The following is a 53,960-nucleotide window of genomic DNA, read 5'->3' as shown; positions in this document are numbered from 1 at the left end:
CGACGACGATGTCATCGAAGCCCTGACGCACGGGTACTCCTCTCCGTAGTGTGCGGTCCGGACGCGGCCGGTCCCGGTAAGGTCCCGGCCAGTCGCAGCAGCCAGCCCGACAGGTCGGCGGGCCGGGTGAAGCGCAGCACGTCCAGTTCGATGTCCGGGGCGTCGCGGGCCAGCGCCCGCACCTGGTCGCCTGCCGAGTGCCGGGTGGCCCAGCCGTAGCGGAGGATGTTCTCCGGATCGGTGAACACCGACCGCAGCGGCGGTTCCTGGTTCCCGCTCCACAGCACTTCCTTGTGCAGCGACCGCAGCAGGGTCCGCAGCACGAGGCTGGTCATCGTGGTGCGCAGCGGATAGTCGAGCCAGATGAGCAGGTCGGCCCGGCGCGCGAGCGCGGTGGCCACCTCCGGGTAGTGCCACTCCGTGATCCAGCGGGGCTGCCCGGCCGCCCGGGCGACGTCCTGGGCGAACTCGGAACGCACCTGCCAGCCGGGTTCGTAGTACAGCTCGTCCAGTTCGATGCGGGGCAGTGCCAGCAGGCCGGCGCACTTGTCGGCGACCGTCGTCTTGCCCGCGCCGCTGCCGCCCGCGACCAGCACCCGGTCCGGCCGGCGCGGCAGGGCCGCCGCCGGATTGAGCACGTGCAAGACCACCGTCGGCGTTCCTTTCGATCCGTTCCACGGGCCGCTGCCGGCCGTCGCAGCCATGATCACCGGCTCCCGGCGGATTGACACCCTGACAGGTGTACGGGTGTGTGCGGCCCGGCGGAGCTGCATGATCGTTGGCATGTCGCTTACCAACGGTGAGATCTCCGGCGTGGCCGCCGACGTGGACGAGGGCCGCGCCCGTGAGCGTGACAGGCGCTTCGTATGGCATCCGTGGTCCCCCGTGGGCGGTGCGGACCAGGACGCTCCGGTCCTGGTGTCCGGCCAGGGGTACCGCGTACGGGACGCGGCGGGACGCGAGTACCTCGACGCCATGGCGTCGGCGATGAACGCCAGTTGCGGGCACGCGCACCCCGCCCTGATCGCGGCGGCCGAACGGCAGATGTCCCTGCTGCCGCACTTCGACCTGAGCGTGGGCACGCATCTGCCCGTCGGCCGTGCCGCCGAGCGGATCGGCGCGCTGCTGCCCCAGGGGCTCGACCGTACGCTGTTCGTCAACAGCGGCTCGGAGGCGACCGAGGCCGCGGTGCGGATCGCGCACGACTACTGGACCAACAAGGGCGAGCCCAGGAACCGGATCGTCACCTTCGCCGCCGGCTACCACGGCACGACCTACGTCGCCCAGCATCTGTCCGGGCTGCCGACCAACGCCGTGTACGGCGGCGAGCCCTTCCCGGTCACCCGGGTGCGGACCTCGCTCCCGCCGAGGGAACTGCGCACACCGGAGGCGCTGCCCGTACTGGTCGAGGAGTTCGAACGCGCCGTACTCGACGGGACGCCGCCCGCGGCGGTGTTCGTGGAGGCGTTGCTCAACGTCGGCGGAGGAGTGATGCTGCCGCCCGGATTCCTGCGGGCGCTGCGCGACCTGTGCGACCGGACCGGTGCCCTGCTGATCGTGGACGAGGTGTTCTGCGGCTTCGGCCGTACCGGGCGGATGTTCGGCTTCGAACACGACGGCGTCACACCGGACCTGGTCACCATGAGCAAGGGCCTGAGCGGCGGGTACATACCGTTCGCGGCGCTGACCACCACGGAGGAGGTCTACTCCTCCTTCGCGGCCGACCCGCTGATCGGCGGTCTGCGGTACGGGCACACCACCGGAGGACACGCGGTGGCGTGCGCGGTGGCGTGCGCCGTGCTCGACGTCATCGAGGAACGCAAACTGGTCGAGGCGTCCGCGGCACTGGGCGAACAGCTTCTGGCGGGCCTGCGCCCGCTGCTGGACCACCCGGACGTCAGTGACGTGCGGGGGCTGGGCCTGGTGGCGACGGTCGAGTGTGCCCGCCCCGAGGCCGCGGCGGACCTGGCGGCCGGGGCCAGGAAGCGCGGTGTGCTCCTGCGCCGGCAGGGCACCGCCGTGATGGCCATTCCACCGCTGGTCATCGACGAGAGCGGCGTGGCGGAGCTGGTGCACGCGACGGGTCAGGCGCTTGCCGCCCTGTGACGCGCTGGTTGGGGAGCATCCTCAGGTGCTCCTCCCCGACCAGGCCGGAGCGCAGGGCCATCGCCACGATCGCTTCGCGCTTCCAGTAGGTGCGCTTCCCGTCGGCGGCCCCGGCCCATTCGCCCACCCGCAGCTTGTGCGTGGCCAGGTAGTCGATGTGGTGATTGACCGCGGCCCGGCTGATCCGGTACACGGGCCGGCCGCTCCCGAGCCGTTCGATCACCTCGGCGATCGTCGGCACCGCGCCGGGCGGTGAACCGCGTAACTGGGGTTCGCACAGGGCGACCAGGACCCGGAAATAAACACAGCGCTCGTCGAGCCGGGGCCAGTTGGCAGCGCTTTCGGACAGCGAGGAGGGAGCCAGGTAATGCGGTTCGGGACCGAATACGTCGACCTTCCCGGCTCCCCGCGGCACCGGCAGGACGAGCCGGGCCAGTTCGAAGGGAATGGGTATGTCCCGGCGGCGCGGCACCACCTTGACGAACTCCCCGCCGGTCTCCATGTTTTCGACGAAGTAGGTGTCCTCGGCGTGCAGGTTCGTCAGGCACCAGTGGCCGTCCCGGGCCGTGACGACAGCGAGTCCGTGCGGGTGAGGGCCGGTGTCCGGAGCGAAGGCCAGGGAATCCGCCCGCTCGTCGTACCGGATGACCGCGCCTTCGCCCTCGGCGAGTTCACAGCGTCCGGCCGCGGCCGGACGGGTGGAGTCCCCGAGAATCCATCCGGAGAACTGAAGAGTCAGAGTCCGCACAGTAAAAAACCCTTCCCCCGATCGGTGGTGCATGAAACTGAACATAGGAGTCAGAAACCGAATTCACCGTTCCGCTGGTCGGGGTCACAGTAACCGGGGCATTACACCCCGGGCAATGCCCTCACTCGAACGTCCGGAATACCCCGGTCGGCACACATACCGGCATTGTGTCCGCCACGCACAATGACCAAAATCCGCCGGGTACCCGCCAAACGCCGAGGACGCAATAATGTCGATTTCCTTGTCACTGAACTCCGAGTTGCAGCCGGCCACGGCGAGTGGCGAGCAGGCGGTCTCGGCGGTCGCGAAACTCCAGGACTTCCTCACCGAGCAGGCGGAGGCCACCGACCAGGACGGGCGCTTCGCCCGGGACAGCGTCGACGCGCTGGTCGACGCCGGGGTGTTCGCCGCGAGCGTCCCCACCGACCTGGGCGGTTTCGGCGTCGAGCGGCTGCACGACCTGACGGTGGTCACGTCCCGGATCGCCCGCGCCGACGCCTCGGTCTCGGTCGCCTACTACATGCACATCGCCCTGGCGTGGTACTTCGCCCGCGTCGTACGGTTCGCGGCGGACGGTGAGCCGGGCTACCTGCCCCGGGCGGAGTGGCTGGAAGCCATCGGCGCCCGCCGGATGCTGCTGTGTTCAGCGGTGGCCGAACGCGGAGCCGACTACTGGAATCTGGCCACCACGGCGACCGCCTCGTACAACGGCTGGGTGGTCAACGGCCACAAGATCCTGGCGTCCGTCTCCCCCGCCGCGACCCACTTCTACTGCCGCCTCAAGGCGGTGCGCGGCGAGGGGAACCACTTGGCGAGCGCCATGATCCCCGCCGACACACCGGGCGTGCGGGTCGAGGACGACTGGCAGGGCCTGGGGCTGCGCGGCTCCGGCAGCGGCAGCGTCCTGTTCAGCGAATGCGTCGTACCCGACAACGCGCTGATGGTGCGCGGGCCCTGGGGCCAGCGGGACGCCGGGATGCTGGAGGGCCGCGCGGTCAGCGGCATGGGACTCAACGGCGTCTGCCTCGGGATCGCCGAAGCCGCCCGCGACCACGCGCTGGAGGCCCTGACCCGGCCGTCGTCCAGCCGCAAGCGGTCAGGGTCGGCCGCCGTGAAGGCCGCCGTCACCGAGATGGAAGCCGCCCTGACCGCGGCCCGCGGCACACTCGCCGCGGCGCTGCAGGACTTCGACTCACTGCTGCTGCGCAACAAGCCGCAGGTCGTCACCGATGACATGAGCCGGGCCATGATGAAGGAGTGCCAACTCGTCAGCATGACCGTCGAGCGCGCCGCCACCACGGTCGTCGACCTCGCCATGCGGCTGACGGGCGGCGCGAGTTACCAGGCACGCCACCCTCTGGCCCGCGCCTACCGCGACGTACGGGCGGCAGCCTTCATGCCCCCTTACTCGCCGCCGGAGGAGGCGGTGGACTTCGTCGCCGACACCACGCTGGGGCTCCCGGAATCCCGCTCTTCGGAATCCCAGGAGGGCGACCGGTGACGCACACCCCTTGAGTTTCCGCGGCACATGCCGCCGCGGACACCCCTAGGCGACCGCCGACCCAACGACACCATGTCGCTACCGGTCCAGACCAGGGGTGAGGCAGCGGGGTGCGAGCTCCGCTGCGGCAGTGCGGCCCGGCCCGGCTCACGGGCCGGGCCGCAAGTATGCCGTGGGGTGCCGGTGCATGGGACCGGTGTACGGCACGGCGGAGCGGGACCGCGTGACCCTGGCCCGCCCCGGCCGAGGCAACGGGCGCCAGCATCACGCTGGACAGGCACAGCTCTCAGCTTGCGGGAGCCGATGCCGGCCCGGTCACGCCACCGGCCGCCGGATTCTTCGCGAAGCCAAGTCACCACAAGGTCGTCAGCCGTCTCCGGCCCGCCATCAGCCGACGGCATGCGATTTCGTACCACACCGGCATCCCGTGGGGGCGTGCCGAAGCAGTACGGGCCTTGGGCCCGGGTGTACGAGTTGCTCCGTCGCCGGCACCGGGACGGCACCTGACATCGGATTTTCGCCGAGCTCAGGCCCGGGCCGACGCCAGGAAGCTCATCACCTGGGACCTCAGTAACGACTCCACCGTGTGTCGGGCCCCAGCACGCTGCCGAGGCGAGAAGGGGGGCCTTCAGAAGGAGCTTCCCGACGGTATCACCGGCGACCCCGATGACCACGGCCTCGGTCGCTCGCGTGGTGGCCGGCCTCCCAAGTCCGACGCCGAGGAGGGCACGCCGTCGAGTGCGGCATCAATCGCTTCACAAGGCACCGTGCTGTGGCCACGGGATACGACAAGCTCGCGGTCCGCTGCGAGGCCGCTGCCCTCGTCAGCGACGCTGATCCCGCCACGGCAACGAATCAAACACATCAGCAACGAATCCGGACAGCTCACCCCGAAACCGTTCCCCCCTACGCCTCATACCGCCACCCTGCCCCCGAACAGGCAAGATCAGCGCAGTTGACGAAGCACCACTGGACGAGTAGTTCCGTTTGCGGGGTTCACACCACGCAGGGAGGGTGTCCAGCATCGGGTAGTGACGACCGAACCAGACGCCTCTTGACCGCACTGTATGCGCTCGTCGATGACCGTTTAAAGAGTCCGCGGTGGCGGGGCCGGCCGCCCCGGCTGACCGATGCGGAACTGGTCACCCTCGCCGTGGCCCAGGCGGTGCCGGGCTTCCACTGCGAGGCCCGCTGGCTGCACTTCGCCCACGCCCACCTGCACCCCCTGTTTCCGTACCTGCCCCAGAGGCCCGCCTACAACAAGCGGCTGCGGGCCGCGCCGGGCCTGGTCAAGCAGGCCATCAGAGAGCGTCAAACGCTCGGACCTGGCCGGCTGGGCGAATTACGACCACAGCCGCTCGCACTCCCGCTTCTACTGGGGCCTGAAGCTGCATCTGGTGTGCACCGGCAGGGTATGCCGCCCGGGAGCGTTCCCTGGGCGGCATGCCCTGCCGCGGGCTTCCGTCCGCGCGGATCAGGTGGGCATGCCCCAGAAGCGGACGAGGTGGTACGCGGAGCAGATGTTCACGTCCAGGATGTAGGCGGCTTCGGTACCGCACTGTGCCGGGCCTGGGCCGGGGTCGACGGGCTGGCCGTGTCCCATGCCCGTGATCTGGTAGGTCTCCACGGCGTCGCCGTAGACCCGGTGGGGGTAGCCTCCGACCGTGTCCGTGGTGTCCGGTATCTGATCGGTGCCGTTGGCGTTGGTGAACTGCTCCATGAGCTCGGTGGCATTCATGGGGTTCACGGTCGAGTCCGTGGTGCCGTGCCAGATCGAGACCTTCGGGCGCGGCCCCGCGTACGACGGGAAGGCCGCCCTGATCTTGTCCCCCCACTCCTTGGGGCTCTTGCCGACGCCGGGGCTCATGCAGGTGAAGGCGGAGGCCACCGAGTTGGCGCAGCCGTAAGGCAGCCCGGCGATTATTCCCCCGCCCGAGAAGACGTCGGGGTAGGCCGCCAGCATGGCGGAGGTCATCCCTCCGCCCGCCGAGAGGCCGCTGACGTAGGCGCTCGTCGAGCCGTTGTCCCGTTTCGTGCGGTCGACCATCTGCTTGATCGACAGTGCTTCTCCGGAGTCCCGCCGGGTGTCACCGGCTTCGAACCAGTTGAAGCACGCGTTCATGTTGTTCGCCGTCTGCTGCTGCGGGAGGACCACGGAGAACTTGTATGTGTCGGCCAGCCGCATCCAGCCGGTGTTGGCCGCATAGATGGTGGCGTTCTGGGTGCAGCCGTGCATGGCCACGACGACGGGGCGTCCGCCGGGCAGTCCCGGGGGCACGTAACGGAACATGCGCAGGTTGCCCGGGTTGGAGCCGAAGCCCGTCACTTCTTGAGGTGCTGCCGCCGCACGGGCCGGGCTGGGCAGGGCTACGACGGACAGCGCGGCGAGCAGGAGAACGGCCGCTCCTGCGGCCACTGCAGCGGTGAGCGTCGCGGCTGGTCGGCGTCGGGCCTCGGGCCACGATGGGCCGGCGGCTCGACGAGCGGGCCCGCCTCCGGGTCCTGCTGCGGGTTCAATGAGATGTGACGGCATGGCGGCTCCCTCGGATGACCTGCGGGGTCCGGGACCGCTTCCGTCACGTGGGGCGGAAGCGGCCCGGTGTCCGGAACCGTAGGTGGCGGGATTGTGTCCACGACATGGCAGGAAGCACCACAGTCGGGACGGCTCCTGATGGGCCCCGAGGGGTTGTTTCAGTGGTCTGGTGGTGTTATCGGCTCAGGCCGTCGGCCGCGAAGCGAGCCGCTCGGGCACGATCAGCCGGGCCGCCGTGGCCGCCTGGACTTCCTGGACCGTCACGCCGGGCGCGAGCTCCGCGAGCCGAAAGCCCTCGGGGGTGACATCGAGGACGGCGAGGTCGGTGATGACGCGCCGGACCACCTTCCGTCCGGTAAGCGGCAGGGTGCATTCCGGCACCAGCTTGGGGCTGCCGTCCTTGGCGGTGTGTTCCATGAGCACGATGACCTGTCGGGCTCCGTGCACCAGGTCCATGGCGCCGCCCATGCCTTTGACCATCTTGCCCGGGATCATCCAGTTGGCGAGGTCGCCTGTGGCCGATACCTGCATGGCGCCGAGGACGGCGGTGTCGATGTGGCCGCCGCGGATCATGCCGAAGGACAGCGCGGAGTCGAAGAACGAGGCGCCCGGCAGCGTGGTCACGGTTTCCTTGCCCGCGTTGATCAGGTCGCTGTCGATCTCGTCCTCGGTCGGGTAGGGCCCTACGCCGAGAATGCCGTTCTCCGATTGGAGTACCACCTCGACCCCGGGCGGCAGGTGGTTGGGGATCAGGGTGGGCAGGCCGATGCCGAGATTGACGGAGGTGCCGTCGGCCAGTTCCCGGGCGGCCCGGGCAGCCATCCGCTCACGGGTGAGGGCCATGTCAGGCACCGCCTTCCTGCTCGGTGCGGACCGTGCGGCGTTCGATGCGCCGCTCGGCCGCGGGGCCGCCGGGGTGGACACGGACCACGCGCTGGACGAACACGCCGGGCAGGTGCACCTCGTCGGGGTCGAGTTCTCCGGGTTCGGCCAGGTGCTCGACCTCCGCAATGGTGATACGGCCGGCCATCGCCGCCAGGGGATTGAAGTTGCGGGCCGAGGAACGAAAGACCAGGTTGCCGTGGCGGTCGCCGATGGTGGCGCGCACCAGCGCGAAGTCGGTGGTGATGCCCTCCTCCAGGAGGTACTCACGCCCGCCGAAGACGCGGGTTTCCTTGGCCGGCGAGGCAACCGCGACGCTCCCGTCCGCCCCGTACCGCCACGGCAGGCCGCCCTCACCGATCTGGGTCCCGGCTCCGGCCGGTGTGTAAAAGGCGGGAATTCCGGCTCCTCCCGCGCGCAGCCGCTCGGCGAGGGTGCCCTGCGGCACCAGTTCCACCTCCAGCTCACCGCTGAGGTACTGCCGGGCGAACTCCTTGTTCTCTCCCACATACGAGCTGGTCATCCTGGCGATCCGGCCGGTGCGCAGAAGCAGCCCCAGTCCCCAGTCGTCCACGCCGCAGTTGTTGGACACGACCGCCAGTCTTGAGGCCGTCCGCTGCAGCAGGGCTTCGATCAGCGCGCTCGGTATGCCGCACAGCCCGAATCCTCCGACGGCCAGCGACGCCCCGTCGGGGATGTCCGCCACCGCCTCCGCCGCGTCCGCGACCGTCTTGTCCAGACCCATCCGGTCCCTCTCCGTCGGGGACACCAACCGCCTTCCTCACCAACGGCATGGCCTGACTGCCTTCGACCGCTGGTCCGGCCGGTGCCCACTCGGCCAATGGGTGTCGACCCTAGGAAGGGGCCGGCCCGCTTAGCCACGGAAACGCCCCACACATCGGCCGGCACCTGTATGGGTGTTGCCGCCGCTTCGCCTCGGGGAACCTGGGGAAACGGCGGGCCGTTCGCCACCGATCCGGCTGTATCCATGCCACATGGCTGGCTGCTCAAAATATGCGCCGTCCACGTACGCTGCTGCGCCCTTTGCAGTTCGCGGGCGCCGCGGTGGCTCTGTACGCCAAAAGTGACGTCGTTTTGGCATGGCATTGGGAGTCGCACGCTCGTGCGACTAGGTGATGTTCACGAGCACGGAAGCCACCCCGGTGGAGGGTCGGGGTGGTGACGACGTGGGTCATCCAAGGTGACGACATGCGGTCGGCGGCTCAGCTGGTGTCGGTTGGCTCTCGGCTCCCAGGGACTGATCAGTATCGGTGCTCGGCTGGTCCCTCCCGGCACGAAGAAGGACGCATCGGGCCGATTTCCAGATCGGTCGGTAAACCGGCTGCCGGTACTGCTCCCGCCCAGCTGTCCCCTCCAGCGCCCCACTACCGGGCCAGGGTGAGCAGGACCCTCTCCAGCATCTGCCGCAGGGCCGCCCGGTCGGTGGTGTCCGGGCCGGGTCGCGTCACCCCGTCGTACGTGAGCCCCTCGGCGAAGGCAACCACGATCCGCCCGCCCTCTTTCGGATACGGGCTGCCGAGCGCCGTTGCCAACAGCTGCGCCTGGCCGACGAAGCTCTCCCGGGCGCGGCCCAGTTGGGTGCCCAGCTCCCCTTCTGGGCGACGCGACGTCAGGAGGATGATCTCCAGGCGGGCGCGAGTGCGGTCGCGTTGGGGGCCGAGCCAGTGGGCCAGTACGCCCGCGAAGCGGTCGGCCACCTGGCGTACCGGCGGCGCCTCCGCCAACTCTTCGGAGACGGTCGCCGCTTCGATGTCCGCCACTTCCTGTTCAGCGATGAACGCGACCACGCCGGCGAGCAGTGCCTGCCGGGTACGGAAGTAATAGCTGGTCGACCCGGCCGGCACCTTCGCCCGTCCGTCGACCGCCCGGTGGGTGAGCCCTCGCAGGCCCTCATCGGCGATAACCGCCACCGCCGCGGTGAGCAGCGCCTGTACGCGGGGGCTTCTGGCGCTGCTCATGCGACGGCCCGCTTCCTGAGCCTGCTGAGCATCATCCGGCGGACGAGGCCGCTGAACGGCTCGATGAGCCGCCAGTACCGCCCCATGGCACGACGAGCCCCCTCGTCGAGGCACAGGACCCGGGTCTCGGTGACGGCCCGCGTACCACCGGTGGCGGCGTCCGCGGTGAATCTCATGCTGAAGGTCGCCTTCGCGTAGCCGGGTTCGTCGAATGCCAGGAACTCATCCGGGCCTGTGATGTCCGGCCGGCCGTCGGCTGCTCCCATGGTCCACCACTGCCCCACGATCCCCCGGACCATCTCTCGCGGTGGGTCCTCGGCCAGCCGCAGAAAGCTGTCCCGCAGGTCCTTCTGCGGGACCTTGCCGGCCCCTCTCTTCATGCGGCCGAGCTGCCGCCGCACGGTGAACAGCGCCCGGACAATCGGCCCCCACCCCTCGCCGCCGGCCTGCTCCATCTCCTGCCACGCCGCCCACACCGCCTCCACCGGAGCCGGGATGACCATCTGGTGCCGGGAGGCGAAGTCCGGGCGGGGAACGAAGGTGCCTGCAAGCCCACTCATACCCGGGGACTCTACATTTGTAGAGCCCCCGGGGCCAGACATTCGACAGGGTCAGCGCGGATCCGCCTGGATCAGCGAATGGGGTGGCGACGAATTGGGCCGTCCGGCGCGACGAAGGAGACTCCCCAACTCATCGACATTGATCATGGCGGCAGCGCATGAAGTGGCTCCCGAAGTCGTTGACAAACAACTCCCGTTCTCGCGTACACAGCCACCGCGGCGTGGAGGAACCGGGCCACGGCCGAAGCCGCCTGCCCGGTCACTGAACCGCGCGACGCCTCCGGACGCCGCCTCCCCCTGCCCTGGCGCGGTGCCGGCCACCGGCCAAGCCACTGCCGGAGTGAGCCGGCCTCGCCCAGCGAGGGTGGTGGGCAGGCCGGCGACACATCGGTGGGCGGTCGCCTGCCGCAGGTGTTCCCGCTACCTGGCCCAGGCGCAGAGGGTGCCGAGCCCCGGGGACGGGGATGGCGCCATGCCGTCGCTCCGAGTGGGGCCGGCATCCGTTTCGACCGCCGTGACGGTGGTGGGCGCACCCCTGTCGGAACCCTGCCCTGGCCTCCTAGCCTCCGGCCCGTCACTGCTTTCAAAATCAGAGGTATTGCATGCTCTCGCACCTCACCACCGTGGCGCGCCCGTGCCGGCGCGCCGCTTCGGTCCTCCTGCCCCTGGCCGTTCTGGGCCTCGCCGTGCCGACAGCCACGGCCACACCGTCTGCTGCCGGCTCGGGGCCGGGCGGCCGCTGCGCCGGTCTGCAGCGCCTCGTCGTCCCCGCAGCCGCGCACCAGCGGGCGGACTGCCTGGCGGAGCTCACCACGGCGGGAACGGTGGCATCCGGCCACACCGATCCGGCCGACTGGGCCGGTCTCACCCCGAAAAACCTCACCGTCCCCAGGGGCGTGCCCGGTGTCCAGATCGACGGCTACTTCCCCGATACCTCTGCCACCAACACCAATCACGGCTGGCACCACGACGCCCAGTTCGTCATCCGCCTGCCCGACCGCTGGAACGGCGGCCTGGTCGTGGCGGGCACCCCCGGCAACCGTGAGCAGTACGCCAACGACCGGGCCATCGCCGACTGGGTCCTCTCCCGCGGCTACGCCTACGCCGCCACCGACAAGGGCAACACCGGAGTCGCCTTCCACCGCGACGGTGTCCGGCCGGGTGACGCCATTGCCGAGTGGAACTCGCGCCTGACCCAGCTCACCCGCGCGGCCCGCGCCGTGGTCGCCCAGCGCTACCACCGCCCACCCGCCCGGACTCTGGCGACCGGCATGTCCAACGGCGGCTACCTGGTGCGCTGGCAGTTGGAGAACCACCCCGAGCTGTATGACGGGGGCGTGGACTGGGAGGGCGCTTTGTGGCGCGCCGACGGGCCGAACCTGCTCACGTTCCTGCCGCCTGCGCTGCGCCGCTACCCGGTGTATGCGGCCGGTGGACCCGCCGCCGAGCGGGCGGGCCAGGCGATGCACGCTGCCGGTTACCCGGCCGGGTCGGAGTTCCTGTGGCCCTACCACCACAAGGTGTACTGGGATCTCACCCAGCGGATCTACCGTGCGGAGGTGGACCCCGGCTTCGACGGAACGGCGGAGGCCGGCACTCCGTACTGCCCGACGGGAAGTGCGGCCTGCGACACGGACTACGACTACGCCTCCCGCCCCGCGGATGTCCACCGTGCCGTGGAGCGGATCGCGTTGACCGGCCGCATCGGTAAGCCCTTGATCACCGTCCACGGCACCCTGGACGTCCTGCTCCCCATTGGCCGGGACTCCGATGTGTACGCCCGGATGGTTCACCGGGCGGGCCGCAGCGGACTGCACCGCTACTACCGCATTGCGGACGGGACTCACACCGACTCCCTGGTGGACGCCTTCCCCGACCGGCTGAGGCCGCTCGTCCCCTGCCACCGCTCGGCCTTCACCGTCCTGGAGGGGTGGCTGGCCCACTCCCAGGCGCCACCGGCCGGTCGCACCGTGCCCCGTCCGCCCGCCGCCGACGCGGCCACGCTCCTGACCACCTGTCCGCTCGGCCGCTGACGTGCCACGGCCCGCCGCGGGCGAAGCCGCGGCGGGCCGTGGCAGGGAAGCGGGCCGGTGCGAAAACCCGGGCTCTTCCGGGCATACGTATAGGAGGATTCGCCATCCTCGGACAGGTCATTGTGGTGGTCATCCCCATAGGCGAGCTGGCGCGGTGACCCTACTGTTTCCGGCCATGACCAGCGAATCCACCTCCCCGCACCCGCCTGGGCGGGCCGCCTCGGCCGTCTCGGCCGCGCACGGCGCAGACCTGTCGGGCCGCGCCGCCCTGGTGACCGGCGGCGGCAGCGGCATCGGGCGGGCGTGCGCCACCGCCCTCGCAGCGGCCGGCGCCGTGGTCCACGTGGTCGACCTGGACGCCGAGAAGGCCGCGGCGGTCGCCGACGCCATCGGGGGGAAAGCGCACATCGCCGACCTGGCCGACCCCGCCGTGACCGAAACGCTGCCCGAGGCGGTCGACATCCTCGTCAACAACGCCGGGCTCCAGCACGTCGCTCCGCTCCCCGAATTCCCGCCGGAGCACTTCGCCCTCATGCAGCACGTGATGGTCACCGCCCCGTTCCTGCTGATCCGCCGCGTGCTGCCGCACATGTACGCCGCCGGATGGGGCCGGGTGATCAACATCTCCAGCGTCCACGGGCTGCGCGCCAGCGCCTACAAGTCCGCCTACGTCACGGCCAAGCACGCCCTGGAGGGCTTGAGCAAGGTCACCGCCATCGAGGGCGCCCCGCACGGTGTGACCAGCAACTGCGTGAATCCCGGCTACGTCCGCACCCCTCTGGTCGAGAGCCAGATCCACGATCAGGCCGCGGCCCACGGCATCAGCGCCGGCGACGTCCTCTCCGACGTCCTGCTCGCCCGCGCCCCGGTCAAGCGGCTCCTCGAAGCCGAAGAGGTCGCCGCCGCCGCCCTGTGGCTGTGCGGCCCGCACACCAGCTACATCACCGGCACGTCCCTGCCCCTGGACGGCGGCTGGGGAGCGAACTGACCCCCGCCGCCCGGGATCCCGGTGCATCCCTCCCCGTCCCGTCCACGAAAACTGGTGACACATGACCGACACCCCGGCCACCGGGCCCGCCGCCACCGGCCGCTCCGGCGGGATCGCCCGTATCGTCGGCGCGAGCCTGATCGGCACCACCATCGAGTGGTACGACTTCTTCCTCTACGGTTCAGCCGCCGCGCTGGTGTTCAACACCCTCTTCTTCCCCACCGGCGACCCGCTCGTGGGAACGCTGCTCGCCTTCGTCACCTACGCGATCGGCTTCGCTGCCAGGCCCCTGGGCGGCATGGTCTTCGGGCACTTCGGCGACAAGATCGGCCGCAAGAAGCTGCTCGTCATCAGCCTGCTCATGATGGGCGGGGCCACCTTCGCCATGGGCCTGCTGCCCACCTACCAAACACTCGGCGCAGGCGCACCGGTCCTGCTCACCGTGCTCCGCCTCGTCCAAGGCTTCGCGCTGGGCGGCGAATGGGGCGGCGCTGTCCTCATCGTCTCCGAACACGGCGGCGCCGAGCAGCGAGGCTTCTGGGCCTCGTGGCCACAGGCCGGCGCCCCGGGCGGCAACCTCCTGGCCACCGGTGTCCTCGCGCTGCTCGCCGCCCTCCAGTCGGAGGAAGCCTTCATCGCGTGGGGCTGGCGCATCCCGTTCCTGCTCTCCGGAGTTCTGGTTCTGCTGGGCCTGTGGATCCGCGTCTCCGTCGCCGAGTCCCCCGTCTTCCTCGCCGCCCAGGCCGAGACCCGGGCCGACGCCGCCCGCGGCACCAAGGAAAAGGCCCCGGTGGTCGAGGTGTTGCGCCGCAGCTGGAAGGAGGTCCTCACCGCCATCGGCACCCGGTTCGGCGAGAACATCTCCTACTACGTCCTCACCGCCTTCCTCCTCGTCTACGTCACCACCCATCTCGAACTGCCCAAGAGCACCGCGCTGAACGCCGTACTGATCGCCTCGGCGGTCCACTTCGTCACCATCCCCCTGTGGGGCGCGCTCTCCGACCGCATCGGCCGCAGGCCGGTCACCCTGATCGGCTCGGCCGGCATGGCGCTGTGGGCCTTCGCCTTCTTCGCCCTGCTCGACACCGAGTCGCCCGCCGTGATCACCCTCGCCGTGACGGCCGGCCTGCTGCTGCACGGCGCCATGTACGGTCCTCAGGCCGCCTTCATCTCGGAACTGTTCGACACCAAGGTCCGCTACTCCGGCGCATCCATGGGCTCCCAGCTGGCCTCGATCCTCGCCGGCGCACTGGCACCGATCATCGCGGTCGAACTCCTCAAGGAATACGGCTCCGCCACCCCCGTCGCCCTGTACCTCTGCCTGGCCGCGATAATCACCACCGTGACCGTCGCCCTTGCCAGGGAAACCCGCGGCCGGGACCTCACCACCACCATGGCGGCCGACTCCCCCAATCAGGTGCGCCGGCCGTTGCCGACGGCCGTCGGCGAGGACACCGTGTGAGGCGGCCTCCCCCGCCCGCCGCCCCGCGAGGAACCCGGCGGGCGACCGGCGACACACCGTAAGCCGTACCCGCACCCCTCCGGACCACATCCCGCACGCGTCCGACTCCCCCACCCGGACGGAAGGAGCGCCGGCATGGCTGCCGAAAACGACCGCACCTACCGCGCAGCGGCACACAGCGCGATGGTGGCCCTCGGACAGATGCTGACCATGCTGGCCTCCGGAGCGCCCACCGAGCAGTTCCCACGCCCGTCGGCCGACCCGGCCACCGAGCAGCTCCCGCCCGGTGAGCGCTCCGTCCTGGAGGAAGCCGCACAGGCCGCGCTGGAGATCCGGCGAACCCTCGACCAGCACCGCAAACGAGAGGCCGAGCTGGCCGCACTCTTCGACACCGCGAGCGACCTGGCCGCGCTGCGTGACCTCGACGCGGTCCTGCGCGCCATCGTCCACCGCGCCAGGACCCTGCTCGGGACCGACGTCGCCTACCTGTCCCTCAACGACCCCGCCGCCAAAGACACCTTCATGCGGGTCACCGACGGCTCTGTCTCCGCCCGCTTCCAGCAACTGCGGCTCGGCATGGGCGAGGGCCTCGGCGGCCTGGTCGCCCAGACCGCCCGCCCGTACGCCAGCACCGACTACCACACCGACCCCCGCTTCACGCACACCCGTCCCATCGACGAAGCGGTCCTGGAAGAGGGACTGCGCGGCATCCTCGGGGTCCCTCTCCGTGTCGGCAAACGCGTCATCGGCGTGCTCTTCGCCGCGGACCGCACCACCCGGGAATTCCCCCCGGACGCCATCGCGCTGCTCACCTCGCTCGCCGACCACGCGGCCGTCGCCATCGACAGCGCCCGCCTGCTGGAGGAGACCCGCTCCGCGCTCGTGGAGCTCAACACCGCCAACGAGACCGCCCGTGCCCACAGCACGGCCCTGCGCCGCGCCGCCGACGCCCACGACCGGCTCACCGACCTGGTCCTGCGCGGCGGAAGCGTCGACGACCTGGTGCGCGAGATCGCCGCCCTGCTCGGCGGCGGCCTGGCCCTGCACGACTCGGACGGCACCGAAATGGCCCGAGCCGGCACCGGCCCCCTCACCCCGTCCCCCCAGGGCATCAGCGCCTCCCGCACCGGCGGCCATGCCGTCCCGGTGGACGGCACCTGGGTATGCGCCGTACTGGCCGGCTCCCAGCTCCTGGGCAGCATCGTTCTGACCGGACGCGCGGACCTGACCGACGCCGACCGGCGCCTGTTCGAACGCGCAGCCCTGGTCGCCGCCCTCCTGCTGCTGTTGCGCCGCACCGTCGCCGAAGCGGAGGACCGCGTGCGCGGAGAACTCCTCGACGATCTGCTCAGCTTCGACCAGCACGGCGGGCACCATGACATCGGGAGCCTGACCATCCGCGCCCGCAAGATCGGCCTCAACCTCTCCCAGCCCTACGCCGTGTTCACCCTGGACACCGACGACGAGCCACGCACGCAGCTACTCGCAGAAGCCGTGCGCCGGGCCCGCTCGCTGGGCGGGCTCGCGGGCGTCCGCGACGGCCACGTCGTCCTCCTCGTACCGTCATCGGCTCCTGGCGACCTCGCCGCGGAGCTGGCCCGGGACCTCGGTCAGAAAGCCGGGGCGCCGGTGACCGTGGGGTCCGCCGGGCCGGTCACCGGCCCCCAGCAGCTTCCTGACACATACACCGAAGCCTGCCGCTGCCTCAAGGCCCTGTACGCTCTGGGCTGCACCGGAGACGGCGCGGACATCGCCGGGCTGGGGTTCCTCGGCGTCCTGCTCGGCGACCGGTCGGACATCGACGGCTTCGTGGAGCGCTTCCTTGGCCCCGTCCTCGCCTACGACCAGCGGCGCGGCACCGAGCTGGTCCGCACCCTCGACGCCTACTACACCCATGGCGCAAGCCTGTCCAAGGCCAAGGACGCCCTCCACGTGCACGTCAACACCGTGGTGCAGCGCCTGGACCGAGTGGCGCAACTCCTCGGCCCCGACTGGAACAGCCCCTCACAGGCCCTCGAACTGCAGCTTGCTCTGCGACTCCACCGCCTGAACAGCCACAAGAAGTCACGTGGTGTGCGGGAAGCAGCACCACGGACCAGCTGACCTCCGGCGCCGTCAACGGTTCGCCGCCCTGGTCAGACGGCTGCCGCTACGCGCCAAACACGCCAGCGGGATCGTGCGCCAGGGAACCCGCTCGGCTTCTCTTGGTCTTTCGACCCCACCAGCGGGCCCTCTGCATCAGCTCTTCCTCCCCCGAGACGCCTCACCTTGACGAGGCGCCTGCAAGGCCGCCGCCGCGTACAGGGCTCACACGCTCCGCCTTCCCACCCTTGCGCCACCTCCAGCGCCTCCGCATATCCTGAGGTCGTCACGCTGAGTAACCCGCCTAGTAGCTGACGCGCCATCAGCGAAGGCAGCTTCCTTCGAGCAGCCGAGGAGCCCCCGTGAAAATGCTCATCAACGTCCCCGAAACCGTCGTCACCGACGCGCTGCGCGGTATGGCCGCGGCCCATCCCGAGCTGGTGGTGGATGTCGACCATCGGGTGGTGGTGCGGCGGGACGCGCCGGTGGCCGGGAAGGTGGCGTTGGTTTCCGGTGGGGGGAGTGGGCACGAGCCGCTGCACGGTGGGTTCGTGGGGGTGGGGATGCTGGACGCCGCCTGCCCGGGTGAGGTGTTCACCTCGCCGGTGCCCGATCAGATGGTGCGGGCCGCGGCGGCCGTGGACAGTGGTGCGGGGGTGCTGTTCCTGGTGAAGAACTACACCGGTGACGTGCTGAACTTCCAGATGGCCGCCGAGCTGGCGGAGGACGAGGGGGTACGGGCCGCCAGTGTGCTCGTCAACGACGATGTGGCGGTGACGGACTCGCTGCACATGGCCGGGCGCCGGGGCACCGGGGCGACGCTGTTCGTGGAGAAGATCGCGGGGGCGGCGGCAGAGGAGGGCGCGTCGCTGGACCGGGTGGCGGAGCTGGCGCGCCGGGTCGTGGAGTCCTCGCGCAGCTTCGGTGTGGCGCTGAGCGCGTGCACCACCCCGGCCAAGGGTGGCCCGATGTTCGACCTGCCCGCCGGTGAACTGGAGTTGGGAGTGGGCATCCACGGCGAGCCGGGGCGTGAGCGGCGGCCGATGATGACCGCGCGCGAGATCGCGGACTACGCGGTGGACGCGGTGCTGGCCGAACTGAACCCCCGGCAGCCGGTGCTGGTGCTGGTCAACGGCATGGGCGGCACGCCGCTGCTGGAGCTGTACGGGTTCGGCGCCGAGGTGCACCGGGTGCTCGGCGAGCGGGGTGTGCCGGTCGCTCGTACGCTGGTCGGGAACTACGTCACCTCGCTCGACATGGCCGGCTGCTCGGTGACGCTGTGTGCGGCCGACGAGGAACTGCTGCGGCTGTGGGACGCGCCGGTGCAGACGCCGGGGCTGCGGTGGGGCCGCTGAGGCGTCCACACTGGTGGAGGCGTTCACCCGTACAGGTGGGTCTGTGCCGTGGATGCCGTACGCGCACGTACGACCAGAGGAGCAGTTCGTGTCCGAAACGGCACTGGATGCCGGGTTCTTCCTGCGCTGGATGGCGGCGTCCGCCGCCTCCGTCGACCGGGAAGCGTCCCGCCTCACCGATCTGGATTCCGCCATCGGCGACGCCGACCACGGCAGCAATCTCCAGCGCGGCTTCGCGGCCGTCGTCAAGGTGCTCGACGCCGAGCCGCCGCAGACGCCGGGTGCCGTGCTGACGACGGCGGGGCGGCAGCTGATCTCCACGGTGGGCGGTGCGTCGGGGCCGCTGTACGGGACGCTGTTGCGGCGTACGGGCAAGGCGCTCGGCGAGGCCGGCAGTGTCACCGCCGACGAGTTGCGTACGGCGTTGCGTGCGGGGGTGGACGCGGTGGCCCAGCTGGGCGGCTCCGCGCCCGGTGACGCGACGATGCTCGACGCGCTGGATCCCGCCGTCGAGGCGCTGGCCACTTCCTTCGAGGCCGCCGCCGACGCGGCCGGGCGGGGCGCGAAGGCCACCGTGCCGCTGCAGGCCCGCAAGGGCCGGGCGAGCTATCTCGGTGCGCGGAGCGTCGGTCATCAGGACCCGGGAGCGACCTCCTCCGCGCTGCTGTTCGAGGCGCTCGCGGAGACGGCGGGCCAGGGGGTGGCCGAGTGAGCGGCGCGGAGACTGCGTACGTGGGCATTGTGCTGGTGTCGCACAGCGGGCCGGTGGCCGAGTCGGTGGCGCGGCTGGCCGTCGGCCTGGCGGGCGGTGACGTCAAGGCACCGGTCGCGCCGGCGGGCGGCACTCCGGACGGCGGGCTCGGGACCAGCGCGGAGCTGATCACGGACGCGGCGCGGGAGGTGGACCAGGGTGCGGGTGTCGCGGTCCTGGTGGACCTCGGGAGCGCCGTACTGACCGTCAAGGCGCTGCTGGCCGAGGGTGGTGAACTGCCCGAAGGCACGCGGCTGGTGGACGCGCCGTTCGTCGAGGGCGCGGTGGCCGCCGTGGTCACCGCTTCGACGGGGGCGGATCTGGACGCGGTCGCGGCGGCTGCCGGGGAGGCGTACTCGTACCGGAAGGATTGACGGGCGGGTTCTGCTGAGGCCCCGGCGGTTGTTGTGGGGGCCGGTCTCAGTGGAGGGACGGCAGGAGGAGCGCCGCCACCAGGGCCATGCCTGCCAGGACGAAGGCGACGTAGTCGCCGATGTGACCGGAGTGCAGCCGGCGCACGGGGGCGGCCCAGCGGGCGGGCTGGGCCGGGCCCTGTGGGCGGCGCACGGCCCACCAGGCGAGCAGGAAGGCCAGGGCGGCGGACAGCAGGCCGAGTCCCACGCCCGCCAGGGACCAGTGCGGTCCGGGCGTCGGTACGGGCGCGGCCGGCGGCGTGTGGAGGACGGCGGCCGCGTACCCGGCCCGGTCGAGGAAGGCGTCCGCGGCCCGGCCGACCGCCGCGTGCAGGCCCGGTACGAGGCCCACAGCCAGCGCGCCCGCCAGCAGCGCGACCGGGACCGCCAGCATGGTGTCCGGGATGCGGCTCAGCGGTCCGGCGGTCTCCGGCTCCTCGTCCTTGCCGCTGGTCTCGTCCTCGCGGGTCTCCGCCCGGCCGGCGTCGTCGGGGCGTACGCCCAGTCCCAGGAAGACCCGGGCCACGGCGCGCAGTACCGCTCCCCCGGTGATCGCCGACACCACCACGAACACGGCCGCCGGCCAGCCGCCCGCCGCTTCCTCGGTGACCGCCTTGCCCAGTCCCGTACCGAAGGGCGGCAGCCCGGCCAGGGCCAGGCCGCCGGCGGCGCAGACCACGCCGACCAGGGGGAGTTCCCGGCCGCGGCCGTGGAGTTCGCGTTCGTCGACGCTGCGGAAGCGGTCGAGGAGGATGCCCATGGCGGCGAACAGCGCGGCCTTCACGCCCGCGTGCCCGAGGATGTACAGGGCCGTACCGCCCACGCCTTCCGGTGTCATGACCGCGAGCCCGATCAGGAACAGGCCGGTGTGCGCGACGGTGGAGAAGGCCAGCAGCCGTTTGAGGTGGCGCTGCTGCCAGCACATGAGCGCGCCGACGAGGGCGGTGAGCGTGCCGAGGGTGAGCAGCATCCGGTGGACGTCGGGGGCGGGGATTCCGCCGGGGCCCGCGAAGACCGTCCAGTACACGCGTGCCGTGCCGTAGACGCCCAGTTCGACCATGACGCCGGACAGCAGCATGCACACCGGGGTGGGTGCCACCGCGTGCGCGTCCGGGAGCCAGAAGTGGAAGGGGACCACCGCGGCCTTGACGAGCAGGCCGGTCAGGACGAGGACGAAGGCGGTCAGGACGAGGAGGTCGGGGCCGTCGGAGGCGCCGCCGGAGGGTTCGCCCGGGTGGGCGGCCAGCCGGGCGCCGATCTGGGCGAAGCCGAGTTCGCCGGTGCGTCCGTACAGCAGGGCGACGCCGAGCAGGGTCGCGTAGCCGCCGAGGGAGTTGACGACGCCGAAGGTCAGCGCGCCTTGCACGGCGCGCTTCTCCTCGACGCGATAGCCGGTGAGCGCGTACGCGACGACGCCCATCAGTTCGAAGAAGACGAACGCGTTGAAGAGGTCGCCGGTGAGCGCGAAGCCGCACATGCCCGCCTGGAAGATCAGTACGAGGGCGGGGAAGGTGCCCGCCTGGCGGTGCGGCGGCTCGTCGAAGTACCGCCAGGAGTACGCGAGGACGGCGACGACGAGGAGCGAGGTGGCGGCGGCCAGGCCGACGCCGATCCGGTCGCCGACCAGGACGATGCCGACGCCCGCGCGGCCGTGGGGGTGCCAGCCGCCGAGCCACTCGACGGCGCGGGCGCCCGGTGCGTCCGCGGGCGTGCCGCGCAGCAGGACGGAGCAGGCGAGTACGGCCGTGCCGGCGGCGAAGACGGTGCCCGCGATCTCGGCGGCCCGGCGTGGCATCCGGCGGCCCGCCGCCACCAGGAACGCGGCGCCGAGCAAGGGGGTGGCCACGATCAGCGGGAGGGTGGCGGCGGGGGTCAGGGCCGTGGCCGCTGCGGGAACGAGAGCGCCGGCCGGGGTCACCCGCGCAGCTCCGAGAGCTCGTCCGGGTTCACGGTGCCGTGCCGTTTGCCCACCTGGACGACGAGGGCCAGCAGCAGCGCAGTGACGGTCGCCCCCACCACCACGTCGGTGAGCGTCAGGGCCTGGACGACCGGGTCGACGACGGGGCGCGTACCGGGCTTCAGGTCGGAGAAGACCGGCGCGGTGCCGCCGTCCCGGTAGCCGATGGCGAGCAGCAGGACGTAGGTGGACGCCTGGCAGACGGCGAGGCAGCCGACGGCGTGGATGAGGTTGCGGCTGGTGGCCAGCCCGTAACAGCCGATCAGGAAGATCCAGCCGGCGACGAGATACGGCAGCACGCTCATGTCGGCTTCTCCTCGGACGGGGACGGAGGGGTCGGGTGCGGGGGCCGTTCGGGGCCGGTGTGCCGGTCCGCGGTGTGCCGGTCCGCGGTGTGCCGGTCCGCGTCGACGATCTCGACTGCCTGGTCGAGGAAGGAGGCCAGCAGCACCACGACCCCGCTGGCCACCTCCACCCCGATGGCGGCGTTGAGCAACGGGACCAGGCCGCCCGAGGCGAGCGTGTTGAAGGTGCCGTACGGGAGGAAGTCGGCCAGGTAGGCGGTACCGGCGACCAGGCCGGCGGCGCCCAGCAGGAGGTAGGCGGCCTCCCCCGCCGCGTCCGCCATCGCGTACGCGCCGACCGGTCTGATCCGCTCCAGCGCGCGGTAGTCCACGGCGATGTAGAGCAGGTGCAGGGCCGTCGCGACGACCACCCCGCCCTGGAAGCCGCCGCCGGGGCTGAGCTGGCCGTGTGCGACGACGTACAGGCCGATGAGCAGGGTCACCGGGAGCGCGACCAGCGCGTAGCGGCGTACGGGCGGGGCGACGCGCGCCGGTTCGGGGCGTACCCGGTGCTCGTCGCGCGTCTGGCGGAGCAGGACGACGGTGCCCAGCGCCGCGCAGAAGAGGATCGATTCCTCGCCGAGGGTGTCGAACGCCCGCTGATCGAAGTTGACCGCCGCGACGACGTTGGAGGTGTGCCGGGCGAGCGCGGCCTCGACCGCCCGGACGCCGTACGGGTGCCGGTCGCCGCCGAAGTCCGGCAGGTCCAGGCTCGCGGCGAACAGCAGCACGGCCAGGCCCGCGCCGCCGAGGACCAGCACCCACATCCGGACGCGTCTGCTCACGGCCGCTCCTCCTCGCCCGCGCTTCCGGAGTCCTGGTCGCGGCCGTCCGCCCGGCCCTTGCGCCGCACCTTCCGTACGGAGAGCAGCAGCATCAGCGGGGTGAGGACGGAGCCGACCGCGAGCTGCGAGAGGGCGACGTCCGGCGCCTGGAGGATGGCGAAGAGGAGGGCCAGGGCTAGCCCGAGCAGCGCCAGTACGGTCGACTGCCGGACCGGGTCGCGGGCCAGTACGGCGGCGGTCGCGGCCGCCGCCACGAGCGCCAGGGCCAGCACGATCAGGACGTCATTCATCGGCCGCACCGGCCTTCCGCCCGGCCTGCCGCCCGGACAGCGCGCGCGTGGACACGATGTTCCCGCCGACCAGCAGCACTCCGATGACCAGGAGTTTCACCATCGCCCGGCCCGGCCCGGCGGCGACACACAGCGGCAGCACCACCAGCGGTACGGAGACCGCGGCGAACGGCGTCATGGTGCGGCCGAGGGCGCGGGCGACCCGGTCGCGCGCCGGCCGTTCGGCCAGTTCGTCGGCGAGCAGCCGGGCGTAGACAAGCGTTCCGGCGGGGCCGAGGACGGCGAGGACCAGGCCCAGGTCGACGTACGAGGGCCGCGAGTAGCCCTGTGCGAGCAGCAGCATGACCAGGCAGCCGACGAGCGTCGCGAGGTTCTGCGCCATGACCCGCCGCCGTACGGAACCGCTCGCCGCGCCCCACACGGTGGGGGCGAAACCGACGAGCAGCAGCAGCGCGGCGGCGAACAGCCAGCCGTTCACCGCGGCCGGCCTTCCTCCGGGCCGGTGTGCGGCGGCCCGCCCGCGGCGGCATCGGTGACGGCGGCTCTGCGGGCCGCGCGGGCCGCACAGGCACCCAACAGGGCGGCCACCGCGCCGACCAGGCACTCCAGCAGGTCCAGGCTGCTGACCAGCACCAGCCACAGCCCGGCCAGCAGGGCCCACCAGACGGCCAGTTCGACGGCCGCCGCCGTCGCCCCGGACGGCCTCCCGGCACCGGACATGCGCTCACCTCCGGCCTCGCCCGTACCCGGCCGTCAGGCTCTCATGCGGCGCACCACCGGTGGACAAACCGCGCCGAACGGACCATCCGGACGGTGCACCGGCAGCGCGAGACGCCCGGCGGGCGGACTCGCGGCAGCACGGCCACCCCCGTCAGGAGTGCAGCACCTCGCATGCTCCAGCCCCATGCACTCCCTCGGCCACCGTCACCTCGGGATCACTCCCGGCGGCAGCCAGCACCACGTCCAGCAACCCCGGGAAGCGCGCCTCCAGATCCGCCCGCCGCAGGTGCATCACCAGGCGGCGGCCCTCCCGCCGCTGGTGGAGCACGCCGCTCTCCCGCAGTACGCGCCAGTGGTGACTGGCGGTGGATTTGGACACTTCGGGCAGCAGCTCACCACAGGAGCGCTCGACTCCATGGGCGGCGAGCCGGTGCACGATGCGCAGCCGGATCGGGTGCGCGAACGCCTCCAGGACGTCCGCGATGCGCAGTTCGGCACGGTCGGGGTGACTCAGTACGGCCATGCTCCGAGCGTACGCGGACGGGCCGGCACGCTGCCCGCTCGCCTCCCCTCCCCGTCACTTCCCTCCCGCCCCACTTTGCTACTGTTCTAAAACATACGAACTGATGGGTCGGCAGGTCCGTACAGACCGGCCTGCCCGTACCACTCTCGCGTGAAGGAGCCCTCATGACCGTCTACGAGGACAACTACTCCCTCGGCAAGCAGTTCCACGCCGCACTCGCCACCGCCGACTGGGACGCGATCCGCGCCCTGCTGCACGAGGACGCCACCTGGGAGCTGCCCGGCGACAACACCATCTCCGGGATGGCGCGCGGGGCGGACGCCGTCGTCGAGCGCGCCCGCAAGATCGCCGGGTACGGCCTGAACTTCACCCTGCTGCACATCCTCGTCAGCCCCCGCAACATGGCACTGTCCCTGCACAACACGGCACAGCGCAGCGACCTGGTCCTGGACGAGCACCTGTCCACGGTGTGCACCGTGCGCGACGGCAGGATCGCGGCCATCGAGACCTATCTGTCCGACGTGGACGGCATGAACGCCTTCTTCGTCTGAGGGAGCACCAGCGCCGACGGGTGATGCAGCGAGATCTCGACGGGCACCAGCCGGGTGGCCGTCGGCAGGGGCTCACCCGTCCCGGTGTTGCGGGCGAAGCGCGGGTGGGCGCCGCCGCTGATCTGGAGGCGGATGCGGTGCCCCGCGGCGAAGGAGTGGGCGGCGGGGCTCATCGTCACCGTCACCTCCGCCGGGCCGGGCGCGGTGGCGACGGAGTCCAGCCGCCGTATCCCGTCGCAGATGTTGACCGACCGGCCCCGTTCGTCGACGTCGCAGAGCCGGGCGAAGACATCGGCGTACCCGGTGTCGGTGGCGACCCGCAGCTCCACGGAGACCGCGCCGACGACGTCGACCGGCTCGGTGAGCGGCGGGGTGGTGAAGGTCAGCACGTCGTCGCGGGCCTCCAGGGCGGCATTGTCCCGGGGCCCGGCCGTCCGGCTGAGCAGAGGTCCGCCGACCGAGGGTGTCGGATCGGCCGGGTCGTAGCGGAAGGAATGCGGCGGTGCGCCCTCGGGTGCGCGGGGGCTGAGCGCGCCGTCGCCGGCACCGTCGCTGTCGAGGTACCAGCGGTGGTCCGTCGCGACCGGAGGCCAGTCGGGCAGGTCGCGCCACTCCTGGCTGCCTCCCACGTGTACGCGCGCCCGCGTCCCGCGCAGGCCGGACGGGTCGTCGCACAGGTGGGCCCGCAGCCAGGCGAGGGTTTCCGCGAAGACCTCCGGCCAGCCCTGCTGCATCGCGGAGTTGTGGGTCCAGGGGCCGATGAGCAGGGTGGCGTCGCAGCCGGCGCGCCGCAGCCGGTCGTACTGCTGAAGCGTCTGGTCGAGGCACACGTCGTGCCAGCCGGTGATCAGACTGGTCGGCACGGTCGGCCGTACGGCAGCGGCGCCCGCGTCGCCACCCTGCCAGTAGGCGTCGTCCGGGGCGGGCCGGGCCATCGCCTCGTCCAGGAGCGGCACTCGGCCGCCGAAGCCGGGTACGTACGTCTCACCGAGCGGCAGCGTCCTGGTGATGCCCCTGAGGTGGCGTTGCAGGCGCAGCGCGGCGCGCGCGAAGGCCAGGGCGCCCCGGCCGTAGTGCATCCGGCCGACAGCGGAGACCAACGCATTCTCCAAGGCGAACGGGCCGGGGAGCTGCCCCTTGAAGGGGTAGAAGAAGCCGTGCATGTCGTGCACACCGACCTGGACCACCATCGCGCGCAGTTCCGGCGGCGGGTCGGCCGCGAGGGCCCACTGTGCGAAGCCGAGCGCGCTGGGCCCCATCGTGCCGAGGACGCCGGTGAACCAGGGTTGCCGGCGCAGCCACTCGACGGTCGCCCGGCCGTCGGCGGCCTCGTGCTGCCACGGGGCGTACTCGCCGCCGGAACCGCCAGTGCCGCGGCTGCTCTGCAGGACGACGTGAAAGCCCTGCTCGGCGAAGAGAACACCGAACATCGGCGCCCAGGGGATGCCGCGGCCGTACGGCGAGCGGACCAGCAGCGTGGGGAAGCCGCCGTCGGCCCGGGGGAAGTAGCGGTCGGTCAGCAGCGGGCTGCCGTCGGCGGCGGGCACCACGAGTCCGGGCTGACAGGCGACGTCGTAGCGCTTGCCCGGCATGTCGCGCAGGGTCCGCCGCACGGCTCTGACCGGCAAGGACGGCTTTTTCGTCGGGGGGTGGTACGTCGCCGTGGTCACGGTTCCTCGATTCCTGGTGCGGACCGATTTATTTTCCGTACGTTGTACGAGAATAGCGGATGGTTGGATGGCGGCGGACAGCAGAGAGAGGTTGCCGTGACCCGTACAGGCACATCCGGCCGCGCCGCCGGGGTGGATCCGGAAGCGCTCTGGACACCGGCCGAGCGGCCGCGCCGCGGACGCCCCCCGGCGCACAGCCGTGCCGAGATCACCGCCGCGGCCGTCGGCCTCGCCGACACCGAAGGACTCGGTGCCGTCACGATGCGCGCGGTCGCGGCCCGTATCGGGGCCGGCACGATGTCGCTCTACAGCTACGTCCCCACCAAGGAGACGCTGCTGGAGCTGATGATCGACCAGGTCAGCGGCGAGCACCGGCTGCCGCCCGGGCCGTCCGGCGACTGGCGCGCGGACCTGCGGCAGCTCTTTTGCGAGCAGCGCGCGGTCATGCGGCGCCACCCGTGGCTGCCGGCAGCGCTGCCCGCGCGGCAGACGTTCGGCCCGAACACCCTCGCCGCCCTGGAGTACGCGCTCACCGTCCTCGCGTCCGCGAAGCTGGACGCCCAGGCCGGGCTGGAGGTCTTCAGCCTGCTCTCCGGCTTTGTGGCGAGCCATGTCACCCACGAACTCGCCCAGGAAGCGGCGGGTGACGCCGCCGACCGCGCCTTCCACGAAGCGCAGGCCCGCTACCTGCGCTCCCCCGCCGTCACGGCCGCCTCCCCGAAGGTCGCCGAAGCCCTGACGGCACCGGGCGGTGCCCCCTCGCCCGACGCGACCTTCGACCGGCTCCTCAGCCGCATGATCAACGGGCTGACGGCGACGGGGTGACCCCGCCCGAGCGAACAGTTCGTGGTGCACCACCGCCGCCGGCACCGCGCCGATTCCGCCGAATCCGGCCGTCATTCCGACGATGCGCATCGTGGAATTGATGCCCGACGCCATACCGGAACGGGCGGCGGACACCAGGCCGATGGCGACATTGCTCATTTCCCCGTTGATGAGTCCGGCCCCCAGTCCGCCGACGGCTCCCCCGACGGCGTACTCCCACCCGTCACCGATCGCACCGCCGCGCAACGGCACGCAGGCGAGCAGTACCGCACCCACCGCCACCAGGAATTGCCCGGTGGCCAGCAGAACACGGGACGAGAGCCGTCGCGCCGGCCGGGCACCCAACGGGCCCGCGACGAACAGGGGAACGGCGAATGGCAGCACCGCCAGCCCCGCCTGCAAAGGGCTGTAGCCCGCCACCCGGACTGCGGCGCCGTGACCAGGGAGTGCACGAACAGCAGGACGGCGCCGGTGAAGATGGTCAGCCCGGCGGCGTCCATCCGTACGGCGGACGGATCACGCGACTCGCGCGTCCCCCGGAAGCCCAGGACGAGCATCGCGACACCGAACGGCACATTGAGCCAGAAGGCCCACCGCCACCCGCCGGCCGCGACGGCCAATCCGCCGACGAACGGGCCGAGGGCGGCGCCGAGGCCGGAGGCCACACCGAAAACGGCAAACGCGCGGGTACGGCGGGGGCCGGTGAATTCACCGGCCAGCAGCGCCAGCGACGAGCTGAACATGCCTGCCGCGCCCACTCCTTGAACCATTCTCCCGGCGTTCAGCCAGAGCATTTCCGGCGCCGCTCCCGCCAGCAGCGAACCGGCGGTGAACAGGAGAAGCCCGGTCAGGAACACCCTTCGGCGGCCCAGCAGATCGGCGAGCCCGCCGCCCGCCATCAGCAGCGCGGCAAAAGCCATGGTGTAACCGTTGACCACCCGTTGCTGGTCACTGAAATCCACCGGGAATTCCCGCTGGACGTCCCGGAGGGCGACCGCCACGACGGTGTAGTCGAGGGGCAGCAGAAAGGTGGTCACACTGCTGACCCAGAGCGTGCGCAGGGCGTAATTGTTGCGAGGAGCCGGTTTCTTCACGCCGCCGGCCCTTCCAGCGGCGGATACGCCACGCTGGCAGGTATCGGACATGATCGGCACGGGCGCTACGATGCCCCGCGGAGCGGCCCCCGGGGCGCCCGCAGCCGGCCGAAGCCCTCGCGGAAAGGCAGCCCAGCCCATGACGGCACACTCCACCGACAGCGCGCCCGCCGCGCCCCAGGGGCCCTGGCTCGGCCCGGGGGTCGTGGTCCTGACGGGCATTCAGGCGGCCGGGAAGTCCAGCGTGGCGCAGGCGCTCGCCGAGCGGCTGACGCGGTCGGTGCATCTGCGCGGCGACACGTTCCGGCGCATGGTCGTCCGGGGGCGGGAGGAGATGACGCCGGACGCCGGCGAGTCGGCCGTCGCGCAGCTGCGGCTGCGGCACCGGCTGACCGCCGCCTGCGCCGACCAGTACGCCCAGGCCGGGTTCACCGTGATCGCGCAGGACATCCTGCTCGGCGAGCATCTGACCGAGATGGCCGAGCACATCCGGACCCGCCCGCTGGCCGTGGTCGTGCTGACCCCCAACCCGTCGGCGGTCGAGCGCCGGGAGGCGGCCCGGTCCAAGACGGCCTACGGGCCCGGCTGGAGCGTGCGGGACCTCGACTCGGCGCTGCGCGAGCACACCCCGCCGATCGGGCTGTGGCTGGACACCTCGGACCAGACCGTCGAGCAGACCGTGGACGAGATCCTCGCCCGCGCCTGGACCGAGGGCGCCATCGCCTGAGCCGGGGTCCGGACCGTCCGCGATGCACCGGCCGCCGTCCCGCCGCCTCAGTACCCCTTCGGCGGCCGGGTCGGGTCGGCCTGCTGCACCCGCTCCGCGAAGTTCGAGCCGGACTCGTCGACGCCGTACCGGTCGCGGACGTACCCGATGGTCGCGGTCATGCACGCCACCACGTCGTACGGCGTCCGCGCGGTGCCGCACAGGTGGTAGGCGGCGAAGGTCGGCGGGATGCACTGGGTGGCGCCGCGCGAGCAGTTGCGCGGATGCCCGTCGGACATGACCGGGCCCCACGCGTTGCCGTCGGTGGTGTTCACCCGCCAGCGCGGGTGGTTGTACGAGGACTCCCGCCGCGCGATCGTGACCAGCGCCGGCACGCCGTACCTGGGGTCCATGCCGGTCAGTTCGCAGGCCAGCCCGGCGTAGTCGGCCATGGCCTGCCGGCCCGACGCGTCGTCGGGGTCGTGGTACTCCACCTCGGCGAGATCCATCGGCCCCACTCCCTCCGTCACCGTGTCCGCCGCCCGGAACGCCGTGTCCCGCACCGCTGCCGGGGCCTGCCGTCATGGTGCCCGTACGGGAGACGCGCGAACCGGCCGCGGGGCCCGGCTGCCTGTCCCATGGCCGTACGGAGCCGTATCCGTGACCGTACGGAGCCGCCGTGGTCGCCGATACGGGTGACCTCGCGGCACTCGTTCGGCTGGGATGCCGGCGAGGCTCCGCCAACCGGGTGAAGCGCGCGAACGACGGCGCTTTCAGGTCACTAAGGTGCCCGCCATGACCACATCCCAGGCCACTACCGGCAACCCTCCGTACAGTCAGCTGGGCACGCTCATGATGATCGGCTGGAGCGGCGCGCACCCCGAGGACGGTCACGACGTACCCTTCCTGCTCGCCTACTCCCTCGGAGACGGCAAGGACGGCCCGGAGGCCGGCTCGGAGGCCATGGGCACCATGCTCAGCCAGGCCGGGCTGCTGGTCGGCGGCGAGCTCCAGGACGCCTCCCGCACCCCCTCGCTCCCGCTGACGCTGATCGTCGAGGCCGGCCGGGCGGTGCTGACGATGCCGATCTTCAGCGCGCAGTGCCCGGTGCCGCCGGAGTGGCTGGCGGCGGCGGACCACCGCGGCCAGGTCTACGGCATGTTCGCCACCCGGCCGTGGCCGGAGGCGAAGCCGGGCGGCCCGGTCAGCGAGGACATGCTGCGGGCCTTCGCGGGCGACGAGGGCGTGATCAAGAGTTCCGCGCACTGCCTCATCCCCGTGCGCAGCCTGCAGGGCCGCTAGACCTGCGGATGCCCCGGGGCCGAACCCCTGCCGCGCACGGGCGCGCGGCACCCCGGATGCGGATCCGGCCGGGCCCGGTGACCCTGGAGGGGTGGGGGTGCCAGTGGTGAGGAGGACGACTCATGTCCGTGATGGACAAGCTCAAGCAGATGCTCAAGGGCCACGAGGACCAGGCCGGCAAGGGTGTCGACAAGGCCGGCGACTTCGTCGACGACAAGACCCAGGGCAAGTACAGCAGCCAGGTCGACACGGCCCAGGACAAGCTCAGGGACCAGTTCGGCAATGATCAGGGCCAGAACCAGCCGCCGCAGTCCTGATCGGATGCCGTTCCGGGCCGGGCGCCGCCTGTCAGGGCGCCCGGCCCGGAACGCATGTGGCGCCACGGGCATTAGTCAATAGCCACCGCACGACTTCACCCGTTCGAGCGATACAACCTTGGCTGATCGATTCTCCCCTTACGCGTCCCGCTACCGTTTTTCCGCACCCCGGCCCCCGGTGCCAACGGCCAAAAGCCGCTCTGCGGCCTGTGCATCCGGTGGGGGCGACATGGCGGAACGTACTGCCGACGCGGCATTGCTCACTTACGCGGTCGGAGACCAGTTCGTGCTCGCGCTCAAGGGAGAGCTCGATCTCGCGCTGGCGCTGACCCTGCAACCCGCCCTCGGTGAGGCGCTGCCTCCCCGGCCGGGCACGGTTGTCGTGAACCTGGGCCAGGTCACCTTCATGGACTGCAGCGGTCTGGCTCTGCTGTGCCGGCTCCGCGGGCGGGTGACCGACTGCGGAGGCCGTCTGGTGCTGCTCGGGCCGCGCCCCGTGGTCCGCCGTCTGCTGCGCATGGCACCGCTCGACGAGCGTTTCGTCGTGATCGAGCGGCTGCTGCCCGCCCGTACGCTCAACTGACCCGCCGGACGGGCGCCCCGCGGCCCGGCCGGGCTTCAGAGGAAGCTGACGCCCTGGGCCAGCGGCAGGGAGTCCGAGTAGTTGACGGTCGTGGTGGCCCGGCGCATGTACGAGCGCCAGGCGTCGGAGCCGGACTCCCGGCCGCCACCGGTCTCCTTCTCCCCGCCGAACGCGCCGCCGATCTCCGCGCCCGACGTACCGAGGTTGACATTCGCGATGCCGCAGTCCGAGCCGTCGGCGGCCAGGAAGCGCTCGGCCTCCCGCTGGTCGCGGGTGAAGACGCTGGACGACAGGCCCTGGGGCACGCCGTTGTGCAGGGCGACGGCCTCCTCGAAGGTGCGGTAGGTCAGGACGTACAGGAGGGGCGCGAAGGTCTCCGTGCGGACGACGGCGGTCTGCGCGGGCATCCGCACCACCGCCGGGCGCACATAGGCGGCGTCCGGTACCTGATCGGCGAAGTGGAGGTCGCCGCCGGTCAGCACGGTGCCGCCATCGTCCCGCGCGGCGTCCAGTGCCTTGGCCATGGCCGCGTGGGCGGCGGGGCTGATCAGCGGCCCGACCAGGGTGCCGGCGTCGAAGGGGTTGCCGACCGGCAGCTGTTCGCAGGCGTGCACGATCTTCTCGGTCAGGCGGTCCGCGACGTCCTCGTGCACGATCAGCCGGCGCAGGGTCGTACAGCGCTGCCCCGCGGTGCCGGCGGCGGAGAAGACGATGCCGCGTACGGCCAGGTCGAGGTCGGCGGACGGGGTGACCACGGCGGCGTTGTTGCCGCCGAGTTCGAGCAGGCAGCGGCCGAAACGGGCGGCCACCCGCGGCCCCACCTCGCGGCCCATCCGGACCGAGCCGGTCGCGCTCAGCAGAGCGATACGCGGGTCGTCGACGAGCAGCGAGCCCGTCTCCCGGTCGCCGAGGAGCAGCCGGTGCACCGCGGCCGGCGCGCCGGTGTCGGCGACCGCGCGGGCCAGCAGGGCGTCGCAGGCCAGGGCGGTCAGCGGGGTGCGCTCGGAGGGTTTCCAGACGACCGGGTCGCCGCAGACCAGGGCGATGGCGGTGTTCCAGGACCAGACGGCGACGGGGAAGTTGAAGGCGGAGAGCACACCGGCCACGCCGAGCGGGTGCCAGGTCTCCGCGAGGCGGTGGCCGGGGCGCTCGCTGGCCATGGTGCGCCCGTAGAGCTGCCGGGACAGGCCCACGGCGAAGTCGCAGACGTCGGTCATCTCCCGTACCTCGCCGAGCGCTTCGGAACGGATCTTGCCGGCCTCGACGGTGACCAGGTCGGCGAGCGCGTCCTGGTGCTCGGTGAGCAGTTCGCCGAAGCGTTTGACCAGCGCGCCCCGCCGGGGCGCGGGGACGGTGCGCCACTCGCGGAACGCCGCTTCGGCGGCCGCGACGGCCCGGTCGGCCTCCTCGGCGGTGGCGGCTGGCAGCCGGTACAGGACTCCGCCGGTGAGCGGCGTACGGGCGGTGATCCCGGTGCCCTCCGGGACGGCGGCGACTCCGCAGCGGCGCAGCCGGTCGGCGGCCAGGTCGCGGAGTTCGCCGGTGCTGGGGAGCTGGGTGCGGGTGCTCACGGAGGTGGCTCCTTCGGTGCGGGTGAGGGTGGCGCGGGGACGGCCGGCGGGCGGGTGCCGGTACGGGACAGCCGGTACGCCGTCGTCAGGAGGGGCACAGGTTGCGGCGGGCGTCGTCCGCGCCCAGTGCGTCCAGCGCGCGCCGCAGTGAGGCGTCCTGCTGGGCGGCGTAGATCTCGAAGGGGTCGTGCACGGGACGGCCGACGGCTTCGGCGAGGCGGTGCTCGTCGTAGTGCGTACCGGTGCGGCCGGTGTCCCGCGTGCCGTGTCCGGTCAGGTTGGAGCTGAAGATCCCGGCGGCCGAGCGGGGCAGGAAGTCCTCGTAGACGATCGGGCGGGCGATCAGCCAGCCGTGTCCCAGCAGTCCGGCCAGGTCGGCGGGCGGGCGCCGTCCGTCGCGCGGGCGGGCGGCTGCCGGGGCGTAGGTGAAGTAGCCCAGCCCGGCGGCGGCGAGCCGCTGTTCGGAGCGCGGGAATCCGGCCTCCCAGAGGGAGCGGGCCACGTGCTGCCGGGTGGCTCCGCCGTCGGTTCCGGCGTCGGCGAGCCGCCGGTCCGTTTCCGCGACGAGCGCGTCGTAGCGGGCGCGGCCCGTACGGCTCAGGGCGGTGCCGCGCGCCTCGACCTCGCCGAACCGTACCCGCAGCGCGCCGGTGGTCACGCTGCCGTCCGGTTCGCGGAAGGCGCGGGGTTCGTCCAGCGCGCGGAAGGAGGTCTGGCGCAGCAGGACGTCGGGGCCGTCCCAGCGGGGTGGCCCCTGGATCTCGTCGATCATGGTGATGCCGCGGTCCGCCATCCGCCGGTAGAGCGTGTCGATGTCCAGTACACGGGGCGTGAGGTGGTTGATGTGGGTGCTGGTGACGCCGCCGATGTCGGCGGCGACGGCGGAGATCCGGGCGAGTTCGCGGTACCAGGCGCGGTCCACCGGCTCGGGGGACAGTTCGAAGGCGGCGACCGCCAGCGTGAGGAAGCGTTCGGCCTGCTCCGGTACGAGTCCCTGCTCGCGTTCGGCACGCCCGGCGAGTGTGAGCAGGTCGGGCGGGAAGAGGGTGCGGCGGGCCAGGAAGGTTTCCAGCCGGGCCGTCAGGCCGTCGTCGAAGAAGCGGCGGTCGGCGGTGGTGAGCAGGGAGGTGAAGACGCGGAAGGGGTTGCGGTCGAGTTCCTCCGGCTCGACGGGCCGGAAGGCGGTGGAGACCACCGGTACGGTGCTGGTGGCGGCGTCCCGCAGGTCGTAGAAGCCCACCGGGTGCATCCCCAGCGCGGCGAACACCTGTGCCGCTTGTCGCAGTTCGCCGGGCGTGCCGACGCGGATGGCGCCGTGCCGCTCGGCGGCGACCCTGCCCGCCACCCGGCGGGCCTGCGGATCGCGGCGCGCGATCTCGTCGTTCACCTCGCCCGTCACCTCAAGGAGGGTGGTGTACGCGGGGACCTCGGCGCCGTACATGCCGGACAGCCGGCGGGCGAAGGCGGCGCGCAGCCGCCAGGTGGGGATCATGCGGTCCTCCAGAGCGTTGCCGGGCGTCAGATGATGTGTGCCTCCGGGCGGGCGCCCTCGTGCCACGCGTGCTCCGCCTCCCCCGCGCCGGCCGGGCGGCCGTCGAACCGGGTGGCGGCCAGCGGGCCGACGTCGAGGAACGGCTCCCGGCCCAGGTAGAGGTCGCGGACCAGCTCCCCCACGGCGGGCGCCTGGAGGAAGCCGTGGCCGGAGAACCCGGTGGCGTACAGGAAGCGGGAGACGTCGGCGGCCTCGCCGATGAAGGCGTTGTTGTCGGGGGTGGTCTCGTACAGCCCGGCCCAGCCGTGGCTGACCGGCATCGCGGCCAGGGCGGGCGCCCGGCGGCCGACGGCCTCGCGGAAGGGCTCCAGCCACTCCCGGCTGAATTCCCGGCCGAAGCCCGGCTCCTGGCGCGGGTCGGACATGCCCAGCAGCAGCCCGCCCGTGCCGTCGTTGTGGAAGTAGGCCGTGGAGGTGAAGTCGAGGGTGAAGGGGATGCGGGGCGGTGGGGTGTCCAGCGGCCCGGTGAAGGCGATCTGCCGGCGCAGCGGGGTCACGGGCAGCCGTACCCCGGCCATCGCGCCGACCTCGGCGGACCAGGCGCCCGCGCAGCAGATGACGGTGCCGGTGCGGACGGTGCCGCGTGGTGTCCGTACCGCGTCGAGGGCGCCGCCGCTGGTGTCGATCGCGGTGACGGGGCAGTGCGTACGGATGGCCGCGCCGAGACCGGCGGCCGCGCGCAGGTAGCCGGTCACCGCTTCCCGGGGGAGGGCGTAACCGTCGGTGGGGCAGTGGGCGGCGGCGACGATGCTGTCCGGATCGAGGTAGGGGCACAGGCCGGCGGCCCCGGCCGGGCCGATGATCCGGCTGGGCACCCCGAGTGCGTTCTGTGCCGCCACCCCCTCCTCGAAGAGGGCGCGTTCGGTGTCGTCGCCGAGCAGGAAGAGGTACCCCACGCTCTCGAAGCCGATGTCGGCGCCGGGGCGCTCGCCGAACGCCCGCCACGCCTCCAGGCTGCGCCGGCCGATGCGGATGTTGAGCGGGTCGGAGAACTGGGCGCGTACGCCGCCGATGGGCTTGCCCGAGGAGCCGGCGGCGGGCCGGTCGCGCTCCACCAGCAGTACGCCGTCGACTCCGGCCTCCGCCAGGTGGAACGCGATGCTCGCCCCGAGGACGCCACCGCCGACGATCACGACGTCGGCCCGGCCGGGGACGGGGGCTCGGGCGGCGGCCGTGGCGCTGTCCGTGGCCGGGCCGCGGGCCGGGTCCGTACTGCTGCGGTCCGTGGCCGTACGTCGCTCCATGCGGGACGCCCCTTTCCGTCGGCTCGCTCGGTGCGCTGCGGGGTGCCGCCGGGTCCGGCGGCGGACGTGCTGCCGGAATCCGGTACGTGTGGTGCCGTTGGTCCTGATGGTGACGGCCACGCTCCGCCACGTCCATGCGGCGTCCGCCCGGCCGGTCCTTTCCGGTCGCCGCGCCGGTCACTGGCTCAGATCGGCCACGAGCGTCGGCGACGGACAGGGGATCTCGCCGAAGTCCTCGTCGTCGCCCGCGACGGTGAGGCGGTTGATGACGGCCTCCAGGGCGGCGGGCAGCGTGGGCGCGAGACCGCTGTGCCACTGGACGAGCAGGGCGTGCCGGGCGGCGTCCGGCAGCAGCCGCCCGGCGTCGGAGGCGGCGGGCGGCGGCGGTTCCTCGTCCGGGGCGTGGGCGGCCTGCGTACGCCAGTAGGCCGCGTCGCGGAACTCGCCGTACCGGCGGTGGGAGAGGTACAGGCAGTAGGCCGCGGTACGGCTGCCGCCGCCGGCGCCGAACCGCCACCAGAAGTCGGCGGCCTCGGCGCGCCCGGTGATGTGCAGCAGACAGCCGAAGACCAGGGCGCCTTCGGGGTCGATCCGGTGGTCGTCGACCAGCCGGGCCAGGCTGTCCGCGGCCGCCGCCGCGTTGACCACCAGGGCGCAGGCCAGGTCGAGTTCGTGGGTGGCCTCGTCGTGGGCGCTCGGGTAGGCGGTGGGCGCCGGGGCGTCGGGGCGGGGCCCGGACGGATACGCGGCGCCCGTGTCCTCGCCGGTGTCGCCGGTGAGCCGGTCGCGGGCCGCCACGGTGTCGTAGGAGCCGTAGGACTCGGCGAGCACGTCGGCGGCGGCTGCCAGCAGGGACTCGATGGTGTCCCGGCCGGCCTGGTGGGTGTGCGGCATGGGTCACTTACCCTTCGTGGGGCCCGGTTCGATGCCCAGTGCGGCGGCGAGCCTGCGTTTGCCCCGGCTGGCGTGGGAGCGGACGGTGGCCTCGTCGACGCCGAGCAGGGCGGCTATCTGGCTGTCGGAGTACCCGACGACATGGCGCAGCACGATCACGTCGCACTGCCGCTCGGGCAGCCGCGAGATGGCCTCGTACAGGCCCAACTGGCTCTCCAGGAGCGCGAACTGCTGCTGGCACTCGCGCAGCAGCGCGCGGGTGACGACGGCGAAGGCGGCGCTCTGCGTCAGGGCCGTGGCGCGGCGGTGCCGGCACAGCCAGTCGACCACGGACTCCTTCAGGACGGCCCAGGCGTAGGCGTCCACCGAGGACTGTTTGAGCGCGTACGGCCAGCACAGGCGTAATCGCTGGTAGGCGGAGCCGGTCACCTCCAGGGCGGCGTCCTCGGTGCCGGTGTGCAGATAGGCGTAGGCCAGCCATTTGCGGTAGTGCGTCTCGTGGAACGCCTCGAAGGCGATGGCCAGCCGTCGGCCGGCCTGTCGCAGCGGGTCGCCGGCCGGGCACAGCGGCCGGTCGCGGGTCACGGCCGCTCCCGCCGGCCGTGGCGCCCGTCGCCGGATACCCGGGCCGGGGCGCGCGGCGGCAGGGGGCTGTCCCGGTACGTGCTCACGTGAAGTCCTCGTTCCGTTCGCCGCGGTCCGGGAGGCCGGCAGGCCCCGGCATCAGCGGGAGGGCGGCGGCCCTCCCTTCCAATGAACCGGAAAAGGCGCCCCGTTGTGGCACCGACCCCGAAGAAATCTCGTCGGGACGATGATGTGATGACTCGGGCACGGGGCGCCCGGCCCGCAACACGCGCCGGTGCATGAGCGCACGGTCGGCGGGTAGTGCTCCGGCGGCAGCCCGGGTGCCGTACAGGGGAGGCGGACCGCGATGAGCGAGCAGCACGGAGAACCGGTGGTGGACCTGCAACTCGACCGGGCCCACTCGGCACGGATCTACGATTACTTCCTCGGCGGCCGGACCAACTTCCTCGCCGATCGCACGGCTGCCGCGAGCGTGCTCTCCGTCTTCCCGTCGGCGGCGGTCGCCGCGCGGGTCAACCGCGAGTTCATGCACCGCGCGACCCGTGCCCTGGCGCGGGCGGGCCTGCGCCGGTTCCTGGACATCGGCACCGGCATCCCCACCTCGCCCAACCTCCACGAGATCGCCCAGGGCATCGCCCCGGACGCGCGGGTGGTCTACACGGACAACGACCCGATCGTGCTCGCCCACGCGGCCGCGCTGCTGCGCAGCAACCCGCAGGGGCGTACCGCCTACCTCCAGGCGGACGTCACCGACCCGGACAGCATCGTCACGGCGCCGCAGGTACGCGAGACCCTCGGCACCGGCCTGCCGGTCGCCCTCAGCCTGAACGCCCTGATGCACTTCGTCCCGGACGACGGGCGGGACCGGGCGCACCGGGTCGTCGAACACCTCAAGGCGTCCCTGCCCAGCGGCAGCACGCTGACCATGACCCACGCCACCGCCGACTTCGCCCCCGAGGCGATGGCCCGGATCTCGGACATCTACGCGGCGGCGGGCACGTCCGTGACCTTCCGCTCGGAGACCGAGTTCGCCTGCTTCTTCGACGGCTGGGAGCTGCTGGAGCCCGGCATCACCCTGGCGCATCACTGGCGGCCGGACGATCCGGGCGAGGTGCCACAGGTCACGGACGCGGTGGCCGTCTCCTACGCCGCCGTGGCACGCAAACCCTGACGCGGGAGCGCCGCGGGCTCGGCCACGGCGGCTGTCGTGCTGCCGGCCGTCGCCGTACTGCTAGCCGTCGCCGTGCTGGACGGTGAACTCCGGCGGCGGCTCCAAGCCCTGGATCTGCGGCAACTGGGAGACCAGTTCCATGGTCGTCGCGGTGGTCCTGCCGAGGAGCCGGGGGATTCCGGCGGCGTGTGCGGCGGTCGGTGCCGTGGTGGCGACCGAGCCCGCCAGGAGGGCCGCTGCGGCCATCTTCTTGATCATGCCGTGCACAACGAGCGGCCCGGCACACGGGTCACCCCGCCGCCCGCACCGGTGTGCGGACGGCGGGGTGCGGGCGGGGCCCGGCGGGCCGCCGCCCCGGTCAGGAGCTGCGGTCGCCCTTGTTCTTGAGGGAGTCCCGCATTCCCTGGGCCTGGCCCTTGGCGTCGTCCATCGCGTCCTTGGCCTTGCCCTTGGCCTGGTCGGTGCGGCCCTCGCCCTTCGTCCGCTCGTCGCCGGTGATCTTGCCCGTCATCTCCTTGGCCTTGCCCTTGGCCTTGTCCATGGCGCTCTCGCCCATGACCTGCTCCCTCGGTGCGGTTGGTGGGACAGCACCACGCTGCCGCAGCCGGGCACCGGCCGCATCCGGAGGCGGCTACCGGTAGCCCGCGTACGGAACGGCCGTTCCCGGCCTTCCCCGCGCGGTCGCCGGCCCCGCCTCCATTGACCTCTCCGACAGCCGGCGCCAAGGTGTTCCCCCGCAGTCCCGGACCCTCCTCGACTCCAAGGACGCTCCCATGCGAAGACGCAGCTTCGTCAGCGGCCTGGCGGGCACGGCCGCCGGCCTCGGCCTGGCCGGTACCGCGGCCCCCGCCGCCGCCTCCACCGGCACTTCCGCCACCTCCGCCCCCGGCTGGTCGGCCGTCCCGGTGCCCGATGCGCGGCCGGGCGCCCGGCTGTACGGCGTGGCGGCAGCCGGCCCCGCACTCGCCTGGGCCGTCGGCGTGGAGGGACTGGGCGGCAGCAGCGAGGGGACCGCCGTCGCGCTCCGGTGGGACGGTGCCGCCTGGTCGCGTACGGACCTGGGGCAGCTCGCCACCACCGGCCCCCTGACCGCGGTCACGGCCGCCGACGCCCGTACCGCCTGGGCGGTCGGCGCGGGCGGCCTGCTGCTGGCCTGGGACGGCACGACCTGGCGGAGATCGCCGTACCCGGGGCAGGGCGGCAGCGGCACCACGGTCACCGATGTCGCGGCGACGGGCGACGGCCGGGCGTGGGCGAGCGGGCGGCACGACGGCCGCGCCGGGCTGCTGCGCTGGGACGGCCGCCGGTGGCGCTGGTGCGCCCCGCTGCCGGACGCGGCGGCCCCCACCCCCGGACACGTGCACGTGACGCCCGGCGGTGAGGTCTGGGTGTACGGCGATGTCATCGCGCGCTGGGACGGCGCCTGGACCGTGCTCCCCCGCACCACCGGCATCCGCTCGACCGTCTCCGGGCTGCTCCCGGTGGCCCACGACGACATCTGGCTGACCGGCTTCGGCTACGGGGTGGGTGGCCCGCCCGGCAAGCCGCCCGGCGTCGTCTTCGAACACTGGGACGGTGCCCGGTGGGCGCCGGTGAAGGGGCCGTACTCCGTCGGCCTGCTCAGTTCGATCGGCGGGGACCGGCAGGGGCGCCCCGACCGGATCACCGGCTGGGACTTCTGGGACCAGAAGCGCTCCCACTACCTGCGGTGGGACGGCGCCTCCTGGGTGAGCGAGCGCGGCCCGGAGATGTCCGAGACGGCGCTGATGACGGACCTGACGCGGATTCCGGGCACGGCCGGTTACTGGTCGGTCGGCACCACGTCGTTCCACCCGGGCACCACGGCCCGGATGCACATCGAACGCTTCGGGTGAGACCGCGGTGGACGGGTGGCCGACGGGGTCCGCCGTTCACCCGTTCGCCCGTGCCGGATCGCAGCCCGCACGCGGGGCTCCTAGCGTCCGTACGGCGGAGCGTCCCCGCCTGCGTCCCCGCGGCCGAAGGAGTTCGACATGCGCCGGCTCATCGCCGTACCGACCGCACTGCTCGCCCTCGCCGTCGCCGCGTGCGGCGGTGGCGGACCGGACGACACCGCGGCGTCACCCGCCGCGTCCGGCTCCGCGCCGGGCGCGAGCCCCACGAAGAGCCTGAAGGGCAGCCCGTCCGGCGGCCCGGGGGACGGCGGCAGCGCGCGCCCGTCCGAGTCCGGCGGCTCCGGCTCCCCCGTCCCGGGCCAGCCGCTGGACTGCGGTGCGCTGCCCGACGCCATGGGCGAGGGCCTGACCGCGCAGCTCTTCTCCGGGCCCGGTGCCGGGCCGACCGCGGGCTGCGCCGAGGCCAGGAGCGTGATGACGGAGTTCTTCCGCGAGGCGGACGCGAGCTGGCCGTCGCTGACCGTACGGGGCTGGGAGTGCCAGTACGAGAACGGGCCCACCGGCACCTGGCTGAGCAGCTGCCGCAAGGACGGCGGCCGGCAGCAGATGCACACCGAGGAGGCGGGCCGCTCCGCGCCGCCGGACGCTCCCGGGCAGTCGCCGGGCGATCCGGGGCAGTCCCAGCCGCCGGAGGGGCCGGGGCTGCCCGGCGGCGAGGAGTCGCAGACCTCGATCCGCCTCCCCCGGGCTCCTGTGTGACGGCCGCGGCGGGCTACCCGGCGGCCGGGCCCGTCACGCCTTCTCGATGCCCGCGAACCAGGCCGGCCCGTCGTCAAGGGCCAACTTGATCCGCGCCACCGCGAACTCCTCCAGCTCCGGCAGGGCGTCCAGCGCGAACCAGCCCACTTCCAGCGACTCGTCGTCGTTGACGACCGCCGTGCCGCCGACGGCGCGGCAGCGCAGCGAGACGTCCATGAACTGGCACGCGTCGCCGTTCGGGTAGCGGACCTGCTGCAGCGCCTCGACGAGGATCACCCGTTCGGGAACGACGTGCACCGCCGTCTCCTCGAAGACCTCGCGCACCGCCGTCTCGGCCGGCTGCTCCCCCGGCTCCGGGATGCCGCCGATGATCGACCACATGCCGTTGTCCGCTCTGCGGCCGAGCAGGACCCGGCCGCGGTCGTCGAAGACCACGGCGCTCACGCCCGGCAGCCACAGGAGCTGGTGGCCGATGCCGGCCCGGATGTCACGGATGAAGTCGGGTGTCGCCATACCCCGCACCCTAACGACCGCGGGGTGACGGAAGCGCCGCCCGCAGCACACCCGGACGCGCGTTCGGACGCGGGAGGTCAGGGCCCGCCCGGCCGGCCCTTGTCCGTGCCGCACCTGCCGCGGATGCAGCGCACCGCGTTCTCGGCGTCGTCGACGGTGATCGTGAAGCTGCGGCCGTCGCCGAGCCGGAGCACCACGGCCTCACCGCGCCGTACGACCACGGCCGTGCCCTGCTCGGGGCGCCAGCGGTAGCCCCAGCCGCCCCAGTGGCGCGGGGTGACGCGCGGCGCGAAGTCCGCGCCGACGACGTGGTCGAGGGGGATGCGGCGGCGGGGCAGGCCCATGTGGCCGCACCGCACCTCCAGGCAGTCCTTGTCGACCCGTACGGCCACATGGACGAAGGCGAGCGTGCCGAAGAGCACCAGCAGACCGGCCAGGACACAGCCCACCACCGACATCAGCAGCGGGGCCAGACCGGAGGTCCAGGTGCTGTCGACGGCCAGCTCGATGCCCAGTGCCAGACAGGCCGCGCCGATGCCCGCCAGGAGCCACTGCACGCGGTTGGTGGCGCGCCCGTGCCACACCTCGGGGACGTCCGCGGGGTCCCGGTGACTGCCGGAGACCCCGCCGTCGCCGGCCGGGCCGCCGTGCTCGTCGGGGGCTGCTGCCCCCTCGTGGGGGTGGTCCCTCATGCCACGCAGCGTACGCGTCTTCGCCCCGCCTGGCAGCGTGTCGCGCGCGCTGCCGGGACGTCAGTGACGGGCGGGTTCCCCGGCCTGTGCCGCGCCGGCCAGGAGTCGTCCCTCGTCGTAGGCGAGTGCGGCCCCGGGCAGGCGTCCGGGCCGGCCGCTGAGGAGGACGGTGACGGTGCCGGTGGGCGCGGCCGAGGGGGCCGGGTCCGCCCCGATACGGCGCAGCGCCTGGGCGGCGACCGCCTCGGCGGAGCCGAGCAGGACGAGCGCGGGGGCGCCGGGCTGCTGGAGGGCGGCGCGGATGCGCTCGGCGACCAGCTCGTAGTGGGTGCAGCCGAGGACGACGGTCCGTACGTCACGCGGCGTGTTCGCGGCGGCGGCCGCCACGGCGGCGTCGATCGCGGCCTCGTCAGCGCTCTCGACGGCGTCGGCGAGGCCGGGGCAGGGCACGCCGGTGACCTCGATACCGGCGGCGAACCGCTCGATCAGGTCCCGCTGGTACGGGCTGCCGGTGGTGGCCGGCGTGGCCCAGATGGCGACCGGGCCGCCGGTGGCCGCGGCGGGCTTGATGGCCGGAACGGTGCCGATGACCGGCAGCGCGGGCTCCAGCTCGGCCCGCAGGGCGGGCAGGGCGTGCACGGTGGCGGTGTTGCAGGCGACGATCAGGGCGTCCGGGCGGTGTGCGGCGGCGGCGCGTGCGACGGCGAGCGCGTGCGCCGCGATGTCGTGCGGCGGGCGTGGTCCCCAGGGCATGCCGTCCGGGTCGGAGGAGATGACCAGGTCGGCGTCGGGCCGCAGCCGCCGTACCGCGGCGGCCGCCGCGAGCAGGCCGGTACCGGAGTCCATGAGCGCGATCTTCACCCGGACACTTTACGCCGGGCCGCCCGGTACTTGTCATACCGGTGATCGCCGTCCGCCGCGCCCGTGGGGCCGCCCGGCCGGTTCCGGCCACGGCGGCCGCCGGTGCGGCAGACTGCGGGCGTGGGAGCGATGGAGTGGATCGGTGCCGGGTCGCTGGCGGTCTGGGTGTGGCTGGCGCTGGGGCAGGGCTTCTTCTGGCGTACGGACGTACGGCTGCCCGCGCGCGCCGATCCGGAACGCTGGCCGCCGGTCGCCGTGGTCGTCCCGGCGCGGGACGAGGCCGCGGTGCTGCCGGTGAGCCTGCCGTCCCTGCTGGCGCAGAAGTATCCGGGCCGGGCCGAGGTGGTACTCGTCGACGACGGCAGTACGGACGGTACGGGTGAGCTGGCCCGGGAGCTGGCCGCGGGGCAGGGCGGGCTGCCGCTGACGGTCACCGCGCCCGGCGCGCCGGAGCCGGGCTGGACGGGCAAGCTGTGGGCGGTACGGCACGGCATGGCGCTGGTCCGGGAACGCGGTGACGCGGAGTACGTCCTGCTGACGGACGCGGACATCGCGCACGCCCCGGACAGCCTCCGTGAGTTGGTGGCCGCGGCCCGTTCGGCGGACCTGGACCTGGTGTCGCAGATGGCGCGGCTGCGGGTGGTGTCGCTCTGGGAGCGGCTGATCGTCCCGGCCTTCGTGTACTTCTTCGCGCAGCTGTACCCGTTCCGGTGGGTCAACCGGCCGGGGGCGCGTACCGCCGCGGCGGCCGGCGGCTGTGTGCTGCTGCGGCGGGCGGTGGCCGAGCGCGCCGGGGTGCCGGACAGCATCCGCCACGCGGTGATCGACGACGTGACGCTGGCCAGGGCGGTGCGGCGGGCGGGCGGCCGGATCTGGCTGGGGCTGGGCGACCGGGTGGAGAGCGTGCGCCCGTACGCGGGGCTGGGCACGCTGTGGCGGATGGTCTCGCGCAGCGCGTACGCGCAGCTGCGGCACAGTCCGCTGCTGCTGGCGGGGACGGTGGCCGGGCTCGCGCTCGTCTACCTGGCGCCGCCCGCCGCACTGGCCGCCGGTCTGGTGACGGGCAGTGCGACGGCGGCAGCGCTGGGCGGCGCGGCGTGGGCCGTGATGGCCGGGACGTACCTGCCGATGCTGCGCTACTACCGGCAGCCGCGCTGGCTCGCGCCGCTGCTGCCGTGCACCGCGCTGCTCTACCTGCTGATGACGGTCGACTCCGCCGTCCAGCACTACCGGGGGCGCGGGGCGGCCTGGAAAGGCCGCACCTACGGGGCGCCGGGGGCGTCCTGAGGGGCGCTCACTTGCTGGCCGGGGACCAGTTCAGCCCCCAGCTGTACGCCTCGTCGACCGTGCGCTGCGGGCTGACGCCCGGTGCGGGCACCAGGTAGCGGGCCTCGCGCTGCACGACCAGTTCGCTGCCGGTGTTGGTGATCAGGGCGAGGGCGCAGACGTTCGACGGGACGGTGCACTCGTCGAGCGAGAAGTCGACGGGGGCGCCGTACTGCGGCTGGAGGGTGACCGTCGCGTGCAGCCCGGCGAAGCTCTTGGCGCCCGCGTAGACGGTCACGAAGACCAGGATGCGCCGGATGCGGGCCTGGTGGTCCAGATTGACCGTCAGGTTCTCGCCTGCCGTGGCGGCGCCGGTGCGGTCGTCCTGGTCGAGCTGGATGTACGGCGGGACGTGCAGGGCTCCGAAGTTGCCGCCGATGGGGTGGACCACGCCCGCGCTGCCGTCGGTGAGTTCGTACAGCGCGCACAGGTCGAGGTCCAGGTCGCCGGACTGCGGCAGCAGCGCGCCGCGGGCGCCGAGCGCCTCCATGGTCTTGCGGCCCAGCTTCTTGCCGAGGCGAGCGGCGGGTTTGCCGGCCTGCTGCCAGTTCAGGTTGACCCGCAGTGTGCCCGAGGTGCCGCCCTGCTTCGTCAAGGAGACGGCGGGCGCTTCCTTCGTGAGGGTGACCTTGGAGAGGCTGACGGGCGGGGCGGGGGCGGGCACCGGCGCGGCGCCGTACGGCTGGGCGGGCGGGGCCGGAGGCGGCGGGTACGCGCCGTACGGCTGGGCGGGCGGCGCGGTCGGGGCCGCCACAGGCGCGGCGGGCGGGGCCGGGGCGGCGGCCGGGGGCTCCTCCGCCACGCTGATGCCGAAGTCCGTGGCCAGCCCGGCCAGCCCGGTGTCGTAGCCCTGCCCGACCGCCCGGAACTTCCAGGCGCCCTGCCTGCGGTACAGCTCCCCGAGGACGAAGGCGGTCTCGGCGGTGGCGTCCTGGCTGTCGAAGCGGGCCAGTTCGGCGCCGCTGCCCGCGTCGAGCACCCGGATGTGCAGCCCGGCCACCCTGCCGAAGGCGCCCCCGTCGGCGGAGGCGGCGAGCACCACCTTGTCCACGGCGGGCTCCAGCCGGGCCAGGTCGACGGCCAGACTGTCGGTTACCGCGTCCCCGGCGGGCCGCTTGCCCTCGTGGCGGACGGCGCCCGAGGCGTGCGCGGGCTGGTTGTAGAAGACGAAGTCGGCGTCGTCGCGGACCTTTCCCGCCGCGGTCAGCAGCAGCGCGGAGGCGTCCACGTCCGGGGTGCCGGGGCCGGTGCGCCATGCCAGTTCCAGCCGTACCGACGTGGCCGGTACCGCGACGTTGCTCCCCTTGGGCATCGACATGGTGGCGCCTTCCTCTCGCTTCGCTCGCCGGGCTCCGGTCCGGTGCCCCTTCCGCACGGTGGCAGGTTCCAACCTACTTGCCGAAAAATGTCCGCCGTTCATCTGATGTGGACACGGCCTTTACACGATCCCTACGGGCGATCGCGACCGTTTTTGCCAAGTTCGCTCACATTGCGGATCAGAGACTGCACACGACACGCGAAACAACCCTCTTTTCAGGCTCCCCAACCGGCACATCGTGGGCTTAACTTATGAGGTATGACCTCCCCCCGCTCTACCTACGGCGGCGGCTACTACGCTTCGCCGTCCTTCCCGGACACCCCGATCTACGATTCCCTCGTCGCTGAACGCGGCACCCCGCAGATTGCCCCGATCCGGGTCGAGTTGCCCTACGACTCCGGCTCGTCGTACATGCCGGCCCTGCCGTCGGCGCTGCCCGCGCTCCCCGCCGCGCCTTCCCAGCCGTATTCCGGCCAGGGTTATCAGGGCGCCGCGGCCCAGCCGGTCGCCCCGCTGCAGAGCACCCCGGCGCCGTACATCCCCCAGCAGGCGGCGGGCCCCCGCGGCTATCCCGCCCAGCACCAACAGCCCCAGCGCCCCGCCGGGAACGGAGGCACGGGGTACGACGCGATGCGCCCGGCCGGTCCGGTCGCCCCGCGTCCCGCGCCGTCCCCGTACGACGATCAGTACGGCGGCCGCCAGCAGTACCCCCGCGGGTACTGACCCGGCCGAGCCGTACGCGGGCGGAGAACCGGTCCCGCACGACCGGGCGGCACCGGTGACCGGGCCGCCGCGGGGGCCTGGCAGGATGAGGGTGTGCTGAACCCTTTCCTCCAGGCCATCCACCGGTATCCGGTCAAATCCGTGGCGGGGTCAGGACCCGGCGAGGCGGTCGTGGAACCGTGGGGACTCGCCGGGGACCGCCGCTGGATGCTCGTCGACGCCGAGCGCCGGTTCGTCACCCAGCGCGCCCGTCCCCGGCTGGCCCTGGCGGCCGCCGCGGAACTCCCGGACGGTGCCCTGCGGCTGACCGCGCCGGACATGCCGCCGCTGACCGTCCGGGTGCCGGAGCCCGGGACAGCGGTCACGGTCGAGGTGTGGGGGGACAAGGTCGAGGCGGTGCCCGCGTCCGGCGCCGCCGCCGACTGGTTCAGCAGCTATCTGGACGTACCCGTGGAACTGGTGCACCTGGACGACCCGGCCGGGCGACGGCCCGCCGACCCGGAGTACGCACGGCCGGGCGAGACCGTCAGCTTCGCCGACGGCTTCCCGCTGCTCCTCACCACGACCTCCTCGCTCGACACCCTCAACTCCCTCATCGCCCGGGGGGACCACCCCGGCGAGGGCCCGCTGCCGATGGACCGCTTCCGGCCGAACGTCGTGGTGGACGGCACCGCGCCCTGGGACGAGGACGAGTGGCGGCGGATACGTATCGGCGAGGTCGTCTTCCGTGTGGTCAAACCGTGCGGCCGGTGCGTGATCACCACCACCGACCAGCGCACCGCGCGGCGCGGCAAGGAGCCGCTGCGCACCCTGGCCCGCCACCGCCGCGTCGGTGACCAGCTCATCTTCGGCCAGAACCTGATCCCGGAAGGCACCGGCACCCTCCGCGTCGGCGACCCCTTCGAGGTGCTCGCCCGCCGTCCGTCCGCCTGAGCCCCGGCCACCCGCGCGCCCGGGCCGCGCACGGCGTGCGCCTGACACCCCGTCGGCACCGGCGCACCCCCTCGGCCGCCCGGCGCCGGTCCGCATTGCCAGCGCGTGTCCGGCTGCCTACAGTGAGCGCACGGCGATGCCGACAGCGGGAGCCGTGGGGGGTGTCTAGGTGCCGATGCCGACCTGGGAACCGCCCGGAGACCACCTGATACCGGTGCAGCACATGCGTCCCGGGGACCACGCGTTCGTGAGCTACGGCGACGACGAGGTGCGCTGGGAGGTCATGATCGCCTTTGTGCGGCTCGGACTCGCCCAGGGCGAGAAGGTCATGCTCTTCCCCGACCCGTGGCTCCCGGAGGCCGAGGTACTGGCGCGGCTCGACTTCACCGGTCACAGCACCGTGACGGCTCGTGAACGGGGGCAGCTGGTGCTGAACAGCATGCGGGGGCTGATCCGCCCGGACCTCCGGTTCACGCCCGAGCGGCAGATCGGCCGGCTGCACTCGGAGACGGCACGGGCAGCCGCCGAGGGCTTCACCGGCCTGCGGGCCTTCATCGACATGCGGTGGGTGCCCGACCTGCACGCCGACGTACGGGTCATGATGCACCGTGAGACGCACGCGGACGCCCTGTTCGACGGCCGGCCGTACAGCGAGATCTGTGCGTACGACCGCCGCTGGTTCGGCCACGAGGTGCTGCACGCGATGGACCGGGCGCACCCGCGCAGCCTCCTGGAGCGGCTCGGCAGCCTGCGATCGGTGCGCGGCGGGGACGGCAGCCTGCACTTCGTCGGCGATGCGGACGCCACCGCCCGGCGCGCCTTCACCACCGCCCTGGAGCTGGCACTGTCCGGCAGCGCCGGCGCCCGCCGGCTCACCGTCGACCTGACACGGCTGCACCTGCTGTCGGTCGGCTGCGCCACGGCGCTGATCGTGCTGGCCGACCGGGCCGGCGGGCACGATCGCGTCGAGGTCCGCTGCGACCGTGTACAGGCCCGCACGCTGCACCGGCTCGGCGCGGGCGCGGTGCCCCGGCTGACCACGACGGAGGTGATACGGCCGTGCTGACCCCGGACCCGGCCACGTCCGAGGACGGGCCGCTCGACACCCGGACCGCCACCTGCCTGCTGCGGCGCCGCTTCACCGCGCGGGTGCTGCCGCAGCTGCGGCTGCTGGTGGAGGAGTGTGCCCTGCGCGAGGGCCTGGCGGAACCGCGGCGCGGCGAGTTCGTGCTGGCCGTGGACGAGATCGCGGGCAATGCCGTGGAGCACGCGGGCGGCTCGGGCCGGCTGGTGCTGTGCCGCATCGGTGACGAACTGGAGTGCCGTATCAGCGATTCGGGTCCCGGCTTCAGCGAAACGGTGATTCCCGAACTGCTGCCGGGGCTCGATGGGGCACACCACGGGCGCGGGCTGTGGCTCGCGCGCCTGGTGGCGGACCGGTTCGCGGTCCGGCCGGGGGAAGCGGAGACGTCCGGGGCGCGGGGGGCCGAGGTCACCCTGGCGGTACGGGTGCAGTGACGCGTGCGCGGGCGCGATGACGGGGGCGCGGGCGCGCGATGCGCGTACGGGGCGCGTCATACGTACGCGCACCCCGGTCCGGCCGGGGCGCCGCGCCCCGCCGCCTCAGTGCGGCCGCTCCTCGGGGCCCCGCAGCCACTCCTGCGCCCGGTCCCGCACGATCTGCTCACCGTGCTGCTCGGCCGCGTCGTCGTGCTCGTACGCCAGCTGGTCCACCACCGCGACGACCCCGTCGATCCGCCCCGCCAGCCGCAGCGCCACCGGCACCTCGCTGCTGCGCCCCAGCCGCCCCGACAGCGTGACCACGCCCGCCCGTACGGACACGCCCAGCGCACCGGGTTTGAGACCGAGGGTGCGGACGAGGACCTCGGTGATCAATTCCTCGCGGATCTCCTCGTCCGGGCGCAGGAAGACCTTCAGCAGGTCACTGCGGGTCACCAGCCCGCACAGCCGGCCCTCCGCGTCGACGACCGGCAGCCGGTCCAGCTTCCCGGTCACCATCAGCCGGGCGGCCTCGACGACGCTCTGGTGGGGGCCGATCGTCACCGGCGGCGAGGTCATCAGCTCGCCCGCCCGCAAACTGCGCTTCCTGGCCCGCGCGGCGCGGGCGCTGCCGGTCAGCCGGCGGCGGTGGTACCAGCGGTTCTGCAGGATGTCCTGCGCGGCCTGGCGGAACATCAGGTCCGTCTCGGAGATGACGCCCACGACCTTGTCGTCGGCGTCGACGACGGGCAGCCCCGTCTTGCGGTGCCGGCTCAGCAGACTGACCACTTCCCTGAACGACGTCGTCTGCCGGGCCTTGACGACCTCGGTGTTCATGAGCCGGCCGACCTGTCGGTGTTCCATCACGGGCCCTCCCTCACGCAGGGATACAGTGTCGGCCGCCGCCGGGGACGGCTGAAGGCGGCGCACGCGGCGATCCGGTTCGCGCCCGGCAGGTGAGGGAGCGCCGTGCGAGCCCCGCGCCGTACGCGGCCCGGCTCCTGCGTCCACGCCGGCGCGCGGCGCGAAGCCGGTGATTCCGCTCTCCGTTCACCCCGTCCGTGCATGACGCGCGCCGGACGAGGTACCTACGGACACGGAGAGGGGGCACGACGTGGTACAAGTCATCGCGGGACTGTGGCGCTGGCGGCGCAACCCGCTGCGCCGGACGACCGACCTGCTGGAGGCGTGGGTGGCGCTGGCCACCGCCCTGCTCATCGCGTTGGGCGGCGGCTTCGCGGGTCTGGTCGTGGGCAGCGCCGCCCACGAGGCACTGCTGCAATCCGCCAGGACGCAGGCGCGGGAACGGCACCAGGTCTGGGCGACGCCGGACCGGGCCGCTTCGCGCCCCTCCGCGAACACCGACCCGGAGGCCGCCGCCGGCCGTGCGGGGCACCGCCGGGTGGACGCCCACTGGACCGCGCCGGACGGCAGCGAGCACAGCGGCCCGGTCGCCGCGCCGGCTGCGGTGCGGCCGGGCGAGCGGTTCCAAATCTGGACCGACGCGCGCGGCCGCGTAGTGGCGCGGCCGCTTGACGTGAGCACGGCCCGGGCGCACGCGGCGCTCGCGGGACTCGGCGCGGCGGCCGTCTCGGGCACGGTGGCCGCGGGCGGGCGGCAGCTGGTGACCCGCCGGATGCTGAACCCCCGGTACCGGCGGTGGGAGCAGGAGTGGGAGCGCGCGGGCCAGGACTGGGGGCGGGCCGGCGCGGGCAGCTGACGGCCGGGGCGCTTCGAACGCGCCGCGGCGCGGCCTCGCGGGGGCTTCGGAGCGCCGTCCGCGAACTCCCGCGCATACAGGCTGACCATGTCATCCGGTGCCCGCCCGGCGCGCTACGGTGGAGCGGCCAGCCTCCCGGCTGGGGTCGCGGGCACACGTACGCGGACATACGCGGACGTACAACTACCGGGCCGGTAACAGCCGCACGAGGTGGGGGCACGACAGCGCCATGGCACAGGGCTCGGTCCAGGTGACGCATACGGGCACATCGCGGTGGCGGCGCCGCACGGGCGAGTACAGCTCGCTGGCCGCGGCCCTGGACGCCGCCGGGGACGGTGACGTGCTGACGGTGGGCGCCGGTACGTACCGCGAGAACCTCGTGCTGCTGCGCGCGGTGACACTGCGGGGGCCCGAGGGCGCGCGCGGGTCGGTGCGGATCGCGCCCGCCGACGGTGTCGCGCTGACCGTGCGGGCCTCGGCGACGGTCCAGGACCTCCAGGTGGAGGGGCAGGACTCCACGGCGCCCGCGGTGCTGGTGGAGGACGGGGCACCGGAGCTGGACGGGCTGCGGGTGGTGACGCGTTCGGCGTCCGGCATCGAGGTGCGCGGCGGCGCGCGCCCGACCGTGCGCCGCTGCACGGTCGACAACCCGGGCGGTGTGGGCATCAGCGTGCTGGACGGCGCGGGCGGCATCTTCGAGGAGTGCGAGGTGGTGGCCGCCGGGCAGTCCGGCATCACGGTGCGCGGCGGCGCGCACCCGCGGCTGGAGAACTGCCGGGTACGCCACGCCTCCGGCGCGGGCCTGTCGGTCGACGGCGAGGGCAGCGGTGTGGAGGCGGTCGGCTGCGAGCTGTACGAGATCAAGGGCACGGGGGTGCAGGTGGCCTCGCGGGCGAGCGGCCAGCTGACCGACTGCTCGGTGCACCGCACCTCGGCCGACGGCATCACCCTGGACACCGACGCGGTGCTCACGCTCGCCGACTGCGACATCCACGACATCCCGGAGAACGCCGTGGACCTGCGGTCCCGGTCGGTGCTGACGCTGACCCGCAGCACGGTGCGCCGCTTCGGCCGCAACGGGCTGTCGGTGTGGGACCCGGGCACCCGGGTGGACGCCAACCAATGCGAGATCCACGACAGTACGGGCGACTACCCGGCGGTGTGGGTCAGCGACGGCGCCACCGCCGTACTGGACTCGACGCGGGTGCACGACGTCCCGGACGCGCTGTTCGTGCTGGACCGGGGCTCGCGCGCGGACGTGGTGGACTCCGACCTGTCCCAGGTGCGCAACACGGCGGTGTCGGTGAGCGACGGCGCGACCGTACAGCTCGACGACTGCCGTATCCGGGAGGCGTCGACCGGTGCCTGGTTCCGCGACCACGGCAGCGGCGGCACCCTCGCCAACTGCACCATCGACGCGGTACAGACCGGTGTGATCGTGACCAAGGGCGCCGACCCCACCGTCGAGCGCTGCACGGTCAGCTCCCCGGCCGAGGCGGGTTTCTACGTCTCGGCGGAGGGCCGCGGCACGTTCAACGGCTGCCGGGTGACCGGGAGTTCCGGGTACGGCTTCCACATCATCGACGGCTGCCGTACGACGCTGACGCGCTGCCGTACGGAGCGGTGCGCCCGCGGCGGGTACGAATTCGCGGACGGCTCCGCCGCGCAGGGCGAGGGGTACGCGGGCGGGCCCGCCGTACAGGACTGCACCAGCGACGAGAGCCTGGCGGCCGGGGAACCGGCGGTGCCGGCCCCGCCGGTGCGGGCGCCGGCGAGCGTACCCGCGACGCAGACGGCCGGGCTGCTCGGAGAGGTACCGGCGCGGCCCGCGCAGCCGGCGCCGCCCGCCCCGCAGGCCGCGGAACCCGCCACGGCGGGCCGGCCCTCCGAGGAGGTGCTCGGCGAACTGGACAAGCTGGTCGGCCTGGAGAGCGTCAAGCGCGAGGTACGCAGCCTGATCAACATGATCGAGGTGGGGCGGCGACGGCAGGAGGCCGGCCTCAAGGCCGCCTCGGTCCGCCGCCATCTGGTCTTCACCGGCTCCCCCGGCACCGGCAAGACCACCGTCGCGCGGCTCTACGGCGAGATCCTGGCCGCGCTGGACGTGCTGGAACGCGGGCACCTGGTGGAGGTGTCCCGGGTGGACCTGGTCGGCGAGCACATCGGTTCGACGGCGATCCGTACGCAGGAGGCGTTCGACCGGGCGCGCGGCGGGGTGCTGTTCATCGACGAGGCGTACGCGCTCTCGCCGGAGGACTCCGGGCGGGACTTCGGGCGCGAGGCGATCGACACGCTGGTGAAGCTGATGGAGGACCACCGGGAGGCGGTGGTGGTGATCGTGGCCGGGTACACCGCCGAGATGGAGCGCTTCCTCGCCGTCAACCCGGGCGTGGCGTCCCGCTTCTCACGCACCATCACCTTCGGCGACTACGCGCCGGAAGACCTGCTGCGCATCGTCGAACAGCAGGGCGAGGAGCATGAGTACCGGCTGGCCGAGGGGGCGGGCGAGGCACTGCTGAAGTACTTCACCGTACTCCCCAAGGGCCCGTCGTTCGGCAACGGCCGGACCGCCCGGCAGACGTTCGAGTCGATGGTCGAGCGGCACGCGGGCCGGGTCGCCCTGCTGACCGACCCGGACACCAACGACCTCACCCTGCTGTACGCGGAGGACCTGCCCGACCTGCCCTGACTGCCCGTCAGCAGCCGCCGCCCGTCCCGTTGGGCTCACGCTGACGCGGTACGCCCGCCCCGAGCCGGGCGATCAGTTCGGCGCGGGTCTCCTCGAACGCCGGGTCGGACTGGTAGTCACCGTGCCCCAGGATCTGCGCGGGCAGCGGGTGCTGCAGGGTCCGCCCGAAGGCGAGCGGGTCGCGCAGCGGGCCGAGGTCGATGGACGGGCCGTCCTCGCAGGTCAGCCGCACCGGCCCGCCGATGGGGTCGGTCAGCCGCCACAGGTTGCGCCAGTCGTCCATCTCGCGGTGCAGCCCGGTCAGCGCCTCCGGCCCGAAGCAGGCGGGGAACCACCGTCCGTACAGGCGCTCCAGCGGCGAGCCGTACGTGAGCAGCGCGACCCGGCTGCGGGTGACCAGATCCAGCTGCCAGACGGCCGCCGCCGCCAGCACACTGCCCTGGGAGTGGCCGGAGATGACCAGGCGGCCGTCGTTGTTCTCGGTCCAGGTGGCCATCCGCCACGTCAGATCGGGGACGGCGCGCTCGGCGTAGCAGGGCGGCGCGAAGGGGTGCGCGGCGCGCGGCCAGAACGTGCCGACGTCCCAGAGGATGCCGACGGTACGGCGGGTGGAGCGGTCGCGGTAGGCGCGCCAGCCCATGATGGCGAGCAGCAGGACACCGGCGCCCATCAGCCAGGACCCGAGCGACTCCGCGGTCGCGGCGGCCGTGTGCACGAGCAGCGGCGCCTGTTCCGTGGCGGGGCCGGGCGCGCGGCCGGTGAGCCAGGCGCCGGCCACCGCGCCGGCGCCCAGCGCCAGCGTGACCACACAGACGGCGCCGACCAGGACCGGCGCGGAGTCGGTGAGCCCGGCCCGCGCGATGGTGCCCGCGATGCGGCGCACCCGCTGTTCGTCGGGCCGCTCCTGCTTGTCGTACAGGCCGGGGATGTCCGGTTCGACCTTGCGGCGTACCAGCAGCATCTGGACACCGCCCA

General features: G+C 72.9%; 56 protein-coding genes and 1 pseudogene (2 of these 57 only partly in view). 26 read left to right on the top strand and 31 right to left on the bottom strand.

Annotated elements, in window-relative coordinates; all coding sequences use genetic code 11:
* On the bottom strand, positions 1-31 hold the beginning of the coding sequence (locus ACZ53K_RS10520; RefSeq protein WP_468833754.1) for a GMC family oxidoreductase. It extends 1,523 nt beyond the left edge of the window; 31 of the gene's 1,554 nt are visible here — the first part of the coding sequence; the start codon lies at positions 29-31; the stop codon falls past the left edge of the window.
* The gene (locus tag ACZ53K_RS10515) at positions 12-650 is read right to left on the bottom strand and encodes a P-loop NTPase family protein (protein WP_468833751.1); all 639 of its coding nucleotides are present in this window, start codon (positions 648-650) and stop codon (positions 12-14) included. The genes ACZ53K_RS10520 and ACZ53K_RS10515 overlap by 20 nt, the downstream gene beginning before the upstream one ends.
* Positions 651-783: 133 nt before the next feature.
* Between ACZ53K_RS10515 and ACZ53K_RS10510 the strand changes: the two genes are divergently transcribed.
* A complete protein-coding gene (locus tag ACZ53K_RS10510; protein WP_468833750.1) occupies positions 784-2,106 on the top strand; it encodes an aminotransferase family protein in 1,323 nt (440 codons plus the stop codon).
* Here the strand turns inward: ACZ53K_RS10510 and ACZ53K_RS10505 are convergent.
* A complete protein-coding gene (locus tag ACZ53K_RS10505) occupies positions 2,042-2,854 on the bottom strand; it encodes a hypothetical protein (RefSeq protein WP_468833748.1) in 813 nt (270 codons plus the stop codon). The genes ACZ53K_RS10510 and ACZ53K_RS10505 overlap by 65 nt on opposite strands.
* Positions 2,855-3,083: 229 nt before the next feature.
* Here ACZ53K_RS10505 and ACZ53K_RS10500 point away from each other — a divergent pair, with 229 nt between their 5' ends.
* Together ACZ53K_RS10500 and ACZ53K_RS10495 are read left to right on the top strand one after the other, a co-directional pair.
* Entirely contained in the window at positions 3,084-4,355 is a 1,272-nt protein-coding gene (locus ACZ53K_RS10500) for an acyl-CoA dehydrogenase family protein (RefSeq protein WP_468833746.1), read from the top strand.
* Between the two features lie 1,031 nt (positions 4,356-5,386).
* Positions 5,387-5,761 (top strand): annotated as a pseudogene (locus ACZ53K_RS10495) (transposase family protein); the annotation flags it as partial.
* A 68-nt stretch (positions 5,762-5,829) separates the two neighbouring features.
* On the opposite strand, the gene ACZ53K_RS10490 reads toward ACZ53K_RS10495, so the two are convergent.
* From ACZ53K_RS10490 to ACZ53K_RS10470, 5 genes are all read right to left on the bottom strand, one after another.
* Complete coding sequence (locus tag ACZ53K_RS10490) at positions 5,830-6,771, bottom strand: extracellular catalytic domain type 1 short-chain-length polyhydroxyalkanoate depolymerase (protein ID WP_468833745.1); 942 nt, start codon at positions 6,769-6,771, stop codon at positions 5,830-5,832.
* Between the two features lie 300 nt (positions 6,772-7,071).
* A complete protein-coding gene (locus ACZ53K_RS10485; RefSeq protein ID WP_468833743.1) occupies positions 7,072-7,731 on the bottom strand; it encodes a 3-oxoacid CoA-transferase subunit B in 660 nt (219 codons plus the stop codon).
* A 1-nt stretch (position 7,732) separates the two neighbouring features.
* Positions 7,733-8,515, bottom strand: a complete 783-nt coding sequence (locus ACZ53K_RS10480) for a CoA transferase subunit A (RefSeq protein WP_468834017.1) — start codon at positions 8,513-8,515, stop codon at positions 7,733-7,735.
* A 640-nt stretch (positions 8,516-9,155) separates the two neighbouring features.
* Positions 9,156-9,749, bottom strand: a complete 594-nt coding sequence (locus ACZ53K_RS10475; RefSeq protein WP_468833741.1) for a TetR/AcrR family transcriptional regulator — start codon at positions 9,747-9,749, stop codon at positions 9,156-9,158.
* Positions 9,746-10,309: a hypothetical protein gene (locus ACZ53K_RS10470; protein WP_468833740.1), complete on the bottom strand. Its 564-nt coding sequence runs from the start codon at positions 10,307-10,309 to the stop codon at positions 9,746-9,748. Before ACZ53K_RS10470 ends, ACZ53K_RS10475 begins: the two co-directional genes overlap by 4 nt.
* 602 nt (positions 10,310-10,911) lie before the next feature.
* Here ACZ53K_RS10470 and ACZ53K_RS10465 point away from each other — a divergent pair.
* From ACZ53K_RS10465 to ACZ53K_RS10435, 7 genes are all read left to right on the top strand, one after another.
* Complete coding sequence (locus ACZ53K_RS10465; RefSeq protein ID WP_468833739.1) at positions 10,912-12,342, top strand: 3-hydroxybutyrate oligomer hydrolase family protein; 1,431 nt, start codon at positions 10,912-10,914, stop codon at positions 12,340-12,342.
* Between the two features lie 175 nt (positions 12,343-12,517).
* The gene (locus tag ACZ53K_RS10460) at positions 12,518-13,330 is read left to right on the top strand and encodes a 3-hydroxybutyrate dehydrogenase (protein ID WP_468833737.1); all 813 of its coding nucleotides are present in this window, start codon (positions 12,518-12,520) and stop codon (positions 13,328-13,330) included.
* Positions 13,331-13,391: 61 nt separating this feature from the next.
* Complete coding sequence (locus ACZ53K_RS10455; protein ID WP_468833735.1) at positions 13,392-14,792, top strand: MFS transporter; 1,401 nt, start codon at positions 13,392-13,394, stop codon at positions 14,790-14,792.
* 135 nt (positions 14,793-14,927) lie between these two features.
* The gene (locus ACZ53K_RS10450; protein ID WP_468833734.1) at positions 14,928-16,895 is read left to right on the top strand and encodes a helix-turn-helix domain-containing protein; all 1,968 of its coding nucleotides are present in this window, start codon (positions 14,928-14,930) and stop codon (positions 16,893-16,895) included.
* Between the two features lie 347 nt (positions 16,896-17,242).
* On the top strand, positions 17,243-18,229 hold the full coding sequence (gene dhaK / locus ACZ53K_RS10445; protein WP_468834014.1) for a dihydroxyacetone kinase subunit DhaK: 987 nt from the start codon (positions 17,243-17,245) through the stop codon (positions 18,227-18,229).
* A gap of 52 nt (positions 18,230-18,281) precedes the next feature.
* Positions 18,282-18,941: a dihydroxyacetone kinase subunit DhaL gene (gene dhaL, locus ACZ53K_RS10440; RefSeq protein ID WP_468834012.1), complete on the top strand. Its 660-nt coding sequence runs from the start codon at positions 18,282-18,284 to the stop codon at positions 18,939-18,941.
* Positions 18,942-18,961: 20 nt separating this feature from the next.
* On the top strand, positions 18,962-19,354 hold the full coding sequence (locus tag ACZ53K_RS10435; protein ID WP_468833732.1) for a PTS-dependent dihydroxyacetone kinase phosphotransferase subunit DhaM: 393 nt from the start codon (positions 18,962-18,964) through the stop codon (positions 19,352-19,354).
* 46 nt (positions 19,355-19,400) lie between these two features.
* On the opposite strand, the gene ACZ53K_RS10430 is transcribed toward ACZ53K_RS10435, so the two are convergent.
* The 7 genes from ACZ53K_RS10430 to ACZ53K_RS10400 all read right to left on the bottom strand — a co-directional run bounded on the left by ACZ53K_RS10430 (position 19,401) and on the right by ACZ53K_RS10400 (position 24,012).
* Positions 19,401-21,269, bottom strand: coding sequence for a complex I subunit 5 family protein (locus ACZ53K_RS10430; protein ID WP_468834009.1), 1,869 nt, complete (start codon positions 21,267-21,269; stop codon positions 19,401-19,403).
* Between the two features lie 38 nt (positions 21,270-21,307).
* Complete coding sequence (locus ACZ53K_RS10425; RefSeq protein WP_468833730.1) at positions 21,308-21,655, bottom strand: sodium:proton antiporter; 348 nt, start codon at positions 21,653-21,655, stop codon at positions 21,308-21,310.
* Complete coding sequence (mbhE, locus tag ACZ53K_RS10420) at positions 21,652-22,479, bottom strand: hydrogen gas-evolving membrane-bound hydrogenase subunit E (protein ID WP_468833728.1); 828 nt, start codon at positions 22,477-22,479, stop codon at positions 21,652-21,654. The genes ACZ53K_RS10425 and mbhE overlap by 4 nt, the downstream gene beginning before the upstream one ends.
* Complete coding sequence (locus ACZ53K_RS10415; protein ID WP_468833727.1) at positions 22,476-22,769, bottom strand: DUF4040 domain-containing protein; 294 nt, start codon at positions 22,767-22,769, stop codon at positions 22,476-22,478. The genes mbhE and ACZ53K_RS10415 overlap by 4 nt, the downstream gene beginning before the upstream one ends.
* Positions 22,762-23,247 carry an MrpF/PhaF family protein gene (locus tag ACZ53K_RS10410; RefSeq protein WP_468833725.1) on the bottom strand — a complete coding sequence of 162 codons (486 nt, stop codon included), beginning with the start codon at positions 23,245-23,247 and terminating at the stop codon, positions 22,762-22,764. Before ACZ53K_RS10410 ends, ACZ53K_RS10415 begins: the two co-directional genes overlap by 8 nt.
* Positions 23,244-23,489: a hypothetical protein gene (locus ACZ53K_RS10405; RefSeq protein WP_468833724.1), complete on the bottom strand. Its 246-nt coding sequence runs from the start codon at positions 23,487-23,489 to the stop codon at positions 23,244-23,246. The genes ACZ53K_RS10410 and ACZ53K_RS10405 overlap by 4 nt, the downstream gene beginning before the upstream one ends.
* Positions 23,490-23,640: 151 nt before the next feature.
* A complete protein-coding gene (locus tag ACZ53K_RS10400; RefSeq protein WP_468833721.1) occupies positions 23,641-24,012 on the bottom strand; it encodes an ArsR/SmtB family transcription factor in 372 nt (123 codons plus the stop codon).
* Between the two features lie 164 nt (positions 24,013-24,176).
* Here ACZ53K_RS10400 and ACZ53K_RS10395 point away from each other — a divergent pair, with 164 nt between their 5' ends.
* The gene (locus ACZ53K_RS10395) at positions 24,177-24,563 is read left to right on the top strand and encodes a nuclear transport factor 2 family protein (RefSeq protein WP_468833720.1); all 387 of its coding nucleotides are present in this window, start codon (positions 24,177-24,179) and stop codon (positions 24,561-24,563) included.
* On the opposite strand, the gene ACZ53K_RS10390 is transcribed toward ACZ53K_RS10395, so the two are convergent.
* Positions 24,521-26,155, bottom strand: coding sequence for a CocE/NonD family hydrolase (locus ACZ53K_RS10390; protein ID WP_468834007.1), 1,635 nt, complete (start codon positions 26,153-26,155; stop codon positions 24,521-24,523). The two genes, ACZ53K_RS10395 and ACZ53K_RS10390, sit on opposite strands and share 43 nt — an antisense overlap.
* Before the next feature lie 210 nt (positions 26,156-26,365).
* Between ACZ53K_RS10390 and ACZ53K_RS10385 the strand changes: the two genes are divergently transcribed.
* Positions 26,366-27,058 (top strand): TetR/AcrR family transcriptional regulator, encoded by a 693-nt coding sequence (locus ACZ53K_RS10385; RefSeq protein ID WP_468834006.1) that lies wholly within the window; start codon positions 26,366-26,368, stop codon positions 27,056-27,058.
* A 155-nt stretch (positions 27,059-27,213) separates the two neighbouring features.
* Here the strand turns inward: ACZ53K_RS10385 and ACZ53K_RS10380 are convergent, their stop codons facing one another.
* A complete protein-coding gene (locus ACZ53K_RS10380) occupies positions 27,214-28,293 on the bottom strand; it encodes an MFS transporter (RefSeq protein ID WP_468833719.1) in 1,080 nt (359 codons plus the stop codon).
* Between ACZ53K_RS10380 and ACZ53K_RS10375 the strand changes: the two genes are divergently transcribed.
* Positions 28,292-28,879: an AAA family ATPase gene (locus ACZ53K_RS10375; protein ID WP_468833716.1), complete on the top strand. Its 588-nt coding sequence runs from the start codon at positions 28,292-28,294 to the stop codon at positions 28,877-28,879. The two genes, ACZ53K_RS10380 and ACZ53K_RS10375, sit on opposite strands and share 2 nt — an antisense overlap.
* Before the next feature lie 47 nt (positions 28,880-28,926).
* Here the strand turns inward: ACZ53K_RS10375 and ACZ53K_RS10370 are convergent, their stop codons facing one another.
* The gene (locus tag ACZ53K_RS10370) at positions 28,927-29,367 is read right to left on the bottom strand and encodes a hypothetical protein (RefSeq protein ID WP_468833715.1); all 441 of its coding nucleotides are present in this window, start codon (positions 29,365-29,367) and stop codon (positions 28,927-28,929) included.
* Between the two features lie 286 nt (positions 29,368-29,653).
* On the opposite strand from ACZ53K_RS10370, the gene ACZ53K_RS10365 reads away from it, so the two are divergent.
* From ACZ53K_RS10365 to ACZ53K_RS10355, 3 genes are all read left to right on the top strand, one after another.
* The gene (locus tag ACZ53K_RS10365) at positions 29,654-30,160 is read left to right on the top strand and encodes a DUF5949 family protein (protein WP_468833714.1); all 507 of its coding nucleotides are present in this window, start codon (positions 29,654-29,656) and stop codon (positions 30,158-30,160) included.
* A gap of 122 nt (positions 30,161-30,282) precedes the next feature.
* Complete coding sequence (locus tag ACZ53K_RS10360) at positions 30,283-30,477, top strand: antitoxin (protein WP_468833711.1); 195 nt, start codon at positions 30,283-30,285, stop codon at positions 30,475-30,477.
* Between the two features lie 229 nt (positions 30,478-30,706).
* Positions 30,707-31,060 carry an STAS domain-containing protein gene (locus ACZ53K_RS10355; protein WP_468833710.1) on the top strand — a complete coding sequence of 118 codons (354 nt, stop codon included), beginning with the start codon at positions 30,707-30,709 and terminating at the stop codon, positions 31,058-31,060.
* Between the two features lie 35 nt (positions 31,061-31,095).
* Here the strand turns inward: ACZ53K_RS10355 and amaB are convergent, their stop codons facing one another.
* The 5 genes from amaB to ACZ53K_RS10330 all read right to left on the bottom strand — a co-directional run bounded on the left by amaB (position 31,096) and on the right by ACZ53K_RS10330 (position 36,906).
* Positions 31,096-32,631 carry an L-piperidine-6-carboxylate dehydrogenase gene (amaB, locus tag ACZ53K_RS10350; protein WP_468833709.1) on the bottom strand — a complete coding sequence of 512 codons (1,536 nt, stop codon included), beginning with the start codon at positions 32,629-32,631 and terminating at the stop codon, positions 31,096-31,098.
* A gap of 85 nt (positions 32,632-32,716) precedes the next feature.
* Positions 32,717-34,123, bottom strand: a complete 1,407-nt coding sequence (gene hglS, locus ACZ53K_RS10345; protein WP_468833707.1) for a 2-oxoadipate dioxygenase/decarboxylase — start codon at positions 34,121-34,123, stop codon at positions 32,717-32,719.
* Positions 34,124-34,149: 26 nt separating this feature from the next.
* Positions 34,150-35,427 (bottom strand): NAD(P)/FAD-dependent oxidoreductase, encoded by a 1,278-nt coding sequence (locus ACZ53K_RS10340; RefSeq protein ID WP_468833704.1) that lies wholly within the window; start codon positions 35,425-35,427, stop codon positions 34,150-34,152.
* 177 nt (positions 35,428-35,604) lie between these two features.
* Positions 35,605-36,321 carry a hypothetical protein gene (locus tag ACZ53K_RS10335; RefSeq protein WP_468833703.1) on the bottom strand — a complete coding sequence of 239 codons (717 nt, stop codon included), beginning with the start codon at positions 36,319-36,321 and terminating at the stop codon, positions 35,605-35,607.
* A 3-nt stretch (positions 36,322-36,324) separates the two neighbouring features.
* Positions 36,325-36,906 carry an RNA polymerase sigma factor gene (locus ACZ53K_RS10330; RefSeq protein WP_468833701.1) on the bottom strand — a complete coding sequence of 194 codons (582 nt, stop codon included), beginning with the start codon at positions 36,904-36,906 and terminating at the stop codon, positions 36,325-36,327.
* 346 nt (positions 36,907-37,252) lie between these two features.
* Between ACZ53K_RS10330 and ACZ53K_RS10325 the strand changes: the two genes are divergently transcribed.
* Positions 37,253-38,077: an SAM-dependent methyltransferase gene (locus ACZ53K_RS10325; protein ID WP_468833699.1), complete on the top strand. Its 825-nt coding sequence runs from the start codon at positions 37,253-37,255 to the stop codon at positions 38,075-38,077.
* Positions 38,078-38,137: 60 nt separating this feature from the next.
* Here the strand turns inward: ACZ53K_RS10325 and ACZ53K_RS10320 are convergent, their stop codons facing one another.
* Together ACZ53K_RS10320 and ACZ53K_RS10315 are read right to left on the bottom strand one after the other, a co-directional pair.
* A complete protein-coding gene (locus tag ACZ53K_RS10320) occupies positions 38,138-38,323 on the bottom strand; it encodes a hypothetical protein (protein WP_468833696.1) in 186 nt (61 codons plus the stop codon).
* Positions 38,324-38,435: 112 nt separating this feature from the next.
* Positions 38,436-38,633, bottom strand: a complete 198-nt coding sequence (locus tag ACZ53K_RS10315; RefSeq protein ID WP_468833694.1) for a CsbD family protein — start codon at positions 38,631-38,633, stop codon at positions 38,436-38,438.
* A 217-nt stretch (positions 38,634-38,850) separates the two neighbouring features.
* Between ACZ53K_RS10315 and ACZ53K_RS10310 the strand changes: the two genes are divergently transcribed.
* Both ACZ53K_RS10310 and ACZ53K_RS10305 read left to right on the top strand, forming a co-directional pair.
* Positions 38,851-39,951, top strand: a complete 1,101-nt coding sequence (locus ACZ53K_RS10310; RefSeq protein ID WP_468833692.1) for a hypothetical protein — start codon at positions 38,851-38,853, stop codon at positions 39,949-39,951.
* Between the two features lie 138 nt (positions 39,952-40,089).
* Entirely contained in the window at positions 40,090-40,710 is a 621-nt protein-coding gene (locus ACZ53K_RS10305; protein ID WP_468833690.1) for a hypothetical protein, read from the top strand.
* Positions 40,711-40,743: 33 nt separating this feature from the next.
* Here the strand turns inward: ACZ53K_RS10305 and ACZ53K_RS10300 are convergent, their stop codons facing one another.
* The 3 genes from ACZ53K_RS10300 to ACZ53K_RS10290 all read right to left on the bottom strand — a co-directional run bounded on the left by ACZ53K_RS10300 (position 40,744) and on the right by ACZ53K_RS10290 (position 42,776).
* Positions 40,744-41,223 carry an NUDIX hydrolase gene (locus tag ACZ53K_RS10300; protein WP_468833689.1) on the bottom strand — a complete coding sequence of 160 codons (480 nt, stop codon included), beginning with the start codon at positions 41,221-41,223 and terminating at the stop codon, positions 40,744-40,746.
* A gap of 77 nt (positions 41,224-41,300) precedes the next feature.
* Positions 41,301-41,915, bottom strand: a complete 615-nt coding sequence (locus tag ACZ53K_RS10295) for a hypothetical protein (RefSeq protein ID WP_468833686.1) — start codon at positions 41,913-41,915, stop codon at positions 41,301-41,303.
* A 60-nt stretch (positions 41,916-41,975) separates the two neighbouring features.
* Positions 41,976-42,776 (bottom strand): glutamate racemase, encoded by an 801-nt coding sequence (locus ACZ53K_RS10290; RefSeq protein WP_468833684.1) that lies wholly within the window; start codon positions 42,774-42,776, stop codon positions 41,976-41,978.
* 129 nt (positions 42,777-42,905) lie between these two features.
* Between ACZ53K_RS10290 and ACZ53K_RS10285 the strand changes: the two genes are divergently transcribed.
* The gene (locus ACZ53K_RS10285; RefSeq protein WP_468834003.1) at positions 42,906-44,063 is read left to right on the top strand and encodes a glycosyltransferase; all 1,158 of its coding nucleotides are present in this window, start codon (positions 42,906-42,908) and stop codon (positions 44,061-44,063) included.
* 7 nt (positions 44,064-44,070) lie between these two features.
* Here the strand turns inward: ACZ53K_RS10285 and ACZ53K_RS10280 are convergent, their stop codons facing one another.
* Positions 44,071-45,420 (bottom strand): TerD family protein, encoded by a 1,350-nt coding sequence (locus ACZ53K_RS10280; RefSeq protein WP_468833682.1) that lies wholly within the window; start codon positions 45,418-45,420, stop codon positions 44,071-44,073.
* A 258-nt stretch (positions 45,421-45,678) separates the two neighbouring features.
* On the opposite strand from ACZ53K_RS10280, the gene ACZ53K_RS10275 reads away from it, so the two are divergent.
* The 4 genes from ACZ53K_RS10275 to ACZ53K_RS10260 all read left to right on the top strand — a co-directional run bounded on the left by ACZ53K_RS10275 (position 45,679) and on the right by ACZ53K_RS10260 (position 48,594).
* The gene (locus ACZ53K_RS10275) at positions 45,679-46,143 is read left to right on the top strand and encodes a DUF6643 family protein (protein WP_468833680.1); all 465 of its coding nucleotides are present in this window, start codon (positions 45,679-45,681) and stop codon (positions 46,141-46,143) included.
* Positions 46,144-46,236: 93 nt separating this feature from the next.
* Positions 46,237-47,076 (top strand): MOSC domain-containing protein, encoded by an 840-nt coding sequence (locus tag ACZ53K_RS10270; RefSeq protein WP_468833678.1) that lies wholly within the window; start codon positions 46,237-46,239, stop codon positions 47,074-47,076.
* 175 nt (positions 47,077-47,251) lie between these two features.
* On the top strand, positions 47,252-48,142 hold the full coding sequence (locus ACZ53K_RS10265) for an MEDS domain-containing protein (RefSeq protein ID WP_468833676.1): 891 nt from the start codon (positions 47,252-47,254) through the stop codon (positions 48,140-48,142).
* Positions 48,136-48,594: an ATP-binding protein gene (locus ACZ53K_RS10260; protein ID WP_468833673.1), complete on the top strand. Its 459-nt coding sequence runs from the start codon at positions 48,136-48,138 to the stop codon at positions 48,592-48,594. The genes ACZ53K_RS10265 and ACZ53K_RS10260 overlap by 7 nt, the downstream gene beginning before the upstream one ends.
* A gap of 105 nt (positions 48,595-48,699) precedes the next feature.
* Here ACZ53K_RS10260 and ACZ53K_RS10255 read toward each other — a convergent pair whose 3' ends face one another.
* The gene (locus tag ACZ53K_RS10255; protein ID WP_468833672.1) at positions 48,700-49,440 is read right to left on the bottom strand and encodes a CBS domain-containing protein; all 741 of its coding nucleotides are present in this window, start codon (positions 49,438-49,440) and stop codon (positions 48,700-48,702) included.
* Positions 49,441-49,690: 250 nt separating this feature from the next.
* On the opposite strand from ACZ53K_RS10255, the gene ACZ53K_RS10250 reads away from it, so the two are divergent.
* A complete protein-coding gene (locus ACZ53K_RS10250; RefSeq protein WP_468833671.1) occupies positions 49,691-50,296 on the top strand; it encodes an Rv1733c family protein in 606 nt (201 codons plus the stop codon).
* 229 nt (positions 50,297-50,525) lie between these two features.
* Positions 50,526-52,985, top strand: a complete 2,460-nt coding sequence (locus tag ACZ53K_RS10245; protein ID WP_468833669.1) for a right-handed parallel beta-helix repeat-containing protein — start codon at positions 50,526-50,528, stop codon at positions 52,983-52,985.
* A 7-nt stretch (positions 52,986-52,992) separates the two neighbouring features.
* Here ACZ53K_RS10245 and ACZ53K_RS10240 read toward each other — a convergent pair whose 3' ends face one another.
* On the bottom strand, positions 52,993-53,960 hold the final stretch of the coding sequence (locus ACZ53K_RS10240; RefSeq protein WP_468833666.1) for a hypothetical protein. Its footprint extends 1,606 nt past the window's final position; the window shows 968 of its 2,574 coding nt (coding positions 1,607-2,574); the start codon falls outside the window, past its right edge — the gene reads right to left on this strand; its stop codon occupies positions 52,993-52,995.

This window comes from Streptomyces sp. NPDC033221, from assembly GCF_055577005.1.
The sequence above is the reverse complement of the archived record's forward strand: the minus strand, read 5'-3'. Positions and strand labels throughout refer to the sequence as shown.

What these genes read in the sequence shown, in the direction of transcription:
- ACZ53K_RS10320 (WP_468833696.1), bottom strand. Translation starts at nt 38,323, where the DNA reads ATGGCCGCAGCGGCCCTCCTGGCGGGCTCGGTCGCCACCACGGCACCG.
- ACZ53K_RS10285 (WP_468834003.1), top strand. Translation starts at nt 42,906, where the DNA reads ATGGAGTGGATCGGTGCCGGGTCGCTGGCGGTCTGGGTGTGGCTGGCG.
- ACZ53K_RS10405 (WP_468833724.1), bottom strand. Translation starts at nt 23,489, where the DNA reads ATGTCCGGTGCCGGGAGGCCGTCCGGGGCGACGGCGGCGGCCGTCGAA.
- ACZ53K_RS10415 (WP_468833727.1), bottom strand. Translation starts at nt 22,769, where the DNA reads ATGAATGACGTCCTGATCGTGCTGGCCCTGGCGCTCGTGGCGGCGGCC.
- ACZ53K_RS10455 (WP_468833735.1), top strand. Translation starts at nt 13,392, where the DNA reads ATGACCGACACCCCGGCCACCGGGCCCGCCGCCACCGGCCGCTCCGGC.
- ACZ53K_RS10305 (WP_468833690.1), top strand. Translation starts at nt 40,090, where the DNA reads ATGCGCCGGCTCATCGCCGTACCGACCGCACTGCTCGCCCTCGCCGTC.
- ACZ53K_RS10300 (WP_468833689.1), bottom strand. Translation starts at nt 41,223, where the DNA reads ATGGCGACACCCGACTTCATCCGTGACATCCGGGCCGGCATCGGCCAC.
- ACZ53K_RS10425 (WP_468833730.1), bottom strand. Translation starts at nt 21,655, where the DNA reads ATGAGCGTGCTGCCGTATCTCGTCGCCGGCTGGATCTTCCTGATCGGC.
- ACZ53K_RS10335 (WP_468833703.1), bottom strand. Translation starts at nt 36,321, where the DNA reads ATGCCGCACACCCACCAGGCCGGCCGGGACACCATCGAGTCCCTGCTG.
- ACZ53K_RS10370 (WP_468833715.1), bottom strand. Translation starts at nt 29,367, where the DNA reads ATGGATCTCGCCGAGGTGGAGTACCACGACCCCGACGACGCGTCGGGC.
- ACZ53K_RS10500 (WP_468833746.1), top strand. Translation starts at nt 3,084, where the DNA reads ATGTCGATTTCCTTGTCACTGAACTCCGAGTTGCAGCCGGCCACGGCG.
- ACZ53K_RS10395 (WP_468833720.1), top strand. Translation starts at nt 24,177, where the DNA reads ATGACCGTCTACGAGGACAACTACTCCCTCGGCAAGCAGTTCCACGCC.
- ACZ53K_RS10450 (WP_468833734.1), top strand. Translation starts at nt 14,928, where the DNA reads ATGGCTGCCGAAAACGACCGCACCTACCGCGCAGCGGCACACAGCGCG.
- ACZ53K_RS10470 (WP_468833740.1), bottom strand. Translation starts at nt 10,309, where the DNA reads ATGAGTGGGCTTGCAGGCACCTTCGTTCCCCGCCCGGACTTCGCCTCC.
- dhaL (WP_468834012.1), top strand. Translation starts at nt 18,282, where the DNA reads ATGCCGTACGCGCACGTACGACCAGAGGAGCAGTTCGTGTCCGAAACG.
- ACZ53K_RS10475 (WP_468833741.1), bottom strand. Translation starts at nt 9,749, where the DNA reads ATGAGCAGCGCCAGAAGCCCCCGCGTACAGGCGCTGCTCACCGCGGCG.
- dhaK (WP_468834014.1), top strand. Translation starts at nt 17,243, where the DNA reads ATGCTCATCAACGTCCCCGAAACCGTCGTCACCGACGCGCTGCGCGGT.
- ACZ53K_RS10360 (WP_468833711.1), top strand. Translation starts at nt 30,283, where the DNA reads ATGTCCGTGATGGACAAGCTCAAGCAGATGCTCAAGGGCCACGAGGAC.
- ACZ53K_RS10310 (WP_468833692.1), top strand. Translation starts at nt 38,851, where the DNA reads ATGCGAAGACGCAGCTTCGTCAGCGGCCTGGCGGGCACGGCCGCCGGC.
- ACZ53K_RS10480 (WP_468834017.1), bottom strand. Translation starts at nt 8,515, where the DNA reads ATGGGTCTGGACAAGACGGTCGCGGACGCGGCGGAGGCGGTGGCGGAC.
- ACZ53K_RS10485 (WP_468833743.1), bottom strand. Translation starts at nt 7,731, where the DNA reads ATGGCCCTCACCCGTGAGCGGATGGCTGCCCGGGCCGCCCGGGAACTG.
- ACZ53K_RS10340 (WP_468833704.1), bottom strand. Translation starts at nt 35,427, where the DNA reads ATGGAGCGACGTACGGCCACGGACCGCAGCAGTACGGACCCGGCCCGC.
- ACZ53K_RS10510 (WP_468833750.1), top strand. Translation starts at nt 784, where the DNA reads ATGTCGCTTACCAACGGTGAGATCTCCGGCGTGGCCGCCGACGTGGAC.
- ACZ53K_RS10365 (WP_468833714.1), top strand. Translation starts at nt 29,654, where the DNA reads ATGACCACATCCCAGGCCACTACCGGCAACCCTCCGTACAGTCAGCTG.
- ACZ53K_RS10265 (WP_468833676.1), top strand. Translation starts at nt 47,252, where the DNA reads ATGCCGACCTGGGAACCGCCCGGAGACCACCTGATACCGGTGCAGCAC.
- ACZ53K_RS10400 (WP_468833721.1), bottom strand. Translation starts at nt 24,012, where the DNA reads ATGGCCGTACTGAGTCACCCCGACCGTGCCGAACTGCGCATCGCGGAC.
- ACZ53K_RS10295 (WP_468833686.1), bottom strand. Translation starts at nt 41,915, where the DNA reads ATGAGGGACCACCCCCACGAGGGGGCAGCAGCCCCCGACGAGCACGGC.
- ACZ53K_RS10280 (WP_468833682.1), bottom strand. Translation starts at nt 45,420, where the DNA reads ATGTCGATGCCCAAGGGGAGCAACGTCGCGGTACCGGCCACGTCGGTA.
- ACZ53K_RS10390 (WP_468834007.1), bottom strand. Translation starts at nt 26,155, where the DNA reads ATGCCGGGCAAGCGCTACGACGTCGCCTGTCAGCCCGGACTCGTGGTG.
- ACZ53K_RS10255 (WP_468833672.1), bottom strand. Translation starts at nt 49,440, where the DNA reads ATGGAACACCGACAGGTCGGCCGGCTCATGAACACCGAGGTCGTCAAG.
- ACZ53K_RS10315 (WP_468833694.1), bottom strand. Translation starts at nt 38,633, where the DNA reads ATGGGCGAGAGCGCCATGGACAAGGCCAAGGGCAAGGCCAAGGAGATG.
- ACZ53K_RS10375 (WP_468833716.1), top strand. Translation starts at nt 28,292, where the DNA reads ATGACGGCACACTCCACCGACAGCGCGCCCGCCGCGCCCCAGGGGCCC.
- ACZ53K_RS10355 (WP_468833710.1), top strand. Translation starts at nt 30,707, where the DNA reads ATGGCGGAACGTACTGCCGACGCGGCATTGCTCACTTACGCGGTCGGA.
- ACZ53K_RS10380 (WP_468833719.1), bottom strand. Translation starts at nt 28,293, where the DNA reads ATGGGCTGGGCTGCCTTTCCGCGAGGGCTTCGGCCGGCTGCGGGCGCC.
- ACZ53K_RS10325 (WP_468833699.1), top strand. Translation starts at nt 37,253, where the DNA reads ATGAGCGAGCAGCACGGAGAACCGGTGGTGGACCTGCAACTCGACCGG.
- ACZ53K_RS10465 (WP_468833739.1), top strand. Translation starts at nt 10,912, where the DNA reads ATGCTCTCGCACCTCACCACCGTGGCGCGCCCGTGCCGGCGCGCCGCT.
- ACZ53K_RS10245 (WP_468833669.1), top strand. Translation starts at nt 50,526, where the DNA reads ATGGCACAGGGCTCGGTCCAGGTGACGCATACGGGCACATCGCGGTGG.
- hglS (WP_468833707.1), bottom strand. Translation starts at nt 34,123, where the DNA reads ATGATCCCCACCTGGCGGCTGCGCGCCGCCTTCGCCCGCCGGCTGTCC.
- ACZ53K_RS10460 (WP_468833737.1), top strand. Translation starts at nt 12,518, where the DNA reads ATGACCAGCGAATCCACCTCCCCGCACCCGCCTGGGCGGGCCGCCTCG.
- ACZ53K_RS10275 (WP_468833680.1), top strand. Translation starts at nt 45,679, where the DNA reads ATGACCTCCCCCCGCTCTACCTACGGCGGCGGCTACTACGCTTCGCCG.